Raw genomic sequence first — 43,554 nt, forward strand, 5'->3', positions numbered from 1 at the left:
CCTCGCCCCGGCCGGAAGGCAAACGCCTCAGCGATTTACAGCCGGACCAGGGCATCGCTGACAGCCCTCAGTCATTTAGAAAGCAACTTTATTGCTTCTGCATAAAAAAATTACTGGGGATCCCTCAGCCCACGGGGAGAGGGTAGCATTTATGGCATATGCTCACGCTTGAGGTACTCTTCGCTCTGCATCTCTTGCAGGCGCGACAGGCAGCGCTGGAACTCAAACTTCAGGCGCTCGCCCTGATAGATCTCATATAAAGGCACCTCGGCACTGACTACCAGCTTGACGTGGCGCTCATAAAACTCGTCCACCAGCGCGATGAAGCGGCGCGCTTCGCTCTCCATGAGTGGGGTCATGACGGGCACATCCCATAACATAACGGTATGGAACAGACGCGAAAGCGCAATGTAGTCATGCTGGCTGCGGGCGTCCACGCAGAGCGTTGCAAACGAGACGGCCAGCGTCTGGTTCTCTACGCCAAGCGTCGGCAACGGACGATGATTAATCTCCAGCGCTGGCGCGTTATCCCGCGGCGCCCCTGCCAACGCCAGCCAGAGTTTATCCATCTCGCGGGATGTGTCGGCATTCAGCGGTGAAAGCCACAGGTGCGCCTGCGTCAGCGTGCGCAAACGATAGTCGACGCCAGCGTCGACATTCATGATGTCGCAGTGCTGCTTAATGGCATCTATGGCTGGCAGGAAACGCGCCCGCTGGAGACCGTTGCGATAAAGCTCATCCGGCGGGATATTTGAGGTCGCCACCAGGGTGATCCCACGCGCAAACAGCGCTTTCATCAGCCCCCCCAACAGCATCGCGTCCGTAATATCGGAAACAAAGAATTCGTCGAAGCAGAGTACGTCCGTTTCCGCCTTAAAGCGGTCCGCCACGATTTCCAGCGGGTCGGTTTCGCCCTGGAGCGCCGTCAGCTCTTCATGGACCCGGAGCATAAAACGGTGAAAGTGCAGACGCTGCTTACGCGTGCCGGGCAGGCTCTGGTAGAACATGTCCATCAGCCAGGTCTTACCCCGCCCAACGCCGCCCCACATATATAAGCCACGAACCGGTGCGTTTACCGTGGGCTCTTTTTTGCCCAGTAAACGGCCGAATGCCGCCTTCAGCCCACTGCTCTGCATCGCATCGGCGGGTTTCGCCAGAAGCTCCTGGTAAATCGTGTCCAGGCGGTTTACCGCTTCACGCTGGACATCATCCGGCTGGTGTGTGCCCTCACTCAGGGCGAGTTGGTAACGCGATGATGGGGACAGGTTTTGCATGATGTTATTGTTATTCCTTTAGTTAAACCTCATCAGCGGTCGTGGCTGATGAAAAAAAGGCCGTTCTACACTACGCGATGATACGTCAGGATTCCACTTCTGCGGAAATAGCGGTTATAGTGGCATAATCAGGCACAGGCAGGAGCCGAGCCAACACCCTACGGAACAACAAGACAACGGGAGAAGTTCATGACCTGGGAATATGCGCTAATCGGTTTAGTCGTCGGCATCATCATTGGTGCTGTGGCCATGCGTTTCGGTAACCGCAAATTGCGTCAGCAGCAGTCACTGCAATACGAACTGGAAAAGAACAAAGCCGAACTGGAAGAATACCGCGAAGAGCTGGTCAGCCACTTTGCCCGTAGCGCTGAGCTGCTGGACAACATGGCGACAGATTATCGCCAGCTCTACCAGCACATGGCGAAAAGCTCCAGCAGCCTGCTGCCGGAAATGACCGCGGAGAGCAACCCCTTCCGCAATCGTCTGGCGGACTCTGAGGCCGGTAACGATCAGGCACCGGTTCAGATGCCACGCGACTATTCAGACGGCGCGTCCGGCCTGCTGCGCGGTGGCGTAAAACGCGATTAATCGCACAACCTGAATAAATTTTACGGGCGCACCTTATGCGCCCGTCCTTTCTTCCCGTCCCCAGCTATTATTTAGTCAAACACCTCCATTGTTCAGCGGTTGAAAATTCAATAACATCAAGATGTTTTTGGGGCCGTTCTTTTTCATTCCAGGATACGAGAGTCAGCATCGATGAAGAAAAAAAACCAGCTGTTGAGCGCCTTAGCGTTAAGTGTCGGGTTATCTCTCTCGGCGTCCTTCCCCGCCAGTGCGGCACTGCCTTCGCAGGTGCCAGGACAAGAAGCCATTCCCAGCCTTGCGCCGATGCTTGAAAAAGTCCTGCCTGCGGTAGTCAGCGTTCAGGTGGAAGGGACGGCACGCCAAAGCCAGCGTATTCCCGAAGAGCTGAAGAAATATTTTGGCGAAGAGGCGCCGGATCAGCAGGCTCAGCCGTTTGAAGGCCTTGGTTCGGGCGTGATTATCGACGCGGCCAAAGGCTATATCCTGACCAATAACCACGTGATCAGCCAGGCTGATAAAATCAGCGTTCAGCTGAACGATGGCCGGGAGTTTGACGCCAAACTGATCGGCGGTGACGATCAGAGTGATATCGCCCTGCTACAGGTGCAAAACCCCAGCAACCTGACCCAGATCGCCATCGCCGATTCCGATAAGCTGCGCGTGGGTGATTTTGCCGTCGCGGTCGGTAATCCGTTCGGTTTAGGGCAGACCGCCACCTCCGGGATTGTCTCTGCCCTGGGGCGCAGCGGCCTGAATCTCGAAGGGCTGGAAAATTTCATCCAGACCGATGCCTCCATCAACCGGGGCAACTCCGGCGGTGCGCTGCTTAACCTGAACGGCGAACTGATCGGCATTAATACCGCTATCCTCGCACCAGGCGGCGGCAGCATCGGGATTGGTTTTGCCATTCCGAGTAACATGGCGAAAACCCTGTCTCAACAGCTGATACAGTTTGGCGAGGTTAAGCGCGGGCTGCTGGGCATTAAAGGCATGGAGATGAGCGCCGATATCGCCAAAGCCTTTAAGCTCAACGTCCAGCGCGGGGCGTTTGTCAGCGAAGTGCTGCCCAACTCAGGCTCTGCGAAAGCGGGCGTGAAATCCGGTGACGTTATTGTCAGCCTGAACGATAAACCGCTGAGCAGCTTCGCTGAATTACGTTCGCGTATTGCCACCACGGAGCCTGGCGCTAAAGTGAAGCTGGGCCTGATCCGCGAGGGCAAACCGCTGACCGTGGAAGTGACACTGGACAAGAGCACTTCCTCTTCCGCCAGTGCAGAACAGATCTCCCCGGCGCTACAGGGCGCAACGCTGAGCGACGGTCAGCTTAAAGACGGCACGAAAGGCATTTCTGTCACTGCCGTTGAGAAGAGCAGCCCGGCCGCGCAGGCAGGTTTACATCAGGACGACGTGATCGTGGGCGTGAACCGCACTCGCGTGCAGTCTATTGCCGAAATGCGCAAGGTGCTGGAGAGTAAACCGGCGGTCATTGCCCTGCAAATTATCCGTGGCAACGACACCCTCTACATTTTACTGCGTTAACCATTTGCGACTCCGGGCATCGCCGCTGCGTGTGATGTCCGGATAACTCATGTTATGCTGCAAACCGTTCCTTTTTTAACGACACACGCATCATGCTTTTAAAGCTCTTTCGTTCAATTGTCATTGGTTTGATCGTTGCCGGTCTGCTGCTGGTGGCTATGCCATCTTTACGCCAGTTCAACAAACTGTCGGCTCCTCAGTTCGACAGCACGGATGAAACGCCTGCAACGTACAATCAGGCGGTACGCCGTGCCGCCCCCGCCGTGGTTAACGTCTATAACCGCGGGCTTAACAGTTCCGCTCATAACCAGCTGGAGATCCGCACGCTCGGTTCCGGTGTGATCATGGATGACCGGGGTTACATCATCACCAATAAACACGTGATCAACGATGCCGACCAGATTATCGTCGCCTTGCAGGATGGCCGCGTGTTTGAAGCCCTGCTGGTGGGGTCGGACAGCCTGACCGATCTGGCGGTGCTGAAGATCAACGCCACGGGCGGTCTGCCGACTATCCCGATTAATCGCAAACGAACGCCGCATATCGGCGATGTGGTGCTGGCGATCGGTAACCCGTACAACCTGGGCCAGACCATCACTCAGGGGATCATCAGCGCGACAGGTCGAATTGGACTGAACCCGTCAGGGCGGCAGAACTTCCTGCAAACCGATGCCTCGATCAACCACGGTAACTCCGGCGGTGCGCTGGTGAACTCTCTGGGCGAACTGATGGGCATTAACACCCTCTCCTTTGACAAGAGCAACGATGGTGAAACACCGGAAGGGATTGGCTTTGCCATTCCGTTCCAGCTGGCGACCAAGATCATGGACAAGCTGATCCGCGATGGCCGCGTGATCCGTGGCTACATCGGTATTGGCGGGCGTGAAATCGCGCCGATGCATACGCAGGGCGGTGGTATCGATCAGATCCAGGGGATTGTGGTCAACGAAGTGGCACCTGGCGGCCCGGCGGCCAATGCAGGTATCCAGGTGAACGACGTTATTCTTTCCGTCAACGGCACGCCGGCGGTCTCTGCGCTTGAAACGATGGACCAGGTGGCGGAAATTCGACCGGGCTCTATCATCCCCGTAGAAGTCATGCGTAATGACAAGAAGCTCACGATTCAGGTCACCATCCAGGAATACCCGGCCACTAACTGACGGGCATAAAAAACGGAGCTTAGCGCTCCGTTTTTTTTACCGGGACAAGATCACTTGTTAACGAACTCTTCGCCCAGCGTGATGTCTTTCTTCAGCGTATCCAGCATGCCTTCCATCGCGTTTTGCTCAAACGCGCTTAGCGTGCCGATAGACTTACGCTCTTCAACGCCGTTTTTACCCAGCAGCAGCGGCTGAGAGAAGAAGCGCGCGTGTTCACCGTCGCCTTCTACGTAAGCGCATTCAACCACGTTTTTCTCGCCCTGCAGCGCGCGAACCAGAGACAGGCCGAAACGCGCCGCCGCCTGGCCCATAGACAGGGTTGCAGAACCGCCACCCGCCTTCGCTTCCACCACTTCGGTGCCTGCATTCTGAATACGTTTGGTCAGGTCAGCCACTTCCTGCTCGGTGAAGCTCACGCCCGGGATCTGCGACAGCAGAGGCAGGATGGTCACGCCAGAGTGTCCGCCGATAACCGGCACTTCCACTTCCGTTGGCTGCTTGCCTTTCAGCTCAGCCACGAAGGTATTGGAACGGATGATATCCAGCGTAGTTACGCCGAACAGTTTGTTCTTGTCGTAAACGCCCGCTTTCTTCAGCACTTCTGCTGCGATGGCAACGGTGGTGTTCACCGGGTTGGTGATGATACCGATGCACGCTTTCGGGCAGGTTTCAGCGATCTGCTGAACCAGGTTTTTCACGATGCCCGCGTTGACGTTGAACAGGTCTGAACGATCCATACCCGGTTTACGTGCAACACCCGCGGAGATCAGCACCACATCGGCATTCTGCAACGCAGGACGCGCATCTTCACCGGAGAAGCCTTTGATTTTCACAGCTGTCGGGATGTGGCTCAGGTCAACCGCCACACCTGGGGTTACCGGAGCAATATCGTACAGGGAGAGTTCTGAGCCTGAAGGCAGTTGGGTTTTCAGTAGTAGGGCAAGCGCCTGGCCGATACCACCAGCAGCGCCGAGGACTGCGACTTTCATCCTAAACTCCTTATTATGGTTAACTTAAGTATCTGTAACTCCGTTGCGGCGACCATAATTCAGCACGTCATTAATTACAATTTTCATCGCTAAAGAATTTGAGGTCGCACGTCTTTGACCTTCACCCGAATGCTATCAGGCTGTGGGCAACAACGAATTAAGAGGGGGTTACAATACACCCTGCCACGCCACCAAAACAACATCATTTTGATAACATTTAATTTACTTTTAAGCTTATTTGCGCGGCGTGACCCAGGCATGTTTTCTGATAACGAAATCTGATAAAATCTCTCCCTTTCATAACATTATTTCAGCCTGGTACCAGGTAGATAATTTGCATAAAAATTCATCCACATGCATAATAATGTTGTTTCTATCGTCATATTCCGGGTGACTTATGCGAAGCTCGTCTAAGCAAGAAGAATTAGTGAAAGCGTTTAAAGCGCTACTCAAAGAAGAAAAATTCAGTTCTCAGGGAGAAATTGTTCAGGCGTTGCAGGAGCAAGGCTTCGACAACATCAACCAGTCGAAGGTCTCCCGCATGTTAACCAAGTTTGGTGCAGTGCGTACGCGCAACGCCAAAATGGAGATGGTTTATTGCCTGCCTGCTGAACTTGGCGTGCCAACGACCTCCAGCCCGCTGAAAAACCTGGTTCTGGACATTGACTATAACGATGCCGTGGTCGTGATCCACACCAGCCCGGGTGCAGCCCAGCTGATTGCCCGCCTGCTGGACTCGCTGGGTAAAGCAGAGGGGATCCTCGGGACCATCGCCGGCGATGACACCATTTTTACGACCCCGGCAAATGGTTTCTCGGTGAAAGACCTCTACGAAGCGATTCTGGTCCTGTTCGAACAGGAGCTGTAATCTTCTGCCCCGTAGCGCCTGGCTGCGGGGATCATTCTGCGGCCGCCTCGTTTTACCCTGCTTTTCTCTGCCTGCTGCTTTTGCAAATAGTGCTTTTTACCGCCTGTTAACATTCATTCAGTGAATGATCTGCCGTAAAATCGCACTAAAAATCAAAGCCGCCTATCCAATTGATTTACATAATAAAAAATCATAACACCTGCAGAGTAACGCCCTTTTTTATTCATTCCCGTTATAAAAAATGATGTTTTTAATACGTAATAACAGGCGAAACAATTAGTCTGGTATTAATTTTTTGCGTGATTAGTGTATACTTGATTTTGTGATGAGGGTCACAGAACAAAGACCCCAGTAAAATAATTGACGAGGTAAATAATCATGAAAATTAAAACCACTGTAGCTGCCCTGAGCGTACTGTCAGTCCTGTCATTCGGTGCGTTTGCAGCCGACACTATTAACGCCGAACAGGCACAATCCCGTCAGGCTATCGGGACCGTTTCTGTTGGTGCCATCGGTACTTCTCCGATGGACATGCACGAAATGCTGAACAAAAAAGCGGAAGAACAGGGTGCGTCATCTTATCGCATCATCGAAGCGCGCAGTGGCGACCACTGGCACGCTACCGCAGAACTGTACAAATAAACCCTCGTCGTATCTCATCATACGACTTGCCCCTGACCTCCCGGTCAGGGGCTTTTTTATCACTGGCGCACGTTGAAACGCAGTTGCCCTTCCAGCTCCTCCTCCGCTTCATCAAACAATAAAATCAATGCGCCAAAGCGTCTGCGCAGTTTTTCAGGCAGATGGGTAAATTCGATCTCCAGCGGTAACGGCAGCCTGTCGCCGGTAACCACATCCCACAGCATATCAAGATTGTTTACGCTGCCCCGCTCCAGGTCGAACGCCCGGATAAACTCGCGGTAGAAGTCTTCCTGACTATCAATTTCGTCAAAATCAAAGGTATAAATTTTCATTGCCAGCCACCCGGTACAGGCGGGCGGCAGATGCCGCCCTGTCTATTATAAGCCCCCGATATGCAGGGTTTTAACTTCCAGAAACTCCTCCAGCCCCAGCACGGACCCCTCGCGTCCCAGCCCGGACTCTTTTACGCCCCCAAACGGACCCAGCTCGGTCGAGACCGCACATTCATTAATTCCGATCATGCCGCTCTCAATGGCCTGTGAGACGCGGAACACGCGCGAGAGATTCTGGGTATAAAAGTAGGCCGCCAGCCCGTAAGGCGTATTGTTAGCGCGCATAACCACTTCGTCTTCCGACGTGAAGCGGAAGCAGGCGGCAACGGGACCAAAGGTCTCTTCTTCTGCCAGCTTCATGCCTTCATGGCAGTCACCGAGTACGGTTGGCATCCAGAAGTTGCCGCCAAGTTCGTGCGGTTTACCCCCAGCCAGCACCGTGGCCCCCTTCGCTACCGCATCTTCGACGTGCTCACGGACTTTCTCGACAGCCGAAGGCTCAATCAGCGGGCCGACAACGACGCCCTCGTCCAGACCGTTACCCACCTTCAGCGCCTTCACCGCATCGGCAAGCTGATTGACAAACTTGTCATAGACCGTCTCCTGAATATAGAAACGGTTTACGCTGACGCAGACCTGCCCGGCGTTACGGAATTTATTGGCGATGGCGCCTTTGACGGCGGCCTCAATATCCGCGTCCTCGAAAACGATATACGGCGCATTGCCGCCCAGCTCCATCGATACCTTTTTCATGGTCTCAGCGGAATTGCGAACCAGCGTTTTCCCGACGGCGGTTGACCCCGTAAACGAGATTTTGCGCACGTCATGGCTGGCCATAATGGCGTCACTAATTTCTGAGGTGCTCCCCGCGACCGCATTCAGCACACCATCCGGCACACCGGCCTGCTTCGCCAGCGTCAGCAGCGCAAAGGCGCTCAGCGGAGTGTTGTTTGCAGGCTTGATGACGCCGGTACATCCTGCTGCCAGCGCCGGGCCGAGCTTACGGGTGAGCATAGCCATCGGGAAATTCCATGGCGTGATAGCAGCAACCACCCCAACAGGTTCACGAGTGGCCAGAATACGGGAGCCGGGTTTAACCGGAGGAATGATTTCACCGTTAGCGCGCTTGGCCTGCTCCGCAAACCACTGAATAAAGCTGGCAGCGTAGTCCACCTCGCCCTCAGCTTCTTTCAGCGGCTTGCCCTGCTCGGTGGTCATCAGCCGCCCGAGCCAGCTTTTGTTCTCGATAATCAGTTCATACCAGCGATAGAGGATCGTGGAACGCTCTTTTGCCGTTTTTGCGCGCCATGCGGGAAAGGCTTTCGTCGCGGCCGCAATGGCCTCTTCGGTTTCGGCTTTCCCTGCTTTCGCCACTTTCGCAACCACCTCGCCCGTGGCCGGGTTTAGCACATCAAACGTGGTGTCGAGTGTTTTCCAGATACCGTTAACCAGATACCCGGTCTGAAAAAGAATACTGTCCTGAAGAGCCTGGGTTGTCATGTGTCCTCCCTTCCTGAATGTTTGAACCTGCAAGAATAAGTATAGCCACAAAAAAACCGACGCTTTTGGCGTCGGTTTTCTCTTCGTTAGCTGTCTGTCAGCGCATTCTGGTAGCGGTGCAGCATAAACACCAGCCGCTCTACCGGCTCGGTAACCTGCGGCGGGGCTTCCCAGACTCGCAGTTTCTCCTGGTAGATATCCAGCTCCTCCAGCAGTTGCTTAAAGTAGCGGCGACGTTTGTCATCACTGGATGCCGATATCACATGGTCCGCCGTTCGCCGTAGCTGGCGGTGGAAAGCGGACAAATCGTCGTTGATCGGCACTGGCGCGTTCCGCAGACGCTGGTGCGCGATAATCATGGTTAACGCCAGACGGAAGCGAGCGACATCGCCCGGGAATTTATTCAACAGCAGGAACAGTTGCTGGTAAAGGGCCGGAAGGTGGTTCTGCTTGCGCCGCGCGGTGTTGGTGGTCAAGGACGATACGGCGGCCGACACAAACTGATTGAGCAGCACGCGCCCTGTCCGCGCCTGAGAGTTATCCCGCACCAGCAGGATCACCATCATCGCCAGGAAACAGCCCACCAGCTGGCCTAATGCGCTATCCAGGAACTGGCTGAAATGGAAGGTCATCGGGTTATCCAGCACGAGGATGTTAATCGTACTCGCCAGCGCACCTAACGATCCCAGACGGCGTTTTTGTACCTCAATCCCGATAAAGAACGCCATCACCGCCAGGCTGATACAGAGCAAAAGCATGCTTTGCTGCGTCGAGGGGATGATTACCAGGAAGTAGAGCGCGCCAATGGGTAACGCCGCAATGGTGCCGTACAGAAAATCAATAGCGACCATGCGCGGGTTGGGCAGACGCATCGCCAGCGCGGTAACGACGGCAATCATCACCATCGCGCCGCTGCCGGACGTCCAGCCGGTCCACAGCCAGAACAGCGTGCCGAGTATACAGGCCAGGGTGGTACGCCAGAAGTTAACCATCGCATGATGACGCTCGGCGGATTCCGGTTTGATCACCACTTCGCCCTGTAACACCTCTTCTTCCGCCGCACTGATTTTGGTGTTGCTAATCACGCCGCGTTTCAGAAGCAGGTAGCGCGTTGCGGCGCCAACCCAGGTATAAATGGTGACTGGCGTATCCCGTTCGCCCGTCCAGGCAATCACACGACGCATGCGTTTAAGCTGTCGATGCACGTCCTGCACCGTCTCCACAGGCTCATCAAACAGTTCGCGGAAGGTATCCGTTACCACTTCGGGGCGAGTGTTCTGAATCAGGTAGGTTTCACACGCCTGGGTGATCAGCGTTAACGAGACGGTATTGATCGCTTTCAGACGACGATTGGCACGCTCCCAGCGGGAAGACTCCATATTGAGATTACTGCGCATCCCTTCCAGCGCCTGCGTGCGGCGCACCAGCGCGCTCCAGGCCTTGTCGACCTCTTCGCTGTCGCCGTGCTTAATGCACAGCTGCATGAGCTGGTACTGGGCAACAATCAGCGCGTCCAGCTCACGATCGACTTCCTGCTTGATGGATCGCGGAGAGAAGAGCAGATCGGCGACAATCGCGCAGACGATACCAATGACAATCTCGCTGCAACGTTCCACGGCGAACTGCGGAGCAAGCAGCGGTTCACTCTGAATGGTGATGATAATAATCAGCGCGGTATATCCCGCCAGGCCCCAGGCGTACGAGTTCTCCACCTTCACCAGCGAAGAAACCCAGGTGCAAAAACCCGCCCAGATACAGCATACAATCAGCATCAGCAGCGGCGTGCGGATCATCAGGATGATAATGGTCAGGGCGGCGATACAGCCGATAAAGGTACCGATAATACGCAGCATCCCGCGATAGCGAATTGCCCCGGAGTAAGGCTCGCCACCCGCCGCGAAGGCAGGACCGGCGGCGACGATCGCGGCGGTCAGAACAGCCCAGCGCGGCGTTTCAAGCTGGAAATGGAAGCCAACAAACAGCGCCAGCACAATGGCGCATGCCAGCTTCACGGCGAAGCGGATGTGCTGGCTGGCGATGGAAAAAATGCCCATAGCGATCAACCAAACTCGCGCAGGCGATGGGCGATTTGACGGAAGATAGAGTCCTGGCTGGCATCACGGTCTTTTTCACCGGTGATCACTACCGTCGCCGTGGTGCCTGCGGGCCAGAGGTTGCTCTGCTGCTCATCCAGACGAATGCGTACCGGTACGCGCTGCGCCAGACGAACCCACTCGAGGTTAGAATCGACGGTCGCCATCCCTTTTGAATCATTGGTACTGCTGGCGTTGGTCACCCCCGCGGCCACGCTGTCCACGGTTCCTTTCAGGACCCGGTTGCTGCCGAGCGGCGTGATTTCGGCGCGATAGCCCGGACGCACGCCTTCCAGCTTGGTCTCTTCCATATAGGCGAGGACGTAGAAGGAGTTCTGTTTCACCAGCGCCACGGCGGTGGAGCCGCGCGTGATAAACTCACCCGCATAGACGTTGAGGTTGGTTACCCAGCCATCGGACGGGGCGCGGATAACGGTACGTTCCAGATCGAGCTTCGCCAGATCGCGCGTCGCCTGCGCTTTTGCCAGCTGATGCAGCACGGTTTGCAGCACGTTATTGGACTGATCAATCTCTTCCCGGGACATGGCCTGGATGCCCAGCTTGTTACGACGTCCTGCTTCACGGCGTTTTTCAGCGGCCAGCGCGTTGTAATACGCTACGTCGGCTTCCGCTTCTTCCAGCGCTTTTTGATAGCGCGGCTGGTCGATAGTGAACAGTACCTGATCTTTTTTCACCAGCTGGTTATCGTGGACATTGACCGCCGTAATGAGACCGGCGACATCGGGCGCTATCGCGACCACCTCCGCGCTGAAACGCGCATCGCGCGTCCACGGGGATTCGGTGTAATAAACCCAGGCGCGAAAAATAGCGATGAACGCCAGGCTGACCAGCGCCATAGTGATGGCAGTGCGGGAGATTTTTCTTGTTAGCGTTTTCACATCAACCTCAGACAAACATGCGCGATATTAAATAGAACAGGCAGCAATACAGCGCGGTATTAAACAATGCAGGATGCCAGACGAAATCATAAATCCCGGTAGGGACCAGCACCTTGCGCACCAGCCAGAAGATCGCCAGTGATAAAAGAAGCTCGAAAAATATCGGTGGGAACGACAGACCGAACACCACGATAACGGGAAACAGACTCATGTTGACCTTGATTAAAGAGATGCAGGTTACTGGATTATTAAGCTCACGCCGCCGCAGGAGAGCATGAATTGCCGGGCGAGAGTGGCGCAGCTGTTATGTAATTAATAATATATTAACGTAACTGTTATGCTGTTATCTATCATATGTGATCTAAATCACTTTTAAGCCAGAGTGAATAATGGAACGTCTAAAACGCATGTCCGTCTTTGCGAAAGTGGTTGAGCAAGGCTCTTTTACCGCCGCAGCACGTCAGCTACAAATGAGCGTCTCATCCATTAGCCAGACAGTGTCAAAACTGGAAGATGAGCTCCAGGTAAAGCTGCTCAACCGCAGCACCCGCAGCATTGGGCTGACGGAAGCGGGTAAAATTTACTATCAGGGCTGCCGTCGAATGCTGCATGAAGTGCAGGATGTTCACGAGCAGCTCTACGCCTTTAACAACACGCCTATCGGCACGCTGCGTATCGGGTGTTCTTCAACTATGGCACAAAATGTTCTCGCTGCCATGACGGCGGAAATGCTGAAAGAGTATCCCGGTTTAACCGTTAATCTGGTAACGGGTATTCCGGCACCGGATCTGATTGCCGATGGGTTAGACGTGGTGATCCGCGTTGGCGCATTGCAGGACTCGAGCCTGTTCTCGCGTCGACTGGGCAGCATGCCGATGGTGGTCTGCGCTTCGAAAAGCTATCTGGCACAGTATGGCGTACCGGAAAAACCTGCCGACCTGAGCAACCACTCGTGGCTGGAATACAGCGTTCGCCCAGATAACGAATTTGAACTGATCGCGCCAGAAGGGCTTTCCACCAAACTGCTGCCTGAAGGCCGCTTCGTGACCAACGATCCGATGACCATCTCACGCTGGCTGGTGGCCGGGGCCGGGATCGCCTACGTGCCGCTGATGTGGGTGATCAACGAGATCAACAGCGGCGAACTGGAGATCCTCTTCCCGCGCTACCAGTCGGATCCGCGCCCGGTGTACGCGCTCTATACCGAAAAGGACAAGCTGCCGCTGAAGGTGCAGGTCTGTATTAACTATCTGACGGACTATTTTGTGGAAGTGGCAGAGCTGTTTCAGGGGATGCGGGGAAGAAGGAAAGAGTAGGCCTCCCCCCTCACCCCGGCCCTCTCCCCAAAGGGGCGAGGGAGAAAAGACAGCACGGAGCAGTCCCCTCTCCCCGTTGGGGAGAGGGTTAGGGTGAGGGGAAAATGAAAAAATTACGCCGTGCCGCCCACCGTCAGGTTATCGACCTTCAGGGTTGGCTGGCCCACGCCTACCGGCAGGCTCTGACCTTCTTTGCCGCAGACGCCCACGCCGTTATCCAGCTTCAGGTCGTTACCCACCATGGAAATCTGCTGCATGGCCTCAATGCCAGAGCCAATCAGGGTTGCGCCCTTCACCGCTTTGGTCACTTTGCCCTTCTCAATCAGATACGCCTCTGAGGTAGAGAAGACAAATTTACCGGAGGTGATATCCACCTGGCCGCCGCCAAAGTTCGGCGCGAAGATCCCGTAATCAACGGATTCGATAATCTCCTGCGGCGTGGATTTACCCGGCAGCATGTAGGTGTTGGTCATGCGCGGCATCGGCAGGTGTGCGTAGGATTCGCGACGACCGTTACCCGTTGGCGCAACGCCCATCAGACGCGCGTTAAGCTTGTCCTGCATGTAACCTTTCAGTACGCCATTTTCGATCAGCACGTTGTACTGGCCCGGCGTGCCTTCATCGTCGATAGAAATCGAGCCGCGACGGTCGAGCATGGTGCCATCATCCACCACGGTACACAGCTCGGAGGAGACAAGCTGCCCCATCTGACCGCTGAATACGGACGTCCCGCGACGGTTGAAATCCCCCTCCAGGCCGTGACCGACCGCTTCGTGCAGCAGCACGCCAGGCCAGCCTGCGCCCAGAACCACCGGCAGCGTACCGGCAGGTGCCGCCACGGCAGACAGGTTGACCAGCGCCATGCGCACGGCTTCTTTTGCCCACGCATCCGCGCGCGCTTCGCCGTCAACGTCGCCGAGGAACCAGTCGTAGCCAAAACGACCGCCGCCACCGCTTGAGCCGCGCTCGCGCTTGCCGTCGTCTTCCACCTGCACACTGATAGAGAGGCGCACAAGAGGACGCACGTCGGCGGCCAGCGTACCGTCCGTCGCCGCCACCAGGATCAGTTCATAAACACCGCTCAGGCTGGCAGAAACTTCCTGCACGCGTTTGTCCGCCGCGCGAGCCACTTTGTCCACGCGACGCAGGATGTCCAGCTTCTCTTCGCGGCTCATGCTTTGCAGTGGATCGATGCTGGTATAAAGCGCAGCGTGCTGCACTTCACCCAGGGTTTTCACGCGACCGTCGCCGGTATCACGCACAATGGTTCGCGCCGCCTGCGCGCTCTGCTCCAGCGCGGCCAGGCTTATCTGGTCTGCATAAGCAAAACCGGTTTTTTCGCCGCTGATGGCGCGCACGCCGACGCCCTGGTCAATGTTATAAGAACCATCTTTAATGATGCTGTCTTCTAAAACCCAGGATTCGTGATAGCTCGACTGGAAATAGAGATCGCCGTAGTCGAGGCGGCGTTCGGTCAGTTGACCAAGAATGGAGAACAGGTCCTGATGGCTCAGGCCGTTCGCTGCGAGCAAATGTTCACTTACCAGGTTCAGACTCATCGTATTGCTACTCGTTCGTTGCCGCCAGTGGCGGTATAAAATCAATATTATTGAGAGTGAGGCAATTACCTGCCCACGTCAAATCATTGCTGTGCTTCTTTGCGCGGCTGGCGCAGCACTTCATTAATCTGCGGTTTATCGATTGGGCCCGTAATGCGGTAGCGCAGAATCGAGACTTTGCTCCAGAGCGGCCCCAGCACTTTGCTGGCGGCAAATACCGCCGCGCCAATTATCGGATTGACCACAAAAGCGGTAGCGACACCCACTGTAGCGGAGATTTCCGGGGCAACAACCGCTTCCATATCCAGCTCCCGGCGCACGAGGTTCACTGATCCTTTCATGGCGATGTCCGCTTCCAGGCCGTCCAGCAGCGTATCATCGGTATGCATCACGCCGTCCTTGATCCAGGCCGTTCCGCGAATGGAGTCATAATAGAAACCGTCGTTGAAGGTATCGCTGAAATCGAAGCGCAGCTTGCGCAGCAGCGCGTCAAAGCTCAGCAGGCGCAGTATTTGCCCTGCATGACCGGTGCTAACATCGGCAATTTGTCCCTTACCAAAACGGGTTCTGAGGATACCGTTCAGCGAGGCAACGTCCGGCTGCCACGGTGCCGCGCGCCAGTGCAGATCGTAATTCACATCGAAGGACGATCCGCGAAGCGGCGTGCTGATCCCAAAGAAGTTAGCCGCGGAGTCCAGCTTGTTGCCTTTAATATCGCCCTTCAGCGAGGTGCGCTGTTCACCCGGTTTGTTCACCCACTCGCCAGCGGCGGTCATGCGGCCAAAGCCGGTATCCACCAGCCCACCAGAGAGGCTCAGCGTATTGCCCTGAATAGCAAAATCACCGTCGATACGGCCATATTTCTGTCCCCACAGCCAGCACTCCGCACAGCGCAGCTGGAGATCGGGCCAGTTGCTGAAATCCACGCGCGACGTTCCACTGCTGCTGAAAGGAGACGTACTTGTCGACTGTGTTTTAGACGCCGTAAAGGTCGGGTTGTAATAGAGATAACGGATAGCCGCCTGCCATGGCGCGTTATCGCGCATCGTCAACGAACCGTTAATTTCACGCCCCTGCGCCTCGACCTTTGAGCCGTTCACCGTCGGCCGGGAGACAATACTCAGGTTGTTCCACTGCTGCCCACCCAGCGTCAGCGCAGGCGTGCGCAAGGTAATGGACTGCGGGAACTGCGCCGTTTGGTCGACGTTTTGCCCGACACCTTTCTGAAACAGTGCCAGCCACTCTGCGCCATCCATCGGCGGGAGATTCAGTTCAATGCCCGCCTGCTCCGGCAGCGGCGGCGTGGTACGGCTGTCCGTCGTCCAGATCGCCCTGTCCAGCGTCAGCTTGCGGTTAAGCAGCCAGCGGCTGTTGAAGTGGTTTGTTCCGCCAGCGTTTCCGGTTAAATCAAAGCTGTTGAGGTTGCCCGCAACCTTTACGTTGACGGGCAGTGCTTCACCGCTTTTCTTGTTCAGCGGTGCGGGAAGCTGGCTACTGAGGTTTTTTAGATCGCCCGTAATGTCGACGTTATAGCGCGCACCAGCATGATAAGGCAGGTCGATGGCGACCTTGCCATTCCATGACACCGCGCCGTCCACCGCATTCTCAATCGGCTTCGGCAGAACATCCATGCGTGACGGCTGCCAGTTCGCGTCCATATTGACCGCCACCTGGTAGGCTTTATCGCCCTCGGTGGTGGAGAAATCGATATTGACGGGTTGATTGAACCAGGTCGCTTTCAGCGGCTTACTTTTCAGATTGCCGTTAACAAAGCTGAACTGACCGCTAAGGTTTTTCAGCGTGCTGTCCAGCGGCTTGATATAGAGGCTGTTATTGTTCAGACGAACGTCGCCTTTGGCGGTGGTCATTTCACCGTCGAGCGGGATATCCAGATGTAAGCGAGCATTCACATCACCATCTAACTGCAACTGCTGGAGAGTGGCCGCCAGGGAGTCATCCAGCGGCGTATCTTCAAAATACGGGCCAACCGCTTTACCCGGCCCATTAATATCCGCATCAATCAGCAGTTTCTCTTTGGAGTAATCCGGGATGTTTGCCGTCAGGTTGCTTGCCGTTACGCCGCCCAGCGCAACGCTGTCCGTCTTCATCCACAAGCCGTCATTCAGGAAGTTGAGTTCGATATTCAGATTCTTCAGCGCGGGCCAGTCCGGCTGGAAGGCATAGGTGGCGTTGCGTAGCGGCACCAGAACCTGGAACTGGCCTTCGTTATGCTTATACGGGAACAGGTGCGGATTGCCGCCGTAGACCAGCGTGGCGTTATCCGCCTGACCGCCCTGAATGGCGCCGCTGAGATAGTCTACCAGCGCTTTCCCCATCAGGTTTTCCGGGAAGTAGCGCCACGCCTGCGAACCGTCATCCGTGCTGATGCCCGCCAGAATGCCCAGCCACGGCTCATCGCCTTCAGGCTGTAGATAACGGAAATTACCGCGGGCATGTACCGCTTTGGCTTTTACATCAATATCGCGACCATCGAGCTGAAAACCTTTGTCATTCTTCAGCCAGTTGAGGGTGGCGTTTCCCTTTTCGATCTCCAGTGGCGCACGGAAGACCGTTTCGTACGGCATTTTTGCTTCCTGCATTTCTGCCGTCAGCCTGCCGTTTTCCACGCTTCCTTCCAGTTTACCGCTGAAGTGCTCGGCACCCGGCAGCAGCTTCCACTGTTTCCATGCGAGATTTTTCCATGCCGCCTGAAAACGCGTCTTTTCCGTGGCCTGGAGCGGAATATCCAGCGCCAGCCGGTTTATCTGCCCGCTCGGCTGCGTCGCCAGCCAGATTTCGCCCAGCTCCGGGGAGAGTTTTGCGGCCATTGAACGCAGCCCTTCGATCGCCGTCAGATCCAGGTTACTGGCGCGGATACGCAGCTCATCGCTGCGTTTACCGTTTATCCCGCCGACGTCCTGCTCCGGCATCCACGCCAGCGTCAGTGCGCCGCGCGGCCAGGGTTTGTTATCCATGGAGATGCGCGTATCCGGAATAGCGAACTGCCAGCCGCCTTTATCCTGCGTCACGTGTGCGGTGAGGTTATCGACGGAAAGCTGATGCTGATGGTTTTCCCCCTTCCAGCTCGCGCCCCCCTGCTTAAGCCAGATGTCGCCGCTGGCGAATGCCCCGTTCGTCAGGGTCATCCAGCCTTCCAGGCTGAAGCGCGCGGTTTCCAGCTGCATGTTCTGCTGTAGCCACTCACCCAGCCACGGCTTCACGTCCACGTCGTCCGCCTGTAGCCACACCCTGCCGTTGTTCAGCAGGCCATTGTCGTCGCGCAGATCCATCCGCACCTGCATAACGCCGTGCTGCCCGTTCAGGCTGGAGAGATTCACCTGCCCCTCGGCGCGGTGGCGATCTTTCCCGTTTAGCCAGGTCAGCTGTGGGATCGCCAGCTCAGCGCGCTGTCCGGAAAGGGTTATAAAGCTCACTTCGCTGTCGCGGAGATCGAAATGATCGAACTGACGCAGGAAGAGATCGCTGATACGGCTGGTTTCCAGCCCACGATCGCTGTCGCCGCTTTGCAGCGGCGTGTTGGTCATCAGCTGAAGTTGCCAGAAGGTGAGATCGCGAAACTGCCAGCGCAGATGCAGCAGGCTTTGCCAGACATCCAGCGCCAGGGTGACGCGTTTGATTTTAAGATGGCCGCCATCTTTCAGGCTGGCGCTGATATCCCGCGCATCAAGCGTCGGGCCAAAGTTCTGCCAGCTTGCCTCGATATGGCTCACGTCCACCGGCAGACCGGTGGCAGATTCGATTTTTGCCAGGATCTGCGGCCGCCAGCTGTCCAGATGCGGCAAGGCGAGACGCAGCCCGCTCACGAGCAACGCGACAATCACGACCAACGTTGCCCCTGTAAGCAGTAAAATCCCCGGCAATCGCCTCACGCGTCTCTCCTTGTCAGCCTTAAATCTCGCAGCGAACTGCGTTTACATCATGACGACGTCAAACTGCTCCTGGTTATAGAGCGGCTCAATTTGCACTTTTACCTGTTTGCCGACAAAGATTTCCACTTCCGCCAGCGCGTGCGACTCTTCCCCTTTCAGGGCCTCCGCCACCGCAGGGGAAGCATAGACCAGAAAACGGTCTGAGTCGTAGGCATGATGGACACGGACAATCTCACGCATGATCTCGTAGCAGACCGTCTCCACCGTCTTTACCGTTCCGCGTCCATGGCAGGTTGGACACTCATTACACAGGACATGTTCCACGCTTTCGCGGGTCCGTTTCCGGGTCATTTCCACCAGACCGAGCTGCGAGAAGCCATTGATGCTGGTTTTCACGCGATCTTTACTCAGCGCCTGCTCCAGGGAGTGCAGCACGCGACGGCGGTGGTCTTCATTATTCATATCGATAAAGTCGATGATGATAATACCGCCCAGATTACGCAGGCGAAGCTGGCGTGCGATGGCCTGCGTCGCTTCTATATTGGTATTAAAGATGGTGTCATCGAGGTTGCGATGGCCGACAAACGCGCCGGTGTTGATGTCGACGGTGGTCATCGCTTCGGTCTGATCAATAATCAGATAGCCACCCGATTTCAGCTCAACCTTACGCTCCAGCGCACGCTGGATTTCGTTTTCAACGTCATAGAGATCAAATATCGGCTGGCGTCCGGTGTAATGCTCCAGCAGCCCCGGCATTTCCGGGATGTACTCGGCGGTAAACTCCAGTAAGGCTTCGTACGTCAGACGGGAGTCCACGCGGATTCGGTCGAGCTGCGCATCGGCGAAATCACGTAATACGCGCTGAGCGAGCGCCAGCTCACCGTACAGCCGGTAGCGGGTCTGGTTGCGTTTTTTACGCTCCATCACTTTGGTCCAGACGCGCTTCAGATAGGCCGCATCCGAGGCCAGGTCTTCTTCGCTGATCCCTTCCGCTGCGGTACGGATAATAAACCCACCCTGCTCGTCGCAGTAGGCGCTGACCACCTTTTTCAGGCGTTCACGCTCGCTTTCGCTCTCAATACGCTGTGACACGCCGACGTGCGACGCCCCCGGCATAAAGACCAGATAACGTGAAGGAAGGGTGATGTCGGTGGTCAGACGCGCGCCTTTGGTGCCCAGCGGATCTTTTACCACCTGCACCATCAGATCCTGGCCCTGACGCACCAGCTCAGAGATGTCGCGCACGGCAAACTGCTTTTGCTCTTCGCCTGCCACGCATTCGGTATGCGGCATGATGTCGGAGGCGTGTAAAAACGCCGCTTTATCGAGCCCAATATCTACAAAAGCCGCCTGCATACCCGGCAGTACACGACTGACACGACCTTTGTAGATATTGCCTACGATTCCGCGCCGCGCTTCACGCTCAATATGAATTTCCTGAAGAATGCCACCATCAATGTAGGCCACACGGGTTTCCGATGGCGTTACGTTTACCAACAATTCAGCCGTCATAATTATCCCTTCCCTCACGCAGTGAGTTAAAATTGCTCAGCAACTCATACGTTTCCACCAGCGGTAAGCCGACTACGGCGTGATAGCTGCCATTTATCTTCCTGACAAAACAGCCACCCAACCCTTGAATACCGTATGCACCTGCTTTATCCATAGGTTCACCGCTGGCGACATAGCCGGCGATCTCCTCGTCGGTGAGGACTCTGAACGTCACTTCCGTTACCACAAGGCAATCCAGAACGTACTGGCTGTCTGCCAGCGCTACCGCCGTCATCACCTGATGGGTTTGTCCGGACATGTTACGCAGCATCCGCGCAGCATGGTCTGCGTCGCGGGGTTTCTCAAGCACCTCACCATTGAGAATGACGATGGTATCGGCCCCCAGCACCGGTAAGTCACGCGGCACGCATGCAACGCCCGCCTGCGCTTTTTCACGCGCCAGACGGGAGACATACTGCTGAGCGCTTTCGCCCTCAGCACGTTTTTCTTCGATACCGGTAACGATGCGTTCGAAGGATACACCCAACTGCGCGAGCAGTTCCTGGCGACGCGGAGAACCGGAGGCAAGATACAAAGACGTCATAGAAACCTTTTATTGCACGGCAAACTGCTGGCGAATTTTACGCATCAGCAGGAACAGCCACGGCCAGAGCACACCGTTTACTACACTACTCCAGAACACTTCCGGTCGGAAAGAGACGTTGATCACTAAAAACTCTGCCCAGAAAACAACGATATCCGCAGCGAGCGACAACAACATCACCACCAGCGCCTGTTGCCAGAGCGCAAGGTTACGAAAGAGCTGGAATTTGAGTGCAACGAGATACGCAATAATGCTCATGGATAAGGCGCGGACGCCAAGCGTAGAGCCACTGATAAGATCCAGTATGGCACCCATCACAAAACCTGTGCCGACATTTACGCGGTGCGGCAGGGCAAGGATCCAGTAGAGCAAAATGAGTAATACCCAGTTTGGCCGGAAAACAAGAATGTCGTCCGGCCAGGGCATAATTTGCAGCAACAATGCAACGAGGAATGAGAGCCAGATTACCCAGCGCCCCTGGCTACGATAACTGGCCACTACTGCCCTCCACCCGAGACTTGCGGCGGTGGCGGCGCATCCGGTAGCGGCTGCGTTAACCCCGTCGCCGGAGCCGGTACGGGCGCAGGTGGCCCCATTGCATCCGGCGCAGGCAGCACCTGCGGCATCATCTGCATCAGGCGCTCATTGGCCACGCGATGCACATCTTCCGGCGTCATCGGGTTAGCGCCGTTGCGATCGGCGCCCCATAGCAGCAGCAGGTAGCGTAAACGCTGCAAGCCAGCCGTTGGACGCGCCTGGATCACGGTGTAGGCACGTTGAGTGTCGAGCTTCACGGAAGAGACAACCGCAACCGGGTAGCCTTCAGGGAAACGACCGCCCAGACCAGACGTCACCAGCACGTCACCCACGCGGATATCCGTGTTGGCGGGCAGGTGTTCCAGTTGCAGATCGTCCGTACAACCATTACCGGCGGCAATTACGCGAATATCGTTACGCAGCACCTGAATCGGCAGTGCATGGGTGGCATCGCAAATCAGCAGCACGCGGCTGGTCAGTTTGGCAACAGCCACGACCTGGCCCACAACGCCTTTATCGCTGATGACAGGCTGACCTTCGTATACGCCGTTCACGCTGCCTTTATCAATCACCACCTGATCGCTGTATGGATCGTTTACGGTGGAGATCACCTGGGTGACCATTTTCTGTTCATCCTGGCGCAGCGGCGAGCCAAGCAGTTCCCGCAGACGCGCGTTTTCCTGCTTATATTGCCCCAGCATCAGTAGCTCGCTGTTTTTCAGTAGCAGTTCCTGGCGTAATGCACGGTTTTCGAGTTCGAGCTGGTCACGCGATGAAAGCGTTTGCGACACGGAGTCGAGCAGTTCACGGGGACCATTTGAAATAAAGTAGAAAGGACTGACGGCGGTATCCATGTACGTTCGGATCTGGCTGAACGTACCGAGGCGGCTATCGGCAATAATGACCCCGAGCGCCACCAGAACCGCCAGGATCAGGCGAAACTGTAGCGACGGGCCACGGCTAAAAATTGGCTTCATAGGCTATGCGTATTCTCGCGTCAGAGAGAAAGGGTAGCCATTTGCTACCCTCTCACACCCGACTACTCTTCGCTAAACAAGTCGCCGCCGTGCATGTCGATCATTTCCAGCGCCTTGCCACCACCACGGGCGACGCAAGTCAGTGGATCTTCTGCAACTACGACAGGAATACCTGTCTCTTCCATTAACAGGCGGTCGAGGTTACGCAGCAGCGCACCACCACCGGTAAGAACCATACCGCGCTCGGAGATATCGGAGGCCAGCTCTGGCGGGCACTGTTCCAGCGCTACCATCACCGCGCTCACGATGCCGGTCAGCGGCTCCTGCAACGCTTCCAGGATTTCGTTGGAGTTCAGGGTGAATCCGCGTGGCACGCCTTCTGCCAGGTTACGACCGCGAACTTCGATCTCGCGAACTTCATCACCCGGATAGGCAGAACCGATTTCATGCTTGATGCGCTCTGCGGTCGCTTCACCGATCAGAGAGCCGTAGTTACGGCGAACGTAATTGATGATGGCTTCGTCGAAACGGTCGCCGCCGATACGCACGGAAGAGGAGTACACCACGCCGTTCAGGGAGATAACGGCCACTTCAGTGGTACCGCCACCGATATCCACCACCATAGAACCGGTTGCTTCAGAAACCGGCAGACCCGCACCAATTGCCGCAGCCATCGGTTCTTCAATCAGGAACACTTCACGCGCACCGGCACCCTGAGCGGATTCACGGATTGCACGGCGTTCAACCTGGGTTGCGCCAACCGGCACACACACCAGTACGCGCGGGCTTGGGCGCATGAAGCTGTTGCTGTGAACCTGCTTGATGAAGTGCTGAAGCATTTTTTCGGTCACGAAGAAGTCAGCAATAACGCCATCTTTCATTGGGCGGATCGCGGCAATGTTGCCCGGCGTACGGCCCAGCATCTGCTTCGCATCATGGCCTACTGCGGCCACGCTTTTTGGCGAGCCAGCACGATCCTGACGAATGGCCACAACGGAAGGCTCATTCAATACGATGCCTTGTCCTTTTACATAGATAAGGGTATTCGCGGTACCCAGGTCAATGGACAGGTCATTGGAAAACATGCCACGAAATTTTTTCAACATACTAAGGGATAATCCTGAAAGCTGGGGCGGAAAACAAAATCCGCTTACTTTACCAACCACACGCAGCAGCGACAAGGCGCAAAAATCGTCTGCTACGGTGAAAATTAGTGCAGCACGTTTCCTTTGTTACAAATTCATCCCCTGAATCCCTCAGGGCTGAGTAAACAGCAGCGTCCCTCACTTTCACTTGTAACCTATAAAAGGTCGTTCACTGGCTTTTATGCTCGTCTTACTCAAAGCTACAGGCGCGATATTCTACGTGAAAACAAAGTAAACGGCAGGTCAAACAGAGTATCTTTGCAAATATTTTTTCACATTGGTGTCAAGCGGCTGAGAGGCGGCAAAAAAATCCCCCTGACCGCCCGTCACGCCGCGCTCTGTCAACATCTGCCATTCACTGCGTGAACGTACGCCTGCGGCAAATACTTGCGTTTGCGTTCCTTTGCACGCCTCCACCAGGCTTTGTACCAGCAGCTGGTTTTCCGTGCGCTTTTCGATATTCCTTACCAGACCCGGATGCAGCTTCAATAATTCGACATCCAGCTCTTTGATCCAGCTGGTGCTGACCAGGGTAAGACCCGCCTGTGTTACCGCCACGCGAGCCCCAAGCGCATTGATTAAACGCACAACCGAGCGCAACCGGCTGATGTGTTGACCTACATCTGCCTCTGCAAGTTCAAAAATAATGCGTTTGCGTTGCGATTTTTCGCATTGCATTAACGTGTCACGTAACCAACGCTGAAAACGCGGACGGATCAGCGATTCGACGGTCACCTGTAAAGCCAGATTTTCTTCAGGCCAGTACGATAAAAACGGAATGAGGCGGGTGATTTGCTGGCGGTCATACTCTTCGGACAATCCGAATTGCAGCACCATCGGCAAATACTCTGCGGAGATAACCTCCTCGGTCCCGTCAAAAATACGGCACATCAGCTCACGATGATGGACATGACCATTTTTTATGACCGCCGGTTTTTGATAGATGCGCGGTCCACCCCGGCTCAGCATCTGTTCAATCAGGGTTCGCCAGCGTACGTTGCCGCGCCCTTTTTCCGGTAGCGTATCATCATAGACCGCCCAGCCGTTCGCCCCCTGCAATACGGCGTTGCGCGTGGCCGCTTCTGCATGTTCCATCACCTGCTCCGTCGACTGACCGCCGCGCCAGGCACAGATGCCCATATGCACCATGTCGTCGCGGTCGAGCATTTTGCTCTGGGGTAGCGCATCGACGGCTTTCAACAGCTGGCTGGCGATACTCTCGGACTCCTTTAAGGTGCGATGCGGCAGCAAGACGGCAAAGTCGCTGCGGTGGTAGCGTGCCAGTAACGCGCCGGGGTAGCGCATAATAAAGGTGGACAGCAGGTTAATCAGCGTGAAGAGGTTCTCTTCCGCCACGCGCTGGCCCCAGGTATCACGGAGCAGATCGAAGTCGGGCAGGCGAATCATCATTACCACGCCATGCGTCCCCACCTTTTCGGGATCATCAAGAAGCGTAGCCAGCTGATTATCAAAGAAGAGACGGTTGTTAAGGCCCGTTTTGTTATCCTGCGCGGCGTAGGAGCGAATCAACGTGTCCATACGGCTACGCTGATCGCTGGCAAACTGGATTTCGGAGAGCAGCACGTCCAGGGCGCTACTGGTACGTGATGGCCATTCATAAACCGATCCCCGTACCTGCGGACCCCGCTCGCCATTCAGTATTCGCACCGAGCGTGTTTCCAGCAGTTCCTGGCCGGAAAGTTGACGACGCTGCCAGCGAACGGCGAGGAAAATCAGCAGGACGATCAAGGCAACGGCGATGGTTAAGGGCGCGGTGGTCATGAGCGAGCGTAAATAGTTGCTCATCGGATCCTGGTACATCAGATGGATTGTCATACCCGGATGTTTAAGTGAGCGTACCGTTATGTCCCGATACTGATCTACCGTGCCGGCAGGACGGTAGCTGCCCTGACGGGTATGGCTGAAAACGGTCTGCTTCCCCTGTTTAATGTCGATCTGCACGATATCCACAGGCACCATTAACTCATCCAGTTCACGCGAAAGTGCCGGGAAGGAGGTTGTAATCAGGCGAGTGTCGATAACCGATGCAACCGATTCTACCCGGTTAACCAGCTTATCCTGGATGGCATTATAAAAGCTCAGCGAGCAGCCGATTAGCGTGACAAATATGGTCAGTCCCGTCAGCAAGGTGATAAAAGCTGAGAACTTCGTCGTTAATCGCATCCTTGAGATTACTCCGTGGGTTGAAGGGGTCGCAAGTGAGCGCTAACTTGCATTTCAAATGCGGCATACTACCAAACCTGGTGTATCTGGCAATTTATTGCGTTAAATCGGCACTGCGTTTCATTGAGCGAGTATAGTCTTCAGTACATATTTTCCCATCATCAATCCTAGTGAGGACCCTGTATGCAGGCTTTGATCTTAGAACAGCAGGACGGCAAAACCGTTGCCTCGGTGCAAGCCATTGACGAGAGCCGCCTGCCGGAGGGCGACGTGACCGTAGATATCGACTGGTCAAGCCTGAACTATAAAGATGCACTGGCCATTACGGGAAAAGGTAAAATCATCCGAAATTTCCCAATGGTGCCAGGCATCGACTTGGCTGGTCGCGTGCATACCAGTGAAGATCCGCGTTTTCACGCTGGACAGCAGGTGCTGCTCACCGGCTGGGGCGTAGGTGAAAACCACTGGGGAGGACTGGCAGCGCAGGCGCGCGTAAAAAGTGACTGGCTGGTCCCGATGCCGAAAGGCCTGGACGGCCGTAAGGCGATGATCGTCGGCACGGCAGGTTTCACCGCCATGCTCTGCGTGATGGCGCTGGAAGAGGCCGGGATCCGTCCTGACTCTGGCGAAATTGTCGTGACCGGCGCCAGCGGTGGCGTGGGCAGCACGGCCGTCACGCTGCTGCACAAGCTGGGGTACCAGGTCGCCGCCGTCTCTGGCCGCGAAAGTACGCATGATTATCTACGTCAGTTGGGCGCAAGCCGTATTCTGAGCCGCGACGAATTCGCCGAGACCCGTCCGCTGGAAAAACAGGTCTGGGCTGGTGCTGTAGATACCGTCGGCGACAAAGTGCTGGCGAAGGTGCTGGCGCAAATGAATTACGGTGGCTGCGTGGCGGCCTGTGGTCTGGCGGGTGGTTTTGCCCTGCCGACGACGGTGATGCCATTTATTCTGCGTAACGTGCGTCTTCAGGGTGTCGATTCGGTCATGACCCCAGCCGAGCGGCGGGCTGAGGCCTGGGAACGTCTGGCGCGGGATCTGCCAGCCTCATTCTATGAGCAGAGCGCCACTGAGATTACCCTGAGCCAGGCGCCAGAGTACGCCAATAAAATCATGGACAACCAGTTCCACGGTCGTGCGCTGGTTAAAATCGCCTAATCTTCAAATTTTCGTGACATATTCGCGCTAACCCTCCTCCTCCGTCATGCTTAGAAAAACGCCTGACGGAGGATGCCATGAAAACCCGAAAACTGACGGAAGCAGACGTAACGTCCGAGTCTGTCTTTATGCTACAGCGTCGCCAGATCCTGAAAATGCTTGGCATCAGCGCCACTGCCCTGACGCTCACCCCTGCGGCCCACGCCGATCTGCTCGACTGGTTTAAGGGCAACGACCGCCCGAAAGCCCCCTCTGGCGCACCGCTTAACTTCACGAAACCGGCGCAGTGGCAGAATAAACTGACGTTGACGCCGGAAGATAAAGTCACCGGCTATAACAACTTCTATGAGTTTGGCCTCGATAAGGCCGATCCTGCCGCCAACGCCGGGAGCATGAAAACCGATCCCTGGACGCTGAAGATTGATGGCGAAGTGGCAAAGCCGCTGACGCTGGATCATCATGACCTCACCACCCGCTTCCCACTTGAAGAACGCATTTACCGTATGCGCTGTGTGGAAGCCTGGTCGATGGTGGTGCCGTGGGTAGGTTTCCCTTTGCATAAACTGCTGGCGCTGGTTGAGCCCACCAGCAACGCGAAGTATGTTTCCTTCCAGACGCGCTATGCCCCGGACGAGATGCCAGGCCAGAAGGATCGGTTTATCGGCGGCGGGCTGGAGTATCCCTACGTTGAAGGTTTACGTCTCGACGAAGCCATGCATCCGCTTACGCTGCTCACCGTCGGGGTTTACGGCAAAGCGCTGCCGCCGCAAAACGGGGCGCCCATTCGCCTGACCGTACCGTGGAAATACGGTTTCAAGGGCATCAAATCGATCGTCAGCATTAAGCTCACCCGTGAACGCCCACCCACCACCTGGAACCTCGCAGCGCCAGATGAGTATGGTTTTTTTGCCAACGTTAACCCGCACGTTGATCATCCACGCTGGTCGCAGGCGACGGAACGTTTTATCGGTTCCGGCGGCGCGCTGGATGTTAAACGCCAGCCAACGCTGCTGTTTAACGGCTATGCAGATGAGGTGGCATCCCTCTATCGTGGGCTGAATTTACGGGAGAACTTCTAAGTGCGTTTAACGGCAAAGCAGATAACCTGGCTGAAGGTACTCCTGCATTTAGCCGGATTGCTCCCCTTTATCTGGCTCTTTTGGGCAGCCAGCCAGGGACAGTTCAGTGCCGATCCGGCTAAAGATATTCAGCATTTTACGGGTCGGATGGCTCTGAAATTTTTGCTGGCGACCTTGCTCGTCTCACCGCTTGCGCGCTACGCTAAACAGCCATTGCTAATACGTACCCGTCGGCTTTTGGGGCTATGGTGTTTTGCCTGGGCGACGCTGCATCTCACCAGTTACGCCCTGCTGGAACTGGGCATTAACAACCTGGCACTCCTTGGCAGCGAACTGGTTACGCGTCCTTATCTGACGCTGGGTATCGTAAGCTGGCTGGTTTTACTGGCGCTGACGCTGACATCCACGCAGTACGCGCAGCGAAAAATGGGACGGCGCTGGCAACTGCTGCACAACTTCGTCTATCTTGTCGCGATCCTTGCGCCCATCCATTACCTGTGGTCGGTGAAGATATTATCTCCTCAGCCGGTCATCTACACCCTGCTGGCATTGGCCCTTTTAGCATGGCGTTACAAGAAGTTCCGCCAGTGGGTACGATAGTCCACGAAACTGTGCGTTTTCCCGCAGATTATTTATCAGCCGCGAATCTTTTTCGGATAGCGGTTGATAATCTTCCCTGATAAGACCAGTATTTAGCTGCCAAATGCTACGAAATCGTTATAATGTGCGACTTCGGTTTTCCGGACAGGGGTTTTTGGCCTCTGAAAGGGTGACAATTGCGTGTTGACGGTATATGTTGTTTTTTACCCGAAAATCGCAGGAGATAGCGGCACAATGGCTGACAAATTCCAAATTTTAGTATTGAACGGACCGAACCTGAACATGCTCGGCACCCGTGAGCCAGAGAAGTACGGCACGCTGACATTGAGCGAAATTGTTAACCGTCTGGGTACGGAAGCAGCCTCGCTGAATGTGGATTTGGACCATTTTCAGTCAAACGCGGAGTACGCAATCATCGACCGTATTCATCAGGCTAAAGACACTGTGGACTATATCCTGATCAATCCGGCCGCGTTTACGCACACCAGTGTTGCTATACGCGACGCACTGCTCGCGGTGAGTATCCCGTTTATCGAGATCCATCTGAGTAACGTGCACGCCCGAGAGCCGTTCCGCCACCATTCCTACTTGTCAGATATCGCCGCTGGCGTGATATGTGGGCTGGGTGCAGACGGCTATTCATACGCTTTACAGACAGCGGTAAAACGCTTGTCACAATCACACTAAACAAGAGTACGGAACCCACTCATGGATATTCGTAAGATTAAAAAACTGATCGAGCTGGTTGAAGAATCAGGCATCTCCGAACTGGAAATTTCTGAAGGCGAAGAGTCTGTACGCATCAGCCGTGCAGCCCCAGCCGCTAGCTTCCCGGTAATGCAGCAAGCTTATGCTGCGCCAGTGCAGCAGCCTGCGCTCTCCGCAGCCGTTGCACCAGCAGCAGAAGCCGCACCTGCAGCAGCTGCAGAAATCAGTGGTCACATCGTACGTTCCCCAATGGTTGGTACTTTCTACCGCACCCCGAGCCCGGACGCGAAAGCGTTCATCGAAGTGGGTCAGAAAGTCAACGTAGGCGATACCCTGTGCATCGTTGAAGCCATGAAAATGATGAACCAGATCGAAGCAGACAAATCAGGTACTGTGAAAGCGATTCTGGTCGAAAGTGGTCAGCCGGTAGAATTTGACGAGCCGCTGGTCGTCATCGAGTAACGAGGCGAACATGCTGGATAAAATTGTTATCGCCAACCGTGGCGAGATTGCACTGCGTATTCTTCGTGCCTGTAAAGAACTGGGCATCAAGACCGTGGCCGTGCACTCAAGCGCGGATCGCGATTTAAAACACGTATTGCTGGCGGATGAGACGGTCTGTATCGGTCCGGCTCCGTCCGTAAAAAGCTATCTGAACATCCCGGCGATCATCAGCGCCGCCGAAATCACTGGCGCGGTCGCGATTCACCCGGGTTATGGTTTCCTCTCTGAGAACGCCAACTTTGCTGAGCAGGTTGAACGCTCTGGCTTTATCTTCATTGGCCCGAAAGCCGACACCATTCGCCTGATGGGTGACAAAGTGTCTGCCATCACCGCGATGAAAAAAGCCGGCGTGCCAACCGTACCGGGCTCTGACGGCCCGCTGACCGACGATATGGATGCTAACCGCGCCCATGCTAAACGCATTGGCTACCCGGTTATCATCAAGGCGTCTGGCGGCGGCGGCGGTCGCGGTATGCGCGTTGTACGCAGCGATGCTGAACTGGCGCAGTCCATCTCCATGACCAAAGCGGAAGCGAAAGCGGCTTTCAGCAATGACATGGTGTACATGGAAAAATACCTGGAAAACCCACGCCACATCGAAATTCAGGTGCTGGCTGACGGTCAGGGCAACGCGATCTATCTGGCTGAACGTGACTGCTCCATGCAGCGTCGTCACCAGAAAGTCGTCGAAGAAGCGCCAGCGCCGGGCATTACGCCGGAACTGCGTCGCTACATCGGTGAGCGTTGCGCCAAAGCGTGTGTCGATATCGGCTATCGCGGGGCGGGTACCTTTGAGTTCCTGTTCGAAAACGGCGAGTTCTACTTCATTGAGATGAACACCCGTATTCAGGTTGAACATCCGGTTACCGAAATGATCACCGGCGTTGACCTGATCAAAGAACAGCTGCGTATCGCAGCCGGTCAGCCGCTGTCCATCAAACAGGAAGAAGTTGTGGTTAAAGGCCATGCGGTAGAGTGCCGTATCAACGCCGAAGACCCGAACACCTTCCTGCCAAGCCCGGGTAAAATCACGCGTTTCCACGCGCCGGGTGGCTTTGGTGTGCGCTGGGAGTCCCATATTTACGCCGGTTACACCGTACCGCCGTACTATGACTCAATGATCGGTAAGCTGATCTGCTACGGCGAAAACCGTGACGTGGCCATTGCCCGCATGAAGAACGCCCTTCAGGAGCTGATCATCGACGGGATCAAAACCAACGTAGATCTCCAGATGCGCATCATGAGCGACGAGCACTTCCAGAATGGTGGTACTAACATCCACTACCTGGAGAAAAAACTTGGTCTGAACGAGAAGTAAGAGACCAGTGTTGCTAAAAGGCCGGATTATCCGGCCTTTTTTATTTCTGGGGATCGCAAAGCCCCATCATGTACAATCCCCGCTTTCTTCATCCACAAGGGACAAAAAATGGACAAACGTTTTGTTCAGGCCCATAAAGAAGCGCGCTGGGCGCTGTGGCTGACCCTTCTCTATCTCGCTGCATGGTTAGTAACTGCTTACTTACCTGATTCAGCGATTGGCATTACCGGCCTCCCGCACTGGTTTGAAATGGCCTGCCTGCTGCTGCCGCTGGTGTTTATTGTGCTGTGCTGGGCGATGGTGAAATTCATCTATCGCGATATCTCCCTGGAGGAAGATGATGCAGCTTGAAGTCATTCTGCCGCTTGTCGCTTACCTGTTCCTGGTGTTTGGCCTGTCGGTTTATGCGATGCGTAAACGTTCGACCGGCACCTTTCTGAACGAGTATTTCCTCGGGAGCCGCTCAATGGGTGGCGTCGTGCTGGCCATGACGCTGACCGCTACTTACATCAGCGCCAGCTCGTTTATCGGTGGCCCGGGCGCCGCTTATAAGTACGGACTGGGCTGGGTACTGCTGGCCATGATCCAGCTGCCTGCCATCTGGCTCTCTCTGGGCATACTGGGTAAAAAGTTTGCCATTCTGGCCCGTCGCTACAATGCCGTGACGCTGAACGATATGCTGTTTGCCCGCTATCAGAGTCGCTTGCTGGTATGGCTGGCAAGCCTGAGTCTGCTGGTGGCGTTTATTGGTGCGATGACGGTGCAGTTTATCGGCGGCGCACGTCTGCTGGAAACGGCAGCCGGGATCCCCTACGAGACGGGTCTGGTCATTTTCGGTGTGAGTATCGCGCTGTACACCGCGTTTGGCGGGTTCCGTGCCAGCGTTCTGAACGACACGATGCAGGGAATGGTGATGCTTATTGGCACTCTCGTTCTGCTGGTGGGTATCGTGCATGCCGCAGGGGGCCTGAGCCATGCGGTTGAAACCCTGGAAGCGATCGATCCGAAACTGGTCTCGCCGCAGGGGGCGGATGACATCCTCTCTCCAACCTTTATGACCTCGTTCTGGGTGCTGGTGTGCTTTGGCGTGATTGGCCTGCCGCATACCGCCGTGCGCTGCATCTCATATAAAGACAGCAAAGCGGTACACCGCGGGATTATTATCGGGACAATTGTGGTGGCAATCCTGATGTTTGGTATGCACCTGGCGGGCGCGCTGGGACGCGCGGTGATCCCTGACCTTACCGTACCGGATCTGGTCATTCCAACCCTGATGGTGAAAGTACTTCCGCCGTTTGCCGCCGGAATTTTCCTCGCCGCACCCATGGCGGCCATTATGTCGACCATCAACGCTCAGTTGCTGCAAAGTTCCGCTACGATCATTAAAGATCTCTATCTGAATTTGCGCCCTGAACAGGTCGAAAATGAGCGACGCCTCAAGCGCATGTCGGCGGTGATTACCCTGGTGCTGGGGGCGTTGCTGCTGCTGGCCGCGTGGCGTCCACCGGAGATGATCATCTGGTTGAACCTGCTCGCCTTTGGCGGGCTGGAAGCCGTTTTCCTGTGGCCGCTGGTGCTGGGGCTGTACTGGGAACGCGCGAATGCCGCGGGTGCATTAAGCGGCATGATTGTCGGGGGCGTCCTGTATGCCGTTCTCGCCACGTTGAAAATTCAGTATCTTGGCTTTCACCCGATCGTGCCTTCGTTACTGTTAAGTTTACTGGCGTTTGTGGTGGGTAACCGTTTTGGCCGTCCCGTTCCACCCGCCACCCTGATTTCTACTGATAAATAAAGAGTTTTGCCATGCCGTGGATCCAATTGAAACTGAACACAACCGGCGCGAACGCCGAAGAACTGAGTGATGCGCTGATGGAGGCCGGTTCGGTCTCTATCACGTTCCAGGACACGCATGACACGCCGGTCTTTGAGCCGCTACCAGGCGAAACGCGCCTGTGGGGTGATACGGACGTTATCGGCCTGTTCGATGCAGAAACCGACATGAAAGAGGTCGTGGCGATTCTGGAAAACCATCCGCTGCTGGGCGCGGGTTTCGCGCATAAAATCGAACAGCTGGAAGACAAAGACTGGGAACGCGAGTGGATGGACAACTTCCATCCGATGCAGTTTGGTCAGCGTCTGTGGATCTGCCCAAGCTGGCGCGACGTTCCCGATGAAAATGCGGTCAACGTAATGCTGGATCCGGGTTTGGCGTTCGGCACCGGTACCCACCCGACAACCTCCCTGTGCCTGCAATGGCTGGATGGCCTGGATCTGGAAGGCAAAACCGTGATCGACTTCGGTTGCGGATCCGGGATCCTCGCTATCGCGGCGCTGAAACTGGGCGCGGCAAAAGCCATCGGGATCGACATCGATCCGCAGGCGATTCAGGCCAGCCGTGATAACGCCGAGCGTAATGGCGTTTCCGATCGCCTTGAACTGTATCTGCCTGATGCACAGCCAGAGGCCATGAAAGCCGATGTGGTGGTCGCGAATATCCTGGCTGGCCCGTTACGCGAGCTGGCGCCGTTAATCAGCGTGCTGCCGGTTGAAGGCGGTCTGCTGGGCCTGTCCGGTATCCTTGCCAGCCAGGCAGCCAGCGTCTGTGAAGCCTACGCCGATCTCTTTGCGCTCGACCCGGTTGTCGAGAAAGAAGAGTGGTGTCGCATCACCGGTCGTAAAAAATAAGCCTTTGGCGTGGTCGTCTGACCACGCCTTTTCCCTTCGGTTTTTTCTCCCCCCTTCATCCTTTCTTCGATAAAATAACCTCACAAATCATAATGTTAATCATTGATTTGGATAATAAAATTCACAGGAAGAATACGATGAAACACATTTCAGGCAAGGCAGCGCTGCTGGCGCTGAGCATGATTTCGGCTACGGCTTACGCATCACACTGGAGCTATCAGGGAGAAGGCGCACCGGAACACTGGGGCGAACTGGACGAGGCGTACAAGACGTGTAAAAGCGGAATGTATCAGTCGCCGGTCAACATAGACAACACGGTCAAAGCCCACATCTCTCCGCTGGAAACGCACTATATCGACGGCCCGGTCATTCTGACAAACAACGGCCATACTATCCAGGCGAGTGAAAATGCCGATACACGCGACAGCATCACGCTTGATAAACAGCGCTGGACGTTACAGCAGTTCCATTTCCATGCACCATCCGAAAACACGGTGCACGGTAAAAAATACGCAATGGAAATGCATCTGGTCCATAAAAACGCTGACGGCGAACTGACGGTCGTTGCCGTTATGTTCGATCAGGGCGCGGCAAACACTGAGCTGGATAAACTCTGGGGCGTGATGCCAGGACAGGTTGACCAGAACGTTACAATTAAGCCAACCCTCGATATGAATAAATTACTGCCTGCGGATAAAACCTACTGGCGTTTTAGCGGCTCCCTGACCACGCCACCGTGCTCAGAAGGGGTGACATGGTTGGTGCTCAAGCATCCGCTGACCGTCTCTGCTGAACAGCTGCAAAAATTCACTCACACTATGCACCACGAAAACAGCCGCCCGGTTCAGCCGCTTCATGGCCGTCTGGTTGTTGAATAAGCCGATTTTTTGCGCTGATATCCTGTGCTGAAATGCGACGCAGATCGCAAAGAAGCGCCATAATCTGCTGCATATCGCAGCAGATTATCCCGGCCAATTGATTCATTTATTCAGAAATGATGAGAAGTTACGGGAAATTGTAAGCGCCCACAAAATGTTCATTTCTTCATAACACAATGATTTAAATAGCGAATAATCTTATCCGAAAAGAATGACTGGCGATTCCTTGATCTACAACAGAGGATTGTTCAAAGTTTGGCCTTTCATCTCGTGCAAAAAATGCGTAATATACGCCGCCTTGCAGTCACAGTATGGTCATTTCTTAACTCATGCGCATCGGACACCACCAGCTTAGAAATCGCCTGATCGCAGCCCCAATGGCAGGTATTACCGACCGGCCGTTCAGGACGCTGTGCTACGAGATGGGAGCAGGATTAACCGTTTCCGAGATGATGTCGTCTAACCCGCAGGTTTGGGAAAGCGACAAGTCCCGCCTTCGGATGGTGCACGTGGATGAGCCAGGTATCCGCACCGTGCAAATTGCCGGAAGCGTGCCTGAAGAGATGGCAGATGCCGCGCGTATTAACGTGGAAAGTGGCGCCCAGATTATTGATATCAATATGGGTTGCCCGGCCAAAAAGGTGAATCGCAAGCTTGCAGGTTCAGCCCTTCTGCAATACCCCGACCAGGTGAAGTCAATCCTGACGGCGGTTGTCAGCGCAGTGGACGTTCCTGTTACGTTGAAGATTCGCACGGGTTGGTCGCCGGAACACCGTAACTGTGTAGAGATTGCCCAACTGGCCGAAGACTGTGGCATTCAGGCCCTGACCATTCATGGACGCACTCGCGCCTGTTTGTTCAACGGTGAAGCTGAATACGACAGCATTCGGGCAGTTAAGCAGAAAGTTTCCATTCCGATTATCGCGAATGGCGACATAACTGACCCGCTTAAAGCCAGAGCTGTGCTCGACTATACGGGAGCTGATGCTCTGATGATAGGACGTGCCGCTCAGGGAAGACCCTGGATCTTTCGGGAAATCCAGCATTATCTGGACACTGGGGAGCTGCTTGCCCCGCTGCCTCTGGCAGAGGTTAAGCGCTTGCTTTGTTCGCATGTTCGGGAACTGCATGACCACTACGGCCAGGCAAAAGGGTACCGAATTGCGCGTAAACACGTATCCTGGTATCTCCAGGAGCACGCTCCAAATGACCAGTTTCGGCGCACATTCAACGCCATTGAGGATGCCAGCGAACAGCTGGAGGCGTTGGAGGCATACTTCGAAAATCTTGCGTAATGAAATAAAGAGCTGACAGAACTATGTTCGAACAACGCGTAAATTCTGACGTACTGACCGTTTCTACCGTTAACTCTCAGGATCAGGTGACTCAAAAGCCCCTGCGTGACTCGGTTAAACAGGCACTGAAGAACTATTTTGCTCAACTGAACGGTCAGGATGTTAATGACCTGTATGAGCTGGTACTGGCTGAAGTTGAACAGCCACTGTTGGACATGGTGATGCAATACACCCGTGGTAATCAAACCCGCGCTGCCCTGATGATGGGCATCAACCGTGGTACCCTGCGTAAGAAATTGAAAAAATACGGCATGAACTGATACTAATCAGTTAAATGCTTGTTTAAAAAGGCGCTCTTCGGCATGGGGAAGCGCCTTTTTTATTGCCCGGATGAGCGACCGTCAACGCTTTGTAAACCTTCTCCTTCCCCACTTTTCAACGCCCGCTTTTCGTGTATATTTCCACCACCTTACAGGCTCTCTTTTCGCGGAATGACACATGATTCGTAAATACTGGTGGCTGGTCGTTTTTGCTGTCTCTGTTTTCATTTTCGATGCGCTGCTGATGCAGTGGATTGAACTGATGAGCACCGAAACCGATAAATGTCGCAATATGAATTCCGTGAACCCGCTAAAACTGGTCAACTGCTCAGAGCTGGACTAGCCTCTTCCATCCTGTACCCCTCTGTTATCACCCAATAAAAACAGGGGCTTAAATCACTTTTCGTCATTTCCTGACGATGATAATGTCTGTGCCCTTTCCAACCGCTCTTGCTTAACGTCTCACAACGAGTGAACAGACCATGCTGGTTAGCCAATACAACCAAATCCTCGTCGTCATCTCCTTTATTGTCGCCATTCTTGCCGCCTATACCGCGCTGAATATGGCTGCGCGCGTTGCCGGAAGCCAGGGCGTCGCTGCACGCGTCTGGCTGGCAGGTGGCGGTGTTTCGATGGGGATTGGCGTGTGGGCGATGCATTTCATCGGTATGCTGGCGATGGATCTTTCCATGAGCATGAGTTACAACGCGACCCTGACCGTGCTTTCGATGATTATCGCCATCAGCTCGTCAATGTTCGCCCTGTGGCTCGTTAGCGGCGAGCAGCTACATTTGCGCCGACTGCTGCCTGGCGCCGTCGTGATGGGTGCAGGCATAGTTACCATGCACTACACCGGTATGGCTGCCCTGGAGGTTACTCCGGGTATTGTCTGGGATAAAACGTGGATGGCTATCTCTGTGGGCATAGCCCTTGCCGCTTCACTGGCCGCTCTTTGGCTGACGTTCCGTTTACGTCAGGAAGCTGCACGAATGGCGTTGATGCGTCTGGGGGCGGCGATCACCATGGGCATCGCTATCGCTGGCATGCATTACGCCGGCATGGAAGCAGCACAATTTCCAATGTCGACGATGGTCCACCATCATGGTCTTAACGGGAGCTGGCTGGCGATACTGGTTAGCGTGGTCGCGCTCGCTATTCTGGGGATTACGCTGCTGGTATCGATGTTCGATGCCCGCCTTCAGGCTCGTACCTCGCTGCTGGCCTCATCCCTGGCAGAAGCTAACCGTGAACTCGCACAGCTGGCGTTGCATGATACGCTGACGCGCTTACCCAATCGTATTCTGCTTGAGGATCGCCTCGATCAGGCCATCAGCAAGGCCGATCGCGAAGGAAGCCCTTTCGCACTGATGTTTATGGATCTTGATGGCTTTAAAACCGTCAACGATGCCTATGGTCATGATGTCGGTGACAATCTTCTGGTTGCGGTGACTCAGCGTTTGCTGTTGCAGTTGAAAGGTCAGTACACGCTGGCGCGTATCGGTGGGGATGAATTCGTCCTGCTGGCCGAAACCACTACCCCGGATGATGCTGCCTCACTGGCAAATTCACTGGTACGCGTCATTGATAGCCCGTTCCATCTCGATCCTTACGAACTGATGGTCACCCTGAGCATTGGCATTGCGCTCTATCCACACGATGGCAAAACCGATCGTGAACTGATGTTTAACGCTGATGCTGCGATGTACCACACGAAACATATGGGTCGTAACGGTTATCACTTCTTTCAGCCGTCAATGAATACGCTGGCGCAGACGCATCTTCAGCTGATGAATGATCTGTGGCAGGCCATCGACCGTAATGAGTTACGTCTGCTTTATCAACCTAAATTCCACGCCCCTGCCGGGCCGGTCATCGGATTCGAAGCGCTGTTACGCTGGCAGCATCCCAAACAGGGATTACTGCCCCCCGACCTGTTTCTACCGCTTGCAGAGAAAACCGGGCTGATTATTCCAATTGGAAACTGGGTAATCGACGAGGCCTGCCGCCAGCTGCGAGAATGGCACCTTCAGGGCCACACGGACTGGTCAATGGCGGTGAATCTTTCTACGTTGCAGTTCGAACAGCCGTCGCTGGTTAAAACGGTTCTCGATTGTCTGACGCGCCATAGCGTACCGCCCGGCATGTTGATCCTGGAGGTGACCGAAACCACGGCGATGAGCAATCCGGACGAAAGCGTTCGTGTCCTGACAGCGCTGACGGATGCGGGCGTAAAAGCCTCGATAGACGATTTTGGTACAGGTTATTCAAGCCTTCTTTATCTTAAGCGACTCCCTGCCTGCGAGTTGAAAATCGATCGTGCTTTTGTAAAAGAGTTAAGTGGAGAGAGTGAAGATGCGACGATCGTCTCGGCGATTATCGCCCTGGCAAAAACGCTGAATCTGAAGGTCGTGGCAGAAGGGGTCGAAACCGCAGCGCAGCAGACCTTTCTGACAGAACTGGGATGCAATACGCTACAGGGTTATCTGCTGGGCAAACCGATTACCGCGCAGGCTATTATGGAACAGTGCCAGCACGGGGAGATGTCACCATCCCGTATGCAATCATGAGGCTGTATCGTAGAACACTGGCGCCACTCGAGTGATATTTAGTGTCGCAAGAATATTATCCACCAGCGCCGGCGCCTGTTTGTACAGATTAAAACTGTTGCTATCCATTAACCAGTTTTTAATGACTCCGCTAAAAAATGCGTGGAAAACAATCAGCGCCAGTTCAATATTAGTTTGGGAAGAAATAATGCTACGCGCAACGCATTGTCTCAACGTCCTGCGAAGATAAGTATCGTTTAAACCGATCCGCTTGCGTATTTCACATTCTGAAATCACATCGTCATGAAATTCACACTTATGATACAAAATTTGTAAAAGAGCATACTGACGTGGCTCGCTCGCAATATATTGCAGCGCGACAATAAACTGTTCACGAAGCATTAACAAAGGGTCATCTTTTTCAGAAAGTATTAACCTGTCACGAATCATTTCACGCAGCGGCAATTGCTGTTCCCAGATGGCGTTAAATATTTCCGCTTTACTCGAAAAATGCCAGTAAACAGCCCCGCGAGTAAGTTGAGCAGCATCGGCGATGTCGGTAAGCGTGGTATTAGCCACGCCACGTGTCGCGAATAGCCCGATAGCGGCTTCAATCAGCTGCTGCCGGGTCTTTTGAGCCTCTTCTTTCTTTTTACGCGCCATAGCCTGCTACTCATTACTTATACGGTTGATACGACATCAAACGTTATTAAAGGGTCGTGTAAGTCAAAGTATTCACCATAACCCGTTTTAGTTTTGCACAAAAAAAGTCAATTCATTTAATTTATAATTCATACGAATAAATTGAGCGAATCAAATTCATTAAATAAATAGTTTGTATTTACTCATAAGTATTCCGTTGATTATCCTGACAGAAGCCGGATTTCGAATACACTGGTTCAGAATCTGATTTTGCTTTTTATTGCCTCCATCAGCACTTATAAATTAAAAAACCTTGAATACCCTCATTATTATACGCAGCTACATTTCTTTTTTTGCCTCACACCCTTTCACCGACTTATGGCATATATCGGTTCAAGGGTAGTTTAAGGAACAGTAATGACGAATCACTTCAGACGCTTACCCTTATCCGGTTTCATTGTCTGTGCTGCACTGCTCGCCGGGTGCGATGGACAAGAAAACCCACAGCAGCATGGGCAAGCTCCTCAGGTCAGTGTTCATATTGTCAAAAGCGCGCCACTGGCCGTAACGACGGAATTGCCAGGCAGAACTGACGCTTATCGTGTGGCGGAGGTTCGTCCCCAGGTAAGTGGTATCATTCTGCACCGTAATTTTACCGAAGGCAGCGACGTCAAAGCGGGTGAATCACTTTATCAGATCGATCCGGCCACCTATCAGGCAGCCTACGACAATGCGAAAGGTGAACTGGTAAAAGCGCAGGCTGCGGCAAACATAGCCCATCTGACGGTAAAACGTTACCTTCCGCTGGTCGGTACGCAATATGTGAGCAAGCAGGAGTATGATCAGGCGGTGGCAACCGCCCAGCAGGCGGATGCAAGCGTCGTTGCCGCGAAAGCTGGCGTTGAGAGCGCGCGGATCAATCTTGCTTATACGAAAGTCACATCGCCAATCAACGGGCGCATTGGCAAATCCAGCGTCACTGAAGGGGCGTTAGTCACTAATGGTCAGTCAACCGCACTGGCGACAGTTCAGCAGCTCGATCCCATTTATGTCGATGTAACGCAATCCAGCAGCGATTTTATGCGTCTGAAGCAGCAGACGAGCCTGCAAAAGGGAGACACCAGCAGCGTTGAGTTGCTGATGGAAAATGGCCAGCCTTATCCGCTGAAAGGAACGCTCCAGTTCTCTGATGTCACGGTAGATGAAAGTACCGGCTCAATCACCCTTCGCGCTCTCTTCCCTAACCCTCAGCATATGCTGTTACCGGGTATGTTTGTCCGTGCACGCATTGACGAAGGCACACAGCCTGATGCCATCCTTGTTCCCCAGCAGGGGGTAACCCGTACACCTCGCGGTGATGCAACCGTGCTTGTGGTAAACGATAAAAACCAGGTGGAATCTCGCACTGTCGTTGCACCGCAGGCGATTGGCGATCGGTGGTTGATCACGGAAGGTCTGAAAAATGGCGACCGCGTCATTATCAGCGGCCTGCAAAAAGTTCGCCCTGGCGTCACCGCCGTGGCTATTCCTGATACCGCCGCGACTCCAGCCAGTTAAGGGATAACGAGATGGCTAATTTCTTTATTCAACGGCCTGTTTTCGCCTGGGTGCTCTCCATCATTCTGATGATTGCGGGCGGGCTGGCCATTTTAAAACTGCCGGTGGCGCAATATCCAACCATTGCGCCGCCAGCAGTTGCGGTGACAGCGACCTACCCTGGCGCTGATGCCCAGACGGTCCAGGATACCGTGACGCAGGTTATCGAACAGAACATGAACGGAATCGACAATCTGATGTACATGTCGTCCACCAGTGATTCTGCCGGTAACGTCACCATCACCCTGACGTTCGAGTCGGGTACGGATCCTGATATCGCGCAGGTGCAGGTTCAGAACAAACTCCAGCTCGCCATGCCGCTGCTACCGCAAGAAGTACAGCAACAGGGGATCGGCGTGGAAAAATCCAGCAGCAGCTTCCTGCTGGTCGCGGGATTTGTGTCGGATAATAAAAACCTCACTCAGGATGATATCTCCGACTATGTCGCTTCTAACGTAAAAGATGCGATCAGCCGTACTTCCGGCGTCGGTGATGTGCAGCTGTTCGGTGCGCAGTATGCAATGCGCATCTGGCTGGACAGCAACGCGATGAATAAATATCAGCTCACGCCGTTGGATGTCATTAACCAACTGAAAACGCAGAACGACCAGATTGCTGCGGGCCAGTTGGGAGGTACGCCGTCCGTACCAGGGCAGCAACTGAACGCCTCAATTATTGCTCAAACGCGCCTGAAATCGCCGGAGGAGTTTGGCCGTGTGACGCTGAAGGTGAACCAGGACGGTTCAATGGTCCACCTGAAAGATGTGGCCCGCATTGAGCTGGGTGGCGAAAACTACAACATGGTCACCAAAATCAATGGCCAGGCAGCAACGGGGCTCGGGATCAAGCTGGCGACTGGCGCAAACGCGCTGGATACCGCTGCCGCCATTAAGAGTAAACTGGCGCAGTTGCAGCCCTTCTTCCCTCAGGGCCTGAAAGTCGTTTATCCGTACGACACCACACCTTTCGTGAAGATCTCAATCCATGAAGTGGTGAAGACGCTGTTTGAAGCGATCGTTCTCGTGTTCCTGGTGATGTACTTGTTCCTGCAAAACCTGCGGGCGACCCTTATTCCGACTATTGCCGTGCCCGTGGTGCTACTGGGTACCTTTGCAGTACTGGCTGCGTTTGGTTTCTCCATTAACACCCTGACGATGTTCGGGATGGTATTGGCGATAGGTTTGCTCGTCGATGATGCCATCGTGGTGGTTGAGAACGTAGAACGCGTCATGGTTGAGGACAAGCTGCCGCCAAAAGAGGCGACCCAGAAGTCGATGGAGCAAATCCAGGGCGCTCTGGTGGGCATTGCCATGGTGCTTTCAGCGGTGTTTATTCCGATGGCATTTTTTGGAGGTTCAACCGGGGCTATCTATCGCCAGTTCTCGCTAACCATTGTCTCCGCGATGGCCTTATCGGTGCTGGTGGCGTTGATATTAACGCCTGCTTTATGTGCAACGCTGCTCAAACCGGTTTCCAGCGACCATCATGAAAAGAAAGGTGGATTCTTCGGCTGGTTTAACGCGCTTTTTGATAAGAGCGTGGAGCACTACAGCAACAGCGTGAGCGGCATTTTACGTAAGACCGGACGCTATCTGCTGGTTTACGTCATCATCGTCGGCGGCATGGCAGTACTGTTCCTGCGCCTGCCTTCCTCCTTCCTGCCGGAAGAGGATCAGGGGGTGTTTATGACGATGGTTCAGCTGCCGGCAGGGGCGACGCAGATGCGTACCCAGCAGGTACTCGATCAGGTTCAGGACTATTATCTGACGAAAGAGAAAGCGAACGTTGAATCGGTCTTTACCGTAAACGGATTTAGCTTTAGCGGGCAGGGGCAGAACTCCGGTATCGCTTTCGTCAGCCTGAAGCCATGGGAAGAACGCCCGGGCAAGGAAAACGGCGTTGAGGCGATTGTCAGCCGCGCAACGAAAGCGTTTAGCCAGATCAAAGATGGTCTTGTATTTCCGTTTAACCTCCCTGCCATTATTGAACTGGGTACCGCAACAGGCTTTGACTTTGAACTGATTGACCAGGCAAACCTGGGACATACGCAGCTCACGCAGGCACGTAACCAACTGCTTGGCATGGTAAGGGAACATCCTGACTTACTGGTCCGCGTGCGTCCTAACGGACTGGAAGATACGCCACAGTACAAACTGGATGTCGACCAGGAGAAGGCCCAGGCGCTGGGTGTGAGCATATCTGATGTCAATCAGACCATCTCAACAGCATTGGGTGGTACTTATGTGAACGACTTTATCGATCATGGACGCGTGAAAAAAGTTTATGTCCAGGCTGATGCTCGCTTCCGTATGTTACCAGGAGATATTAACGACCTGTATGTGCGTAGTGCTAACGGCGAAATGGTGCCTTTCTCTGCCTTTAGCAGCTCTCACTGGGTGTACGGCTCACCTCGTCTGGAACGTTACAATGGGATGCCATCAATGGAGATCCTCGGTGAGTCTGCGCCAGGCAAAAGTACCGGTGAGGCAATGGAGATGATGGAAAGCCTTGCGTCGAAACTGCCTTCCGGAATTGGCTACGACTGGACGGGGATGTCTTATCAGGAACGTCTTTCCGGAAATCAGGCTCCAGCACTGTATGCCATTTCACTGATTGTGGTGTTCCTGTGTCTGGCGGC

Annotated in this window: 38 protein-coding genes; 22 read left to right on the plus strand and 16 right to left on the minus strand. The window is 54.7% G+C overall.

What is annotated here, in order from left to right; genetic code table 11:
• Positions 1-149: 149 nt before the first annotated feature.
• A complete protein-coding gene (gene zapE, locus INF86_RS16015) occupies positions 150-1,274 on the minus strand; it encodes a cell division protein ZapE (RefSeq protein ID WP_063148471.1) in 1,125 nt (374 codons plus the stop codon).
• A 189-nt stretch (positions 1,275-1,463) separates the two neighbouring features.
• Here zapE and zapG point away from each other — a divergent pair, with 189 nt between their 5' ends.
• From zapG to degS, 3 genes are all read left to right on the plus strand, one after another.
• On the plus strand, positions 1,464-1,862 hold the full coding sequence (gene zapG, locus INF86_RS16020) for a Z-ring associated protein ZapG (RefSeq protein WP_022649554.1): 399 nt from the start codon (positions 1,464-1,466) through the stop codon (positions 1,860-1,862).
• Between the two features lie 171 nt (positions 1,863-2,033).
• Positions 2,034-3,401 (plus strand): serine endoprotease DegQ, encoded by a 1,368-nt coding sequence (degQ, locus tag INF86_RS16025; RefSeq protein WP_022649555.1) that lies wholly within the window; start codon positions 2,034-2,036, stop codon positions 3,399-3,401.
• A gap of 92 nt (positions 3,402-3,493) precedes the next feature.
• On the plus strand, positions 3,494-4,561 hold the full coding sequence (degS, locus tag INF86_RS16030; RefSeq protein WP_003860430.1) for an outer membrane-stress sensor serine endopeptidase DegS: 1,068 nt from the start codon (positions 3,494-3,496) through the stop codon (positions 4,559-4,561).
• Positions 4,562-4,611: 50 nt separating this feature from the next.
• On the opposite strand, the gene mdh is transcribed toward degS, so the two are convergent.
• Positions 4,612-5,550, minus strand: a complete 939-nt coding sequence (mdh, locus tag INF86_RS16035) for a malate dehydrogenase (protein WP_022649556.1) — start codon at positions 5,548-5,550, stop codon at positions 4,612-4,614.
• Positions 5,551-5,947: 397 nt separating this feature from the next.
• On the opposite strand from mdh, the gene argR reads away from it, so the two are divergent.
• The gene (gene argR, locus INF86_RS16040) at positions 5,948-6,418 is read left to right on the plus strand and encodes a transcriptional regulator ArgR (protein WP_003860428.1); all 471 of its coding nucleotides are present in this window, start codon (positions 5,948-5,950) and stop codon (positions 6,416-6,418) included.
• Between the two features lie 378 nt (positions 6,419-6,796).
• A complete protein-coding gene (gene yhcN / locus INF86_RS16045) occupies positions 6,797-7,060 on the plus strand; it encodes a peroxide/acid stress response protein YhcN (protein ID WP_006812160.1) in 264 nt (87 codons plus the stop codon).
• 59 nt (positions 7,061-7,119) lie between these two features.
• Here the strand turns inward: yhcN and INF86_RS16050 are convergent, their stop codons facing one another.
• The 5 genes from INF86_RS16050 to aaeX form a co-directional block, all read right to left on the minus strand.
• Positions 7,120-7,392, minus strand: a complete 273-nt coding sequence (locus INF86_RS16050) for a barstar family protein (protein WP_022649557.1) — start codon at positions 7,390-7,392, stop codon at positions 7,120-7,122.
• Between the two features lie 45 nt (positions 7,393-7,437).
• On the minus strand, positions 7,438-8,892 hold the full coding sequence (locus INF86_RS16055) for an NAD-dependent succinate-semialdehyde dehydrogenase (protein WP_017382714.1): 1,455 nt from the start codon (positions 8,890-8,892) through the stop codon (positions 7,438-7,440).
• A gap of 86 nt (positions 8,893-8,978) precedes the next feature.
• Entirely contained in the window at positions 8,979-10,946 is a 1,968-nt protein-coding gene (gene aaeB, locus INF86_RS16060) for a p-hydroxybenzoic acid efflux pump subunit AaeB (protein WP_023298739.1), read from the minus strand.
• Positions 10,947-10,951: 5 nt separating this feature from the next.
• Complete coding sequence (aaeA, locus tag INF86_RS16065; protein WP_193543712.1) at positions 10,952-11,884, minus strand: p-hydroxybenzoic acid efflux pump subunit AaeA; 933 nt, start codon at positions 11,882-11,884, stop codon at positions 10,952-10,954.
• Between the two features lie 7 nt (positions 11,885-11,891).
• A complete protein-coding gene (aaeX, locus tag INF86_RS16070; RefSeq protein WP_003860416.1) occupies positions 11,892-12,095 on the minus strand; it encodes a p-hydroxybenzoic acid efflux pump operon protein AaeX in 204 nt (67 codons plus the stop codon).
• A gap of 178 nt (positions 12,096-12,273) precedes the next feature.
• Here aaeX and aaeR point away from each other — a divergent pair, with 178 nt between their 5' ends.
• Positions 12,274-13,200, plus strand: coding sequence for an HTH-type transcriptional activator AaeR (aaeR, locus tag INF86_RS16075; RefSeq protein ID WP_022649561.1), 927 nt, complete (start codon positions 12,274-12,276; stop codon positions 13,198-13,200).
• A gap of 113 nt (positions 13,201-13,313) precedes the next feature.
• On the opposite strand, the gene tldD is transcribed toward aaeR, so the two are convergent.
• From tldD to csrD, 8 genes are all read right to left on the minus strand, one after another.
• A complete protein-coding gene (gene tldD / locus INF86_RS16080) occupies positions 13,314-14,759 on the minus strand; it encodes a metalloprotease TldD (RefSeq protein WP_193543713.1) in 1,446 nt (481 codons plus the stop codon).
• A gap of 83 nt (positions 14,760-14,842) precedes the next feature.
• The gene (gene yhdP / locus INF86_RS16085; RefSeq protein ID WP_048966787.1) at positions 14,843-18,649 is read right to left on the minus strand and encodes an AsmA2 domain-containing protein YhdP; all 3,807 of its coding nucleotides are present in this window, start codon (positions 18,647-18,649) and stop codon (positions 14,843-14,845) included.
• Positions 18,650-18,691: 42 nt separating this feature from the next.
• On the minus strand, positions 18,692-20,161 hold the full coding sequence (rng, locus tag INF86_RS16090; RefSeq protein ID WP_003860405.1) for a ribonuclease G: 1,470 nt from the start codon (positions 20,159-20,161) through the stop codon (positions 18,692-18,694).
• Entirely contained in the window at positions 20,151-20,744 is a 594-nt protein-coding gene (locus INF86_RS16095) for a nucleoside triphosphate pyrophosphatase (RefSeq protein ID WP_023307082.1), read from the minus strand. The genes rng and INF86_RS16095 overlap by 11 nt, the downstream gene beginning before the upstream one ends.
• 9 nt (positions 20,745-20,753) lie before the next feature.
• Positions 20,754-21,242 (minus strand): rod shape-determining protein MreD, encoded by a 489-nt coding sequence (gene mreD, locus INF86_RS16100; RefSeq protein WP_003860402.1) that lies wholly within the window; start codon positions 21,240-21,242, stop codon positions 20,754-20,756.
• Positions 21,242-22,258: a rod shape-determining protein MreC gene (gene mreC / locus INF86_RS16105; protein ID WP_003860400.1), complete on the minus strand. Its 1,017-nt coding sequence runs from the start codon at positions 22,256-22,258 to the stop codon at positions 21,242-21,244. Before mreC ends, mreD begins: the two co-directional genes overlap by 1 nt.
• A gap of 62 nt (positions 22,259-22,320) precedes the next feature.
• Positions 22,321-23,364 (minus strand): rod shape-determining protein MreB, encoded by a 1,044-nt coding sequence (gene mreB, locus INF86_RS16110; RefSeq protein WP_000913396.1) that lies wholly within the window; start codon positions 23,362-23,364, stop codon positions 22,321-22,323.
• A 282-nt stretch (positions 23,365-23,646) separates the two neighbouring features.
• Complete coding sequence (csrD, locus tag INF86_RS16115; RefSeq protein WP_022649564.1) at positions 23,647-25,587, minus strand: RNase E specificity factor CsrD; 1,941 nt, start codon at positions 25,585-25,587, stop codon at positions 23,647-23,649.
• A 183-nt stretch (positions 25,588-25,770) separates the two neighbouring features.
• On the opposite strand from csrD, the gene INF86_RS16120 reads away from it, so the two are divergent.
• The 14 genes from INF86_RS16120 to INF86_RS16185 all read left to right on the plus strand — a co-directional run bounded on the left by INF86_RS16120 (position 25,771) and on the right by INF86_RS16185 (position 38,699).
• The gene (locus tag INF86_RS16120; protein ID WP_063148467.1) at positions 25,771-26,745 is read left to right on the plus strand and encodes an MDR family oxidoreductase; all 975 of its coding nucleotides are present in this window, start codon (positions 25,771-25,773) and stop codon (positions 26,743-26,745) included.
• A 77-nt stretch (positions 26,746-26,822) separates the two neighbouring features.
• Positions 26,823-27,824 carry a protein-methionine-sulfoxide reductase catalytic subunit MsrP gene (gene msrP / locus INF86_RS16125; RefSeq protein ID WP_032626457.1) on the plus strand — a complete coding sequence of 334 codons (1,002 nt, stop codon included), beginning with the start codon at positions 26,823-26,825 and terminating at the stop codon, positions 27,822-27,824.
• On the plus strand, positions 27,825-28,424 hold the full coding sequence (gene msrQ / locus INF86_RS16130) for a protein-methionine-sulfoxide reductase heme-binding subunit MsrQ (protein WP_038416810.1): 600 nt from the start codon (positions 27,825-27,827) through the stop codon (positions 28,422-28,424).
• A gap of 234 nt (positions 28,425-28,658) precedes the next feature.
• Positions 28,659-29,111: a type II 3-dehydroquinate dehydratase gene (aroQ, locus tag INF86_RS16135; RefSeq protein WP_022649568.1), complete on the plus strand. Its 453-nt coding sequence runs from the start codon at positions 28,659-28,661 to the stop codon at positions 29,109-29,111.
• A 21-nt stretch (positions 29,112-29,132) separates the two neighbouring features.
• A complete protein-coding gene (gene accB / locus INF86_RS16140) occupies positions 29,133-29,594 on the plus strand; it encodes an acetyl-CoA carboxylase biotin carboxyl carrier protein (protein WP_010436174.1) in 462 nt (153 codons plus the stop codon).
• Positions 29,595-29,604: 10 nt separating this feature from the next.
• Positions 29,605-30,954, plus strand: a complete 1,350-nt coding sequence (accC, locus tag INF86_RS16145) for an acetyl-CoA carboxylase biotin carboxylase subunit (protein ID WP_003860388.1) — start codon at positions 29,605-29,607, stop codon at positions 30,952-30,954.
• 108 nt (positions 30,955-31,062) lie between these two features.
• Positions 31,063-31,305: a YhdT family protein gene (locus INF86_RS16150; protein WP_193543714.1), complete on the plus strand. Its 243-nt coding sequence runs from the start codon at positions 31,063-31,065 to the stop codon at positions 31,303-31,305.
• Positions 31,295-32,746 (plus strand): sodium/pantothenate symporter, encoded by a 1,452-nt coding sequence (gene panF, locus INF86_RS16155; RefSeq protein ID WP_022649570.1) that lies wholly within the window; start codon positions 31,295-31,297, stop codon positions 32,744-32,746. Before INF86_RS16150 ends, panF begins: the two co-directional genes overlap by 11 nt.
• 11 nt (positions 32,747-32,757) lie before the next feature.
• Positions 32,758-33,639, plus strand: a complete 882-nt coding sequence (gene prmA / locus INF86_RS16160; RefSeq protein ID WP_038416812.1) for a 50S ribosomal protein L11 methyltransferase — start codon at positions 32,758-32,760, stop codon at positions 33,637-33,639.
• 137 nt (positions 33,640-33,776) lie between these two features.
• Complete coding sequence (locus tag INF86_RS16165; RefSeq protein WP_038416814.1) at positions 33,777-34,517, plus strand: carbonic anhydrase; 741 nt, start codon at positions 33,777-33,779, stop codon at positions 34,515-34,517.
• Positions 34,518-34,846: 329 nt separating this feature from the next.
• Positions 34,847-35,812, plus strand: coding sequence for a tRNA dihydrouridine synthase DusB (gene dusB, locus INF86_RS16170; protein ID WP_006812176.1), 966 nt, complete (start codon positions 34,847-34,849; stop codon positions 35,810-35,812).
• A gap of 23 nt (positions 35,813-35,835) precedes the next feature.
• Positions 35,836-36,132 carry a DNA-binding transcriptional regulator Fis gene (fis, locus tag INF86_RS16175; RefSeq protein ID WP_000462905.1) on the plus strand — a complete coding sequence of 99 codons (297 nt, stop codon included), beginning with the start codon at positions 35,836-35,838 and terminating at the stop codon, positions 36,130-36,132.
• Between the two features lie 178 nt (positions 36,133-36,310).
• Positions 36,311-36,475: a DUF2556 family protein gene (locus INF86_RS16180; protein ID WP_003860373.1), complete on the plus strand. Its 165-nt coding sequence runs from the start codon at positions 36,311-36,313 to the stop codon at positions 36,473-36,475.
• A 139-nt stretch (positions 36,476-36,614) separates the two neighbouring features.
• The gene (locus INF86_RS16185; RefSeq protein ID WP_193543715.1) at positions 36,615-38,699 is read left to right on the plus strand and encodes a bifunctional diguanylate cyclase/phosphodiesterase; all 2,085 of its coding nucleotides are present in this window, start codon (positions 36,615-36,617) and stop codon (positions 38,697-38,699) included.
• Here the strand turns inward: INF86_RS16185 and envR are convergent.
• Positions 38,694-39,341 carry an acrEF/envCD operon transcriptional regulator gene (gene envR / locus INF86_RS16190; RefSeq protein WP_022649574.1) on the minus strand — a complete coding sequence of 216 codons (648 nt, stop codon included), beginning with the start codon at positions 39,339-39,341 and terminating at the stop codon, positions 38,694-38,696. The genes INF86_RS16185 and envR overlap by 6 nt on opposite strands.
• A gap of 396 nt (positions 39,342-39,737) precedes the next feature.
• Between envR and INF86_RS16195 the strand changes: the two genes are divergently transcribed.
• Both INF86_RS16195 and INF86_RS16200 read left to right on the plus strand, forming a co-directional pair.
• On the plus strand, positions 39,738-40,877 hold the full coding sequence (locus tag INF86_RS16195; RefSeq protein ID WP_022649575.1) for an efflux RND transporter periplasmic adaptor subunit: 1,140 nt from the start codon (positions 39,738-39,740) through the stop codon (positions 40,875-40,877).
• Between the two features lie 11 nt (positions 40,878-40,888).
• A partial coding sequence (locus INF86_RS16200) for an efflux RND transporter permease subunit (protein WP_227414808.1) occupies positions 40,889-43,554 on the plus strand: 2,666 nt, incomplete at its 3' end.

This window comes from Enterobacter cloacae complex sp. I1M (assembly GCF_014982425.1).
GTDB classification, from domain to species: domain Bacteria; phylum Pseudomonadota; class Gammaproteobacteria; order Enterobacterales; family Enterobacteriaceae; genus Enterobacter; species Enterobacter intestinihominis.

What these genes read in the sequence shown, in the direction of transcription:
- mdh (WP_022649556.1), bottom strand. Translation starts at nt 5,550, where the DNA reads ATGAAAGTCGCAGTCCTCGGCGCTGCTGGTGGTATCGGCCAGGCGCTT.
- INF86_RS16120 (WP_063148467.1), top strand. Translation starts at nt 25,771, where the DNA reads ATGCAGGCTTTGATCTTAGAACAGCAGGACGGCAAAACCGTTGCCTCG.
- accC (WP_003860388.1), top strand. Translation starts at nt 29,605, where the DNA reads ATGCTGGATAAAATTGTTATCGCCAACCGTGGCGAGATTGCACTGCGT.
- envR (WP_022649574.1), bottom strand. Translation starts at nt 39,341, where the DNA reads ATGGCGCGTAAAAAGAAAGAAGAGGCTCAAAAGACCCGGCAGCAGCTG.
- rng (WP_003860405.1), bottom strand. Translation starts at nt 20,161, where the DNA reads ATGACGGCTGAATTGTTGGTAAACGTAACGCCATCGGAAACCCGTGTG.
- aroQ (WP_022649568.1), top strand. Translation starts at nt 28,659, where the DNA reads ATGGCTGACAAATTCCAAATTTTAGTATTGAACGGACCGAACCTGAAC.
- aaeB (WP_023298739.1), bottom strand. Translation starts at nt 10,946, where the DNA reads ATGGGCATTTTTTCCATCGCCAGCCAGCACATCCGCTTCGCCGTGAAG.
- yhcN (WP_006812160.1), top strand. Translation starts at nt 6,797, where the DNA reads ATGAAAATTAAAACCACTGTAGCTGCCCTGAGCGTACTGTCAGTCCTG.
- INF86_RS16055 (WP_017382714.1), bottom strand. Translation starts at nt 8,892, where the DNA reads ATGACAACCCAGGCTCTTCAGGACAGTATTCTTTTTCAGACCGGGTAT.
- INF86_RS16180 (WP_003860373.1), top strand. Translation starts at nt 36,311, where the DNA reads ATGATTCGTAAATACTGGTGGCTGGTCGTTTTTGCTGTCTCTGTTTTC.
- dusB (WP_006812176.1), top strand. Translation starts at nt 34,847, where the DNA reads ATGCGCATCGGACACCACCAGCTTAGAAATCGCCTGATCGCAGCCCCA.
- INF86_RS16095 (WP_023307082.1), bottom strand. Translation starts at nt 20,744, where the DNA reads ATGACGTCTTTGTATCTTGCCTCCGGTTCTCCGCGTCGCCAGGAACTG.
- zapG (WP_022649554.1), top strand. Translation starts at nt 1,464, where the DNA reads ATGACCTGGGAATATGCGCTAATCGGTTTAGTCGTCGGCATCATCATT.
- INF86_RS16050 (WP_022649557.1), bottom strand. Translation starts at nt 7,392, where the DNA reads ATGAAAATTTATACCTTTGATTTTGACGAAATTGATAGTCAGGAAGAC.
- INF86_RS16195 (WP_022649575.1), top strand. Translation starts at nt 39,738, where the DNA reads ATGACGAATCACTTCAGACGCTTACCCTTATCCGGTTTCATTGTCTGT.
- accB (WP_010436174.1), top strand. Translation starts at nt 29,133, where the DNA reads ATGGATATTCGTAAGATTAAAAAACTGATCGAGCTGGTTGAAGAATCA.
- fis (WP_000462905.1), top strand. Translation starts at nt 35,836, where the DNA reads ATGTTCGAACAACGCGTAAATTCTGACGTACTGACCGTTTCTACCGTT.
- mreB (WP_000913396.1), bottom strand. Translation starts at nt 23,364, where the DNA reads ATGTTGAAAAAATTTCGTGGCATGTTTTCCAATGACCTGTCCATTGAC.
- aaeX (WP_003860416.1), bottom strand. Translation starts at nt 12,095, where the DNA reads ATGAGTCTGTTTCCCGTTATCGTGGTGTTCGGTCTGTCGTTCCCACCG.
- csrD (WP_022649564.1), bottom strand. Translation starts at nt 25,587, where the DNA reads ATGCGATTAACGACGAAGTTCTCAGCTTTTATCACCTTGCTGACGGGA.
- mreC (WP_003860400.1), bottom strand. Translation starts at nt 22,258, where the DNA reads ATGAAGCCAATTTTTAGCCGTGGCCCGTCGCTACAGTTTCGCCTGATC.
- degQ (WP_022649555.1), top strand. Translation starts at nt 2,034, where the DNA reads ATGAAGAAAAAAAACCAGCTGTTGAGCGCCTTAGCGTTAAGTGTCGGG.
- INF86_RS16185 (WP_193543715.1), top strand. Translation starts at nt 36,615, where the DNA reads ATGCTGGTTAGCCAATACAACCAAATCCTCGTCGTCATCTCCTTTATT.
- panF (WP_022649570.1), top strand. Translation starts at nt 31,295, where the DNA reads ATGCAGCTTGAAGTCATTCTGCCGCTTGTCGCTTACCTGTTCCTGGTG.
- prmA (WP_038416812.1), top strand. Translation starts at nt 32,758, where the DNA reads ATGCCGTGGATCCAATTGAAACTGAACACAACCGGCGCGAACGCCGAA.
- msrP (WP_032626457.1), top strand. Translation starts at nt 26,823, where the DNA reads ATGAAAACCCGAAAACTGACGGAAGCAGACGTAACGTCCGAGTCTGTC.
- zapE (WP_063148471.1), bottom strand. Translation starts at nt 1,274, where the DNA reads ATGCAAAACCTGTCCCCATCATCGCGTTACCAACTCGCCCTGAGTGAG.
- degS (WP_003860430.1), top strand. Translation starts at nt 3,494, where the DNA reads ATGCTTTTAAAGCTCTTTCGTTCAATTGTCATTGGTTTGATCGTTGCC.
- tldD (WP_193543713.1), bottom strand. Translation starts at nt 14,759, where the DNA reads ATGAGTCTGAACCTGGTAAGTGAACATTTGCTCGCAGCGAACGGCCTG.
- argR (WP_003860428.1), top strand. Translation starts at nt 5,948, where the DNA reads ATGCGAAGCTCGTCTAAGCAAGAAGAATTAGTGAAAGCGTTTAAAGCG.
- INF86_RS16150 (WP_193543714.1), top strand. Translation starts at nt 31,063, where the DNA reads ATGGACAAACGTTTTGTTCAGGCCCATAAAGAAGCGCGCTGGGCGCTG.
- aaeR (WP_022649561.1), top strand. Translation starts at nt 12,274, where the DNA reads ATGGAACGTCTAAAACGCATGTCCGTCTTTGCGAAAGTGGTTGAGCAA.
- INF86_RS16165 (WP_038416814.1), top strand. Translation starts at nt 33,777, where the DNA reads ATGAAACACATTTCAGGCAAGGCAGCGCTGCTGGCGCTGAGCATGATT.